This window comes from Leptothrix discophora, from assembly GCF_030705305.1.
Classification (GTDB): Bacteria; Pseudomonadota; Gammaproteobacteria; order Burkholderiales; family Burkholderiaceae_C; genus Sphaerotilus; species Sphaerotilus discophorus.
This window is the reverse complement of the sequence record NZ_JAUZEE010000015.1, coordinates 1-56,874: the sequence shown is the minus strand read 5'-3', so window position 1 is coordinate 56,874 and position 56,874 is coordinate 1. Positions and strand designations below refer to the sequence as shown.

Annotated in this window: 45 protein-coding genes (1 of these 45 only partly in view); 18 read left to right on the top strand and 27 right to left on the bottom strand. The window is 72.4% G+C overall.

Annotated features, from left to right (window positions below; all coding sequences use genetic code 11):
- Window positions 1-1,366: the 5' portion of a GumC family protein gene (locus Q8X39_RS19425; RefSeq protein WP_305751354.1), read on the bottom strand. The gene continues 125 nt to the left of window position 1, outside the view; only the first 1,366 of its 1,491 coding nucleotides appear in the window; the start codon lies at window positions 1,364-1,366; its stop codon lies beyond the left edge, outside the window.
- A 398-nt stretch (window positions 1,367-1,764) separates the two neighbouring features.
- Here Q8X39_RS19425 and Q8X39_RS19420 point away from each other — a divergent pair, with 398 nt between their 5' ends.
- Both Q8X39_RS19420 and Q8X39_RS19415 read left to right on the top strand, forming a co-directional pair.
- On the top strand, window positions 1,765-3,285 hold the full coding sequence (locus Q8X39_RS19420) for an exopolysaccharide biosynthesis polyprenyl glycosylphosphotransferase (protein WP_305751353.1): 1,521 nt from the start codon (window positions 1,765-1,767) through the stop codon (window positions 3,283-3,285).
- Between the two features lie 98 nt (window positions 3,286-3,383).
- Window positions 3,384-5,132: a WecB/TagA/CpsF family glycosyltransferase gene (locus tag Q8X39_RS19415; protein WP_305751352.1), complete on the top strand. Its 1,749-nt coding sequence runs from the start codon at window positions 3,384-3,386 to the stop codon at window positions 5,130-5,132.
- Window positions 5,133-5,172: 40 nt separating this feature from the next.
- Here the strand turns inward: Q8X39_RS19415 and Q8X39_RS19410 are convergent, their stop codons facing one another.
- Window positions 5,173-6,975, bottom strand: a complete 1,803-nt coding sequence (locus Q8X39_RS19410; RefSeq protein WP_305751351.1) for a cellulase family glycosylhydrolase — start codon at window positions 6,973-6,975, stop codon at window positions 5,173-5,175.
- A gap of 316 nt (window positions 6,976-7,291) precedes the next feature.
- Between Q8X39_RS19410 and Q8X39_RS19405 the strand changes: the two genes are divergently transcribed.
- From Q8X39_RS19405 to Q8X39_RS19385, 5 genes are all read left to right on the top strand, one after another.
- A complete protein-coding gene (locus Q8X39_RS19405) occupies window positions 7,292-8,188 on the top strand; it encodes a VirK/YbjX family protein (RefSeq protein ID WP_305751350.1) in 897 nt (298 codons plus the stop codon).
- Between the two features lie 163 nt (window positions 8,189-8,351).
- Complete coding sequence (locus tag Q8X39_RS19400; RefSeq protein ID WP_305751349.1) at window positions 8,352-9,071, top strand: Crp/Fnr family transcriptional regulator; 720 nt, start codon at window positions 8,352-8,354, stop codon at window positions 9,069-9,071.
- A gap of 113 nt (window positions 9,072-9,184) precedes the next feature.
- On the top strand, window positions 9,185-10,000 hold the full coding sequence (locus Q8X39_RS19395) for a Crp/Fnr family transcriptional regulator (RefSeq protein WP_305751348.1): 816 nt from the start codon (window positions 9,185-9,187) through the stop codon (window positions 9,998-10,000).
- The gene (locus tag Q8X39_RS19390; RefSeq protein WP_305751347.1) at window positions 9,997-10,155 is read left to right on the top strand and encodes a DUF3309 family protein; all 159 of its coding nucleotides are present in this window, start codon (window positions 9,997-9,999) and stop codon (window positions 10,153-10,155) included. Before Q8X39_RS19395 ends, Q8X39_RS19390 begins: the two co-directional genes overlap by 4 nt.
- 31 nt (window positions 10,156-10,186) lie before the next feature.
- Window positions 10,187-10,891, top strand: coding sequence for a response regulator (locus Q8X39_RS19385; protein WP_305751346.1), 705 nt, complete (start codon window positions 10,187-10,189; stop codon window positions 10,889-10,891).
- Here Q8X39_RS19385 and Q8X39_RS19380 read toward each other — a convergent pair.
- On the bottom strand, window positions 10,869-11,951 hold the full coding sequence (locus tag Q8X39_RS19380) for an AI-2E family transporter (protein ID WP_305751345.1): 1,083 nt from the start codon (window positions 11,949-11,951) through the stop codon (window positions 10,869-10,871). The two genes, Q8X39_RS19385 and Q8X39_RS19380, sit on opposite strands and share 23 nt — an antisense overlap.
- 100 nt (window positions 11,952-12,051) lie before the next feature.
- On the opposite strand from Q8X39_RS19380, the gene Q8X39_RS19375 reads away from it, so the two are divergent.
- On the top strand, window positions 12,052-13,365 hold the full coding sequence (locus tag Q8X39_RS19375) for an OmpA family protein (protein ID WP_305751344.1): 1,314 nt from the start codon (window positions 12,052-12,054) through the stop codon (window positions 13,363-13,365).
- Window positions 13,366-13,387: 22 nt separating this feature from the next.
- On the opposite strand, the gene Q8X39_RS19370 is transcribed toward Q8X39_RS19375, so the two are convergent.
- The 4 genes from Q8X39_RS19370 to Q8X39_RS19355 are packed head-to-tail and all read right to left on the bottom strand — an operon-like array spanning window position 13,388 to window position 15,370.
- Complete coding sequence (locus tag Q8X39_RS19370) at window positions 13,388-14,005, bottom strand: diguanylate cyclase domain-containing protein (protein WP_305751343.1); 618 nt, start codon at window positions 14,003-14,005, stop codon at window positions 13,388-13,390.
- 56 nt (window positions 14,006-14,061) lie between these two features.
- A complete protein-coding gene (locus tag Q8X39_RS19365) occupies window positions 14,062-14,562 on the bottom strand; it encodes a hypothetical protein (RefSeq protein ID WP_305751342.1) in 501 nt (166 codons plus the stop codon).
- Window positions 14,559-14,969 carry a hypothetical protein gene (locus tag Q8X39_RS19360; RefSeq protein ID WP_305751341.1) on the bottom strand — a complete coding sequence of 137 codons (411 nt, stop codon included), beginning with the start codon at window positions 14,967-14,969 and terminating at the stop codon, window positions 14,559-14,561. Before Q8X39_RS19360 ends, Q8X39_RS19365 begins: the two co-directional genes overlap by 4 nt.
- Before the next feature lie 2 nt (window positions 14,970-14,971).
- Window positions 14,972-15,370: a hypothetical protein gene (locus tag Q8X39_RS19355; RefSeq protein WP_305751340.1), complete on the bottom strand. Its 399-nt coding sequence runs from the start codon at window positions 15,368-15,370 to the stop codon at window positions 14,972-14,974.
- Window positions 15,371-15,649: 279 nt separating this feature from the next.
- Here Q8X39_RS19355 and Q8X39_RS19350 point away from each other — a divergent pair, with 279 nt between their 5' ends.
- Both Q8X39_RS19350 and acnA read left to right on the top strand, forming a co-directional pair.
- The gene (locus Q8X39_RS19350) at window positions 15,650-15,985 is read left to right on the top strand and encodes a BON domain-containing protein (RefSeq protein WP_305751339.1); all 336 of its coding nucleotides are present in this window, start codon (window positions 15,650-15,652) and stop codon (window positions 15,983-15,985) included.
- 67 nt (window positions 15,986-16,052) lie between these two features.
- Window positions 16,053-18,857, top strand: a complete 2,805-nt coding sequence (gene acnA, locus Q8X39_RS19345) for an aconitate hydratase AcnA (protein ID WP_305751338.1) — start codon at window positions 16,053-16,055, stop codon at window positions 18,855-18,857.
- Here the strand turns inward: acnA and Q8X39_RS19340 are convergent.
- The 4 genes from Q8X39_RS19340 to Q8X39_RS19325 are packed head-to-tail and all read right to left on the bottom strand — an operon-like array spanning window position 18,848 to window position 21,713.
- Window positions 18,848-19,219, bottom strand: a complete 372-nt coding sequence (locus tag Q8X39_RS19340; RefSeq protein WP_305751337.1) for a DUF1840 domain-containing protein — start codon at window positions 19,217-19,219, stop codon at window positions 18,848-18,850. The two genes, acnA and Q8X39_RS19340, sit on opposite strands and share 10 nt — an antisense overlap.
- Entirely contained in the window at window positions 19,197-19,952 is a 756-nt protein-coding gene (locus Q8X39_RS19335; RefSeq protein ID WP_305751336.1) for a GGDEF domain-containing protein, read from the bottom strand. Before Q8X39_RS19335 ends, Q8X39_RS19340 begins: the two co-directional genes overlap by 23 nt.
- A gap of 13 nt (window positions 19,953-19,965) precedes the next feature.
- Window positions 19,966-20,256: a hypothetical protein gene (locus tag Q8X39_RS19330; RefSeq protein ID WP_305751335.1), complete on the bottom strand. Its 291-nt coding sequence runs from the start codon at window positions 20,254-20,256 to the stop codon at window positions 19,966-19,968.
- Entirely contained in the window at window positions 20,253-21,713 is a 1,461-nt protein-coding gene (locus Q8X39_RS19325) for a class II fumarate hydratase (protein ID WP_305751334.1), read from the bottom strand. The genes Q8X39_RS19330 and Q8X39_RS19325 overlap by 4 nt, the downstream gene beginning before the upstream one ends.
- Before the next feature lie 194 nt (window positions 21,714-21,907).
- Between Q8X39_RS19325 and Q8X39_RS19320 the strand changes: the two genes are divergently transcribed.
- The 4 genes from Q8X39_RS19320 to Q8X39_RS19305 all read left to right on the top strand — a co-directional run bounded on the left by Q8X39_RS19320 (window position 21,908) and on the right by Q8X39_RS19305 (window position 31,827).
- Window positions 21,908-22,633: a Crp/Fnr family transcriptional regulator gene (locus Q8X39_RS19320; protein WP_305751333.1), complete on the top strand. Its 726-nt coding sequence runs from the start codon at window positions 21,908-21,910 to the stop codon at window positions 22,631-22,633.
- A gap of 166 nt (window positions 22,634-22,799) precedes the next feature.
- Window positions 22,800-22,934, top strand: a complete 135-nt coding sequence (locus tag Q8X39_RS19315; protein WP_305751332.1) for a hypothetical protein — start codon at window positions 22,800-22,802, stop codon at window positions 22,932-22,934.
- Between the two features lie 10 nt (window positions 22,935-22,944).
- Window positions 22,945-23,190 (top strand): hypothetical protein, encoded by a 246-nt coding sequence (locus Q8X39_RS19310; RefSeq protein ID WP_305751331.1) that lies wholly within the window; start codon window positions 22,945-22,947, stop codon window positions 23,188-23,190.
- Window positions 23,191-23,193: 3 nt separating this feature from the next.
- Window positions 23,194-31,827 (top strand): GH36-type glycosyl hydrolase domain-containing protein, encoded by an 8,634-nt coding sequence (locus Q8X39_RS19305; protein WP_305751330.1) that lies wholly within the window; start codon window positions 23,194-23,196, stop codon window positions 31,825-31,827.
- Between the two features lie 18 nt (window positions 31,828-31,845).
- Here Q8X39_RS19305 and Q8X39_RS19300 read toward each other — a convergent pair whose 3' ends face one another.
- The 5 genes from Q8X39_RS19300 to Q8X39_RS19280 are packed head-to-tail and all read right to left on the bottom strand — an operon-like array spanning window position 31,846 to window position 37,080.
- A complete protein-coding gene (locus tag Q8X39_RS19300) occupies window positions 31,846-33,357 on the bottom strand; it encodes an FAD-binding domain-containing protein (RefSeq protein WP_305751329.1) in 1,512 nt (503 codons plus the stop codon).
- A gap of 25 nt (window positions 33,358-33,382) precedes the next feature.
- On the bottom strand, window positions 33,383-34,114 hold the full coding sequence (locus Q8X39_RS19295; protein WP_305751328.1) for an SDR family NAD(P)-dependent oxidoreductase: 732 nt from the start codon (window positions 34,112-34,114) through the stop codon (window positions 33,383-33,385).
- Window positions 34,115-34,161: 47 nt separating this feature from the next.
- Window positions 34,162-35,715: a cryptochrome/photolyase family protein gene (locus Q8X39_RS19290; protein WP_305751327.1), complete on the bottom strand. Its 1,554-nt coding sequence runs from the start codon at window positions 35,713-35,715 to the stop codon at window positions 34,162-34,164.
- Between the two features lie 55 nt (window positions 35,716-35,770).
- On the bottom strand, window positions 35,771-35,938 hold the full coding sequence (locus Q8X39_RS19285; protein WP_305751326.1) for a DUF2256 domain-containing protein: 168 nt from the start codon (window positions 35,936-35,938) through the stop codon (window positions 35,771-35,773).
- Window positions 35,935-37,080, bottom strand: coding sequence for an NAD(P)/FAD-dependent oxidoreductase (locus tag Q8X39_RS19280; protein WP_305751325.1), 1,146 nt, complete (start codon window positions 37,078-37,080; stop codon window positions 35,935-35,937). The genes Q8X39_RS19285 and Q8X39_RS19280 overlap by 4 nt, the downstream gene beginning before the upstream one ends.
- Window positions 37,081-37,201: 121 nt before the next feature.
- Here Q8X39_RS19280 and Q8X39_RS19275 point away from each other — a divergent pair, with 121 nt between their 5' ends.
- The gene (locus tag Q8X39_RS19275; protein ID WP_305751324.1) at window positions 37,202-38,224 is read left to right on the top strand and encodes a MerR family transcriptional regulator; all 1,023 of its coding nucleotides are present in this window, start codon (window positions 37,202-37,204) and stop codon (window positions 38,222-38,224) included.
- Window positions 38,225-38,260: 36 nt separating this feature from the next.
- Here the strand turns inward: Q8X39_RS19275 and Q8X39_RS19270 are convergent, their stop codons facing one another.
- Window positions 38,261-39,793 carry a methyl-accepting chemotaxis protein gene (locus Q8X39_RS19270; RefSeq protein ID WP_305751323.1) on the bottom strand — a complete coding sequence of 511 codons (1,533 nt, stop codon included), beginning with the start codon at window positions 39,791-39,793 and terminating at the stop codon, window positions 38,261-38,263.
- Between the two features lie 189 nt (window positions 39,794-39,982).
- Window positions 39,983-40,642 carry a GTP cyclohydrolase II gene (gene ribA / locus Q8X39_RS19265; protein WP_305751322.1) on the bottom strand — a complete coding sequence of 220 codons (660 nt, stop codon included), beginning with the start codon at window positions 40,640-40,642 and terminating at the stop codon, window positions 39,983-39,985.
- Between the two features lie 144 nt (window positions 40,643-40,786).
- On the opposite strand from ribA, the gene chrA reads away from it, so the two are divergent.
- On the top strand, window positions 40,787-42,148 hold the full coding sequence (gene chrA / locus Q8X39_RS19260; RefSeq protein ID WP_305751321.1) for a chromate efflux transporter: 1,362 nt from the start codon (window positions 40,787-40,789) through the stop codon (window positions 42,146-42,148).
- 164 nt (window positions 42,149-42,312) lie between these two features.
- Here the strand turns inward: chrA and Q8X39_RS19255 are convergent, their stop codons facing one another.
- The 3 genes from Q8X39_RS19255 to Q8X39_RS19245 all read right to left on the bottom strand — a co-directional run bounded on the left by Q8X39_RS19255 (window position 42,313) and on the right by Q8X39_RS19245 (window position 46,990).
- Entirely contained in the window at window positions 42,313-43,476 is a 1,164-nt protein-coding gene (locus tag Q8X39_RS19255) for a GNAT family N-acetyltransferase (protein WP_305751320.1), read from the bottom strand.
- Window positions 43,477-43,619: 143 nt separating this feature from the next.
- Window positions 43,620-44,864: a GNAT family N-acetyltransferase gene (locus Q8X39_RS19250; protein ID WP_305751319.1), complete on the bottom strand. Its 1,245-nt coding sequence runs from the start codon at window positions 44,862-44,864 to the stop codon at window positions 43,620-43,622.
- Between the two features lie 215 nt (window positions 44,865-45,079).
- Window positions 45,080-46,990, bottom strand: a complete 1,911-nt coding sequence (locus tag Q8X39_RS19245; protein WP_305751318.1) for a propionate--CoA ligase — start codon at window positions 46,988-46,990, stop codon at window positions 45,080-45,082.
- Between the two features lie 175 nt (window positions 46,991-47,165).
- Here Q8X39_RS19245 and Q8X39_RS19240 point away from each other — a divergent pair, with 175 nt between their 5' ends.
- On the top strand, window positions 47,166-47,774 hold the full coding sequence (locus Q8X39_RS19240; RefSeq protein ID WP_305751317.1) for a Uma2 family endonuclease: 609 nt from the start codon (window positions 47,166-47,168) through the stop codon (window positions 47,772-47,774).
- 8 nt (window positions 47,775-47,782) lie between these two features.
- Here Q8X39_RS19240 and Q8X39_RS19235 read toward each other — a convergent pair whose 3' ends face one another.
- The 6 genes from Q8X39_RS19235 to scpA form a co-directional block, all read right to left on the bottom strand.
- Window positions 47,783-48,250: a VOC family protein gene (locus Q8X39_RS19235; RefSeq protein ID WP_305751316.1), complete on the bottom strand. Its 468-nt coding sequence runs from the start codon at window positions 48,248-48,250 to the stop codon at window positions 47,783-47,785.
- 8 nt (window positions 48,251-48,258) lie between these two features.
- Window positions 48,259-50,346 carry an acetyl-CoA carboxylase biotin carboxylase subunit gene (locus Q8X39_RS19230; RefSeq protein ID WP_305751315.1) on the bottom strand — a complete coding sequence of 696 codons (2,088 nt, stop codon included), beginning with the start codon at window positions 50,344-50,346 and terminating at the stop codon, window positions 48,259-48,261.
- 136 nt (window positions 50,347-50,482) lie between these two features.
- Window positions 50,483-52,015 (bottom strand): acyl-CoA carboxylase subunit beta, encoded by a 1,533-nt coding sequence (locus tag Q8X39_RS19225; protein ID WP_305751314.1) that lies wholly within the window; start codon window positions 52,013-52,015, stop codon window positions 50,483-50,485.
- Window positions 52,016-52,107: 92 nt separating this feature from the next.
- Window positions 52,108-53,145, bottom strand: a complete 1,038-nt coding sequence (gene meaB / locus Q8X39_RS19220) for a methylmalonyl Co-A mutase-associated GTPase MeaB (protein WP_305751313.1) — start codon at window positions 53,143-53,145, stop codon at window positions 52,108-52,110.
- Complete coding sequence (locus tag Q8X39_RS19215) at window positions 53,145-53,633, bottom strand: GNAT family N-acetyltransferase (protein WP_305751312.1); 489 nt, start codon at window positions 53,631-53,633, stop codon at window positions 53,145-53,147. The genes meaB and Q8X39_RS19215 overlap by 1 nt, the downstream gene beginning before the upstream one ends.
- A 77-nt stretch (window positions 53,634-53,710) precedes the next feature.
- The gene (gene scpA / locus Q8X39_RS19210; RefSeq protein ID WP_305751311.1) at window positions 53,711-55,876 is read right to left on the bottom strand and encodes a methylmalonyl-CoA mutase; all 2,166 of its coding nucleotides are present in this window, start codon (window positions 55,874-55,876) and stop codon (window positions 53,711-53,713) included.
- A gap of 128 nt (window positions 55,877-56,004) precedes the next feature.
- Between scpA and Q8X39_RS19205 the strand changes: the two genes are divergently transcribed.
- Window positions 56,005-56,655 carry a GntR family transcriptional regulator gene (locus Q8X39_RS19205; protein WP_305751310.1) on the top strand — a complete coding sequence of 217 codons (651 nt, stop codon included), beginning with the start codon at window positions 56,005-56,007 and terminating at the stop codon, window positions 56,653-56,655.
- The last annotated feature ends 219 nt before the right edge of the window (window positions 56,656-56,874 follow it).

Below are 56,874 nucleotides of genomic sequence, written 5' to 3'. Positions count from 1 at the left end.
CGGCGGCGACCACCGCCAGCAGCAGCGACGCGGCCGAGCCCAGCGCCAGCCCGGCCAGCAGGCGCGGCCGGCTGGCCTGCAGCGGCGGCGTGGCACGGCTGACGATGCTGACGTTGCTGCGCCCGCCGGTCGAGGCGAAGCGGATCTGGTCCTCGCCGTCGAGCGCACGCTGGTAGACCGCCAGCGCCGAGGCGACCTCCAGCCGGTAGGCGGCCGCCTCGTCCTGCAGCCGGCTGCGCGCCAGCACCTGGCCGCGCTGTTCGGCCGACTCGCGCTGCAGCCCCTGCTCCAGCCGCTGGGCGACCTGGCGGCCGGCGCTGGCGTGGTCGCGGTAGGTGCGGATCACGGCGGCCAGCGCGGCGCGGGCCTCGTCGACCTGCACGCGGGCTTCGCGCACGTCCGGATGGGCGGGGGTGTAGTGGCGTTCGAGCTGCGACAGCCGCAGCTCGGCCACGCCCAGCTGCGCCTTCAGCGCCTGGGCCTGGGTCGAGGCCATCACGCCGTCGCTGGTGGCCGGGTCCTGCGCGGCCTGCAGTTCGGCCGCCTGGCGGGCATGGCGGGCCGCCAGCAGGCGCTCGTCCAGCGACGCCAGGCGCAGCAGGTCGACGTCGGTGCGGGTGCCGTCGTCGATCAGGCCGTGGCGCTGCTGGAAGCGGGTGGCGGCCTGCTGCGCCGCATCGACCTTGGCCTTCAGCGCGGCCAGTTCCTCGCCATGGCGACGCAGCCGTTCACCCGGCGGGCCGGCGGCGCGTTCGGCGTCCTGGGCCTTGTAGAGGTCGACCACCGCATTGGCGCCAGCCGCCGCCAGGCTCGGCAGGCGGGCCGAGTAGGAGACATAGATCATCTGGCTGCCGCGCGGGCTGGGCACGATCTGCAAGGCCCGCGCCACCTGCATCGCGGCCCGGTCGGCACGCGTGCTGTCGGCGGGCGTGCTGTCGGCGCGCGTGCTGTCGGCCGGCGTGCCGTCACCACCGGGCGGCGCGCGGCTGGCGTCGTCCGCGCCCAGCAGCGCCAGCCGCTCGGCCACCGCGCGCAGCACCGCCGGCGTCTGCAGCAGCTCGACCTGGGTGGCGATGTAGCTGGAGACCTGCCCGACCGGCAGCTCCTTGCCGTTGAGCGGGTCGGTGACCTCGTAGTTGACGACCAGCGCGGCGGTGGCCGTGTAGGTGCGCGGCCAGAGCGCCAGCGCCAGCGCGGTCAGCGCCAGACCGGGCATCAGCACGCCCGCGACGATGAGCCGGCGTCGCCACAGCGTGCGCAGCAACCGGCCCAGCGAGGGCTCGGGCTCGGCCAGATCGGCGGGCAGCCAGTTGGACAGGTGAGACGGTCCGGGGTAGGACCCTGGGCTGGCAGGAATGACGGACATCGGCGTGTTCCCGGTGAGGCGCGGCGATCCGCGTGGTGGTTCGGTGCCGGGCTCCCGGGCGCCGCCACAGCGGCGTCCAGGCAGGGGCCCTGACCGGAGTCCTTGTAGGACGGGACCCCACGGGCGTCTGTTCGCTGTCGCACCGTCGAGGGTCCAGGCGGTCACACGCCGACGACCGCCAACAGGGCTTCGCGGTCGTCGGCCGACACAGGCTCGCCGTCTGAGCCACCCCGGATCCGAAGGTCGGCGAGACGGCTTGTTGCCGGCCGCAACACCCGTACACCGCGGGTGGTCTGCCGCACTGAGTGAGCGGCCGCACTCAGTGGGCCCACGCACCGACAGGCCCGGCTCGGCTGCCTACGGTCGGCGACTTGCCCAGCCTGATCGGAGCCCTGCCCATGTCACGAACCCACGCCGCCTTGCCGTCCGGCGCTGTCGCCCTCGACGGCCGGCCCGCCGCCATCCGCTGGCCGGCCCGGCATCGCCTGCCGGCCTATGTCGGCGCGCTGGTGCCGCTGGCCGACCTCGGCGGCCTGCTGCTGGCCGCCCTGCTGGTCGGCCTGTGGATGGCCGCTGCACGCGGCACGGCCGCTGCGGATGCCACCACCCACGTCAACGCCATGGCCGCCCTGCTGGCACCGCTGGTGCTGCACGACCGCCACTTCGGCGAACAGGTCTGGCGCTCGCAATGGACCCGCCTGGCGCAGACCCATGCCTGGCGCTATGCCGTGTTCGCGGCGGTGATCGTCGGCCTGGCCTGGGTGTCGCGGCCGCAAGGCATCCAGCCGGATCCCATGCGCAGCAGCGGTGCGTGGCTCACCACCGCCGCGCTGGCCGCGCTGCTGGGCCTGGTGCTGACCTCGCTGGCGCGCACGATGGTGGCCTGGGCGGTGCAGCGGCTGCGCCTGCGCGGGCGGCTGAGCGAGGCGGTCGCGGTGGTCGGCGACGGCCCGCTGGCGCGTCGATTCGTCGCGGCGCTGGCCCAGGCACCCGCCGGCAGCGCCGAGCTGCTGGGCGTGTTCGACGACGACAGCCGCAGCGAACGCCAGCCGCCGGTCGCCTCGATCGATGCGCTGATCGCGCTGGCCGCCCGGCAACGCATCGACTGGATCGTGCTGGCCTTGCCGGAGGCGCACGGCCTGCGTCCCGAGCGACAGGCACGCCGCGCGCAGCTGATCCGGCGGCTCGGTGCGCTGGGCATCCCGATGGGCAGCTGCGCCGGTCACGTCGGCCTGACCGGGCCGGGCCTGGACGACGCCCACCTCGGCGAACGCTTGCCGCTGGGCATGCTCGCGCCGCGTCCGATCGCGCGCTGGCAGGCCCTGCTGAAGTCGGCCGAAGACCGCCTGCTCGGCGGCCTGCTGCTGCTGCTGTTCGCGCCGCTGATGGCGGCGGTCGCGCTGGCGATCTGGCTGGACAGCCCCGGCCCGCTGCTGTTCCGCCAGCGCCGCCATGCGCTCGACAACCGCGAGTTCGACATCCTCAAGTTCCGCACCATGCGCTGGACGCCGCAGGTCAGCGCCGCGCCCCTGCAGCAGACGCAGCGCAGCGACGCCCGCATCACCCGCGTCGGCCGCGTGCTGCGCGCCACCAGCCTGGACGAGCTGCCGCAGCTGTTCAACGTGGTGGCCGGCACGATGTCGCTGGTCGGGCCGCGCCCGCATGCGACCGACATGCGCACCGAGGCGCGGCTGGGTGCGGACATCATCGCCAGCTACGCCCACCGCCACCGGGTCAAGCCCGGCATCACCGGCTGGGCCCAGGTCAACGGCGCCCGCGGCGCCACCGAGACCGCCGCGCAGCTGCGCCGCCGGGTCGAACTGGACCTGCACTACATCGCGAACTGGTCGCTGCTGCTCGACCTGCGCATCCTGCTGCGCACCGCCGGCGTCGTGCTGCGCCGGACCAATGCCTATTGAGCCCCTGTCGCCCGGCCCGTTCCACCGCCCGGCGACCCTGCGCGCCCTGGCGGACCGCCACCCGCCGTCCACCCGCGACGGCCCTCCGGAAGCCTGCCATGCCCGTCCTCACGATGGCGCCCGCCGCCGCCCCGCCCCGCCCGCGCCGGACCTGCTCGCGCGCCACCTTCGCCATGTGGGCCGACGGCCTGCTGTTGCTCGACCCGCTGGCCGTGCTGCTGGCCGGCTGGTGGGTCACCGCCTGGTTCGTGCCCGGCCGCGGCCCGGCCGTGCCGGGCGATGCCGCGCTGCTGGTCTGGGCCGCCGCGATGGCCGCGCCCTTCCTGCTGTTCGACCGCCACTTCGGCCGCCGCGCCAGCCTGGGCCGCGAGGCCGATGGCCTGGCCGCGCTGCTGGGCACCCACCTGATCCGGCTGGCCTTGCTGGCCGCGCTGCTGGGCCTGCTGGCCTGGACCGGCGCGGGTGCCCGCGACCCGGCCGACGAGCGCCTGCTGCCCTGGCTGGTGCTGCTGATGCTGGCGGTGACGGCCACGACGCTGCTGGCCCGGCTGGCCTACATCGGCCTGGCGCGCCTGCTGCTGCGCCATGGCCGACTCAGCGAGACCGTCGCGGTGGTCGGCGCCGGGGCGTCGGCGCAGCGACTGGTGGAACGGCTGCGGGCGATGTCGCCGCGCATCATCGACGTGCTGGGCGTCTACGACGACGGCCCGGTCTCGCACGGCCGCACGGTCGACGGCAGCATCGCGCAGCTGCTGCGGCTGGGCCGCGAGCGCCACATCGACTGGGTCGTGCTGAGCCAGCCTCCCGGCCATGCACGGCGGGTGCGGGCGCTGACGCAACGCCTGCAGGCCCTGTCGGCGCCGATCACGCTCAGTTCGCCCGGCACCTCGGTCGAGGACCATGCGCCGTGGTCCGCCGCCACCGGCCGTGTCGGCCACCACGTGCCGATCCGCCTGATGCCGGTGAGCGTGCCGAGTGCCGTGGCGGTCGAACCGTCCTTGCCCCGCGCCGCGCCGAAACGCTGGCCGGCGCTGGCCTACAGCTACGACGACCATGACCTCGACAGCTTCAGCGCGCTGGCCGCCGCCCATGGCCAGCACCGCTATGGCTACGTCGTCACGCCCAATGCCGACCACCTGATCCGGCTGCGCGACGACGCGGGCTTCCGCGCCCTCTATGCCGACGCGTCGCACATCCTCAACGACAGCCGGGTGGTGGCTCACATCCTGAGCCTGACCCGGAACCTGAGGCTGCCGGTCTGCACCGGCAGCGACCTGACGGCGCGGCTGTTCGAGCGCGTCATCGCCCCGGACGATGCGATCGTGCTGATCGGCGCGACGCCGGCCCAGGCCGAGCTGCTGCGCCAGCGCCACGGCCTGACGCGGCTGGCCCACCACAACCCGCCGATGGGCTTCATCCGCGACCCGGCGCAGGTCGAGGCCTGCCTGCGCTTCGTCGAAGCCCACAGCCCCTTCCGCTTCGCGCTGCTGGCGGTGGGTTCGCCGCAGCAGGAGATCCTCGCGCAGCGCCTGAAGCAACGCGACCGGGCCCGAGGCCTGGCCCTGTGCATCGGCGCGTCGATCGACTTCCTGACCGGCGTCGAGCGCCGCGCGCCGGCCTGGATGGGCCGGGCCGGGCTGGAATGGCTGCACCGCCTGCTGATGTCGCCGACCCGCCTGGCCGGCCGCTACCTGGTGCGCGGGCCGCGCGTCTTCGGCCTGCTGCGGGATGCCGACATCGTGCTGCGCCAGCGGGTCATGCCGCCGGGCACCGTCGCCTTGCCCGAACCCTGGCCGGACGAGCGGCCCGGTCATGTCGCGGCCGTGCTGCCGGCCCGGGCGGCCTGAGATGGACGCCCACCGTTCAGCGCACCGCCCAGTGCAACGTTCAGCGCACCGTGAACGCGGTCGCCGTGAAGGCCACGTTCTTCGGGTTGAACACGCCGATCGCGCCGCTGGTCGCGCCGGCCGGGATGGTCACCTGCACCTGCGTGTCGCTGATGACGCGCACGCTGCCGTTGTGGGCGTTGCCGACCCAGGCCAGGTTGGCGCCGGTGAAGCCCGAGCCGTTGACCGTGACCACCGTGCCGACCGGCCCGGATGCCGGCGAGAAGTTCATGATCCCCGGCTGCGGCCAGGCGATGGCCGCGCCGCTGACGCTGAAGCCGGTGGCGGTGAAGGCCACGCCGGCCGGGTTGAAGACGCCGATCGCGCCGCTGGTCGCACCGGCCGGGATGGTGACCTGCACCTGCGTGTCGCTGATCACCTTGACGCCGGCATCGTGGGCCAGGCCGGCCCAGGCCGCGTTGGCACCGGTGAAGCCCTTGCCGTTGATCGTGACCACGGTGCCGACCGGGCCGACCGCCGGCGAGTAGCTGGCGATCGAGGGCGCGACGAGGGTGGTGTTGGTGTTGGGGGCGGGGGCGGGGGTCGTGCCCGGTGCGGTGGGTGTGGCCGGGGCTGTCGTGCCGGTGGTCGCCGGGCTGCCCCACAGCTTGCGCAGCAGCGCCATCTTGTCGGTCCGCACGGCGAGGTAGTCGTCGAGGATGCCGCCGCTGTCGCCGCTGTTGGGCGTGTAGCACCAGTAGAAGGTGCTGCGCATGTTTCGGGCGATCAGGTAGTCGACCAGCGCGTTCTGCCAGGTCACGTCCTTGCTGCCACCGGTGCCGTTGCCGTAGCGCCCGCCCCATTCGCCCAGCACCACCGGCACCTGGCTGGCGAAGCGGCCGAACAGCTGGTCCCACTGCGCCGGCAGGTTGGCCGGGAAGTTGGCCGCGCTGAACGTGTACTTCATGAACACGTCCGGGCCGTAGGTGTGCGGCGTCAGCACCAGCTTGCCGGCGGCGATGGCCAGTGGCTGGTTGGCCTGCGGCTGGAAGTCCTCGCCCCAGTTCATCGGCAGGCTGGAATCCTCGATGCCATCGAAGTTGCCGTTGATGCCCTGCACGAACACCAGCAGCGACGGGTTGGCCGCCAGCACCGCCGCAGCGGCGGCTTCGGCATTGGGCTTCCAGAAATTGGCCGGGTTGCTCATGTTGGCGTCGCCCGCCGCCCAGCGCACCACGCCGTTGGGCTCGTTGTAGATGTCGATCGCGAAGAAGTGCGGCAGCGCCGCGTAGCGCCTGGCGACGAAGGCCAGGTCACGCAGCCAATAGGCCTGCGGGTAGGCCTGGCCGTTGTGGATCAGGCCGAAGTCGGCTGGGTTGGAGACGTACCAGGTCGGGTACTGGCGCACCTTCGAGACGCTGTGGAAGTCCAGCATCACGTACAGGCCCTGGCGCTCGGCCTCGGCCATCCACAGGTCCATGGCCTGCAGCGGCGTCTTGCCGATCAGCTCGGGGTTGAGGCTGGCGTCGATGTAGCTCAACTGGTTGACCGGCGTGGTGTTGTAGAGCGTGTCCGGCACGAAGGGCAGCCGCACGGCGTTGAAGCCCAGGCTCTTGATCTGCGCGATCTGCTGCTTCCAGCCCATCGCCCACAGGTACTGCGGCTGCAGGATGGCCGCGTTGAAGCCGAAGTGGCTGATGCCACGGATCTGCATCTCCACGCCGGCGGGGTCGTAGATGCGGCCGTTGCGGGTGCTGTAGCCGACCGCCTGGGCCGGCAGGCTGGCACAGGCCAGCAGCCACGCGACGAGGGTCGCGAAGATCGCTCGAAGGGACCCGCGGGTCCATGTCTGACGAAAGTTCATGGGCATGGGAAGTCTGTTCCTGAGAAGGGTCGATCGACCCGGTCCGTGGCCTGCGGTCCGCTCGTTCGATGGGGCGGGCAGGACGTTCTGCCGGCGGGGTGTTGCCGGCGCCACGCGTCGGTGCGCTGGCCCGCATTGGAAGGGCAAGCAGGCTCTGGAAAACGTCTGGACGAGGTAACGCCCGGTAAGGGCTCGGATCGCGGGAATACCGATGAACACGAGTGAATTCTCCAATCGGCCGGTCGTTGCGTGTGCTGCCGAACAGACGCCGGGGTGCGCCGTCGAACATGCTTCGCGCGCACGACGCTGGCCGGTGATGCTGCACCTGCTGGATGCCGCACGGCACCCGCGACCGGGCTCCGGCTCACCCGGTCCGCAGCGCGTGGCGACGCACTTCCTGCGCTGCCTGCGCCACCTCGACACCTTCCGCCGCTGGTATGGCGACGACGGCAACCCGGCGCTGCAGCGCGAGCTGGCCGCGCGGCCCTACCTGGTCACCTGCGTGGTCCATCCCTACCTGCATGGCGGCTGGCATCCGGAGCGCCGGCTCGAGGTCATCCGCACCCACTACAGCCTGATGCGCGGTGCGCTCGCGCTGCTGCATGCGCCCGGTCCGGCCTGGCTGGCAGGCACCGCCGAGGGCCTGCACCTGCGGCTGGACCGGCCCGGCAAGTTCGAGCACGAGGGCGAGTCCACGCTGCACCTGTGCCAGGGCGAGGACACGCTCTACTCGATCGCCTTCACGCTGGGCCTGTCCGAAGCGACCCCGCTGGCTGCGTCAGCGCCGTCCGGACTGCTGGCCTACGTCGGCGCGCTGCAGGGCCTGCATGACCCGGCCGCGCTGGAACGCTACCGCCACCTGACCCACCAGCTGCACGGCCTGCGCCCGCGCGACCTGCTGCTGACCGCCTTCCGGCTGCTGTGCACCAGCCTGGGCGTGGCGCGCATCCTGGCGGTGGGCAACGCCCAGCGCGTCAGCAGCAACCGCCACTACGCCGCCAGCGACCAGGTGCATGCGAGCTACGACGAGGCCTGGCAGGACGCCGGCGGCACCGAGACCGCCGAGGGCTTCTTCGAGCTGGCGAGCTGCCCGGTGCGGCGCAGCCCCGACCAGGTGCCGGTTCGCAAGCGGGCGCTCTACCGGCGCCGCTACGAGCTGCTCGACGCCCTGGCCCGGGACATTGCCCACGGGGTGCGCCAGCGCACGCCCTGAGCGGCCGCACCGGCGGGCACGCGGCAGATGACGGTTGGTGCGCTGTCGAACAGATCGGAGCCCGGCTTCACACGTACAGTGAACGGGAGCACGGCAGGTCGCGTGCGCCTTCCGACGGCACCTGCGCTGGTCGATTTCTCCCTACGCTGCACCTGGGAATCCAATGACCCGCCCACCCGAACCCCGCAACAACCACCTGCTGGCCGCCCTGCCCGATGAAGACTGGGCACGCTGGCGGACCCTGCTCGAAGAGATCGACCTGCCGCTGGGCACCGTCGTGCAGGAGTCCGATGCGCGGATGTCGCACGTCATCTTCCCGACCACCGCGATCGTCTCGCTGCTCTACGTGATGGAGAACGGCGCGTCGGCCGAGATCGGCGTGGTCGGCTTCGAGGGCATCGTCGGCATCTCGCTGTTCATGGGCGGCGAGACCACGCCCAGCCGCGCGGTCGTGCAGAGCGCGGGCAAGGCGTGGCGCATGCGCGCGGCCGACCTGAAGGTCGAGTTCAACTCGTCGCTGCCGGTCATGCACCTGCTGCTGCGCTACACCCAGGCCCTGATCACGCAGATGGCCCAGACCGCCGTCTGCAACCGCCACCACACGCTCGACCAGCAGCTCTGCCGCTGGCTGCTGCTGAGCCTGGACCGGCTCGACGGCCCCGACCTGGTGATGACGCAGGAGCTGATCGCCAACATGCTCGGCGTGCGCCGCGAGGGCGTCACCGAGGCCGCGCTGAAGCTGCAGGCGCAAGGCCTGATCCGCTATGCGCGCGGCCACATCAAGGTGCTCGACCGGCCGGGCCTCGAAGCCCGCACCTGCGAGTGCTATGCCGTCGTCAAGCACGAGTACGACCGCCTGCTGCCCAACGCCATCGCCAAGTAGGCGAGGCTGCACCAGCGGTGTGCGCTGGCGTACAGCCAGCGCGGCGGGCAAGTCCCATGCTCGGTGCGTGGAACGCACGGCCGCCGGCCAGGCCACGACGAGACGACGACACCGTGGCCCCTGCCGACCAAGACCTGCCCCACAACCAGCTGCTCGACGCCCTGCCCGAGGCCGACCGCGACAGCCTGCTGGCCGGCTGCGAACGGGTCGAGCTGCGCTTCGGCCGCATCCTCAACGACGTCGGCCAGACGCTCGACCACGTGCATTTCCCGACCCGCGGCTTCATCTCGCTGCTGGTGCAGGTGCAGGGCGGCACCGGGCTGGAGGTCGGCATGGTCGGCCGCGAAGGCATGCTGGGCGTGCCGCTGATGCTGGGCCAGCCGATCGCGCCGATGCGCGCGCTGGTGCAGGGCGCCGGTCTGGCCTGGCGGCTCGATGCCCGGACGCTGCGCCGCGAACTGAACCGCGGCCGGGCGCTGCGGCAGGTGCTCGACGGCTATGCCTGCAGCCTGCTGGCCCAGGTCGCCCGATCGGCCGGCTGCCTGCATGAACACGCGATCGACCAGCGCCTGGCGCGCTGGCTGCTGATGAGCCTGGACCGCGCCGAAGGCGAGCCGCTGCACGTCACCCAGGCCTTCATGGCCGGGATGCTGGGCGTGCGACGCGTGGGCGTGACCCGCGCGGCCGCCGCGATGCAGCGGCGCGGCCTGATCCGCTACCACCGCGGCGAACTGCAGGTGCTCGACCGCAGCGGGCTGGAGAGCATCGCCTGCAGCTGCTACGCGGCCGAACGGCTGGTCGCCGATGCGGCGCCCGCACACGCCTCGTCATCCGCCGTGCCACCCGCCACGCTTCCCGCCTCGTCACCCGCCGCGCCACCCATCACGCCCTTCTTCACGCCCACCAACCCCACGGAGTCCACACCATGAGCCTCGGCACCATCCTCCTGATCGTCCTGCTGCTGTTCCTCTTCGGCGCGCTGCCGTCCTGGCCGCACAGCCATGCCTGGGGCTACGGCCCGAGCGGCGGCATCGGCCTGCTGCTGGTCATCGTGCTGGTGCTGGTCATCAGCGGACGCCTCTGATGTCCCCTGACGCCGGCCCGGCGCGCCCACGATGAACGCCCTGCCTCTGGACCGCGACAGCGACGCCGAAGGCCCTTGCCAGGGCGACGGCGACGAGGCCGGCCGCATCCGCATCGTCGTCGCCGACGGCCATCCGGTCGTGCGGCTGGGCCTGCGGACCTGCCTGTCGGCCGAGCCCGACCTGGTCGTGGTCGCCGAGGCCTGCGACGGCCGCGAGGCCATCGACCGGGTGCGCGAAGGCGGCCTGGACGTGCTGCTGCTCGACGTGTGCATGCCGGTGCTCAGCGGGGCCGACGCGCTCGGCGCGATCCGGCGCCGCGCACCCGCGCTGCCGGTGCTGGTCTTCAGCGGCGCACCGGCCCGCCACCATGCCGTCGCGCTGATGCGCCAGGGCGCCAGCGGCTACCTCGACAAGGGCTGCGCCACCGAGGAGATCGTGCAGGCGGTGCGGGCCGTGCACCGCGGCCGCCACTACGTCGGCGCCGAGGCGGCCGAGGAACTCGTCGATGCGCTGGACCGCCACCGCGAGCGCGCGCCGCACGAGCAGCTCTCGCGCCGTGAGCTGCAGGTCTTCCTGCACCTGGCCCGCGGCGACACCGTCGGCGGCATGGCCGAAAGCCTGTCACTCAGCGCCAAGACCGTCAGCACCTACCGCACCCGCGTGATGGAGAAGATGGCGCTGGCCTCAAACAGCGAGCTGACCTACTACGCGCTCAAGGCGGGTCTGCTGCAGTGAGCGCCGGAGAACCGGGCTCGGGCTCGGGCTCGGGCGCTGGCCGCAGCGGCAGCATCTGCCAGACCGTCAGCGCCATCGCCGCGATGGCCGGGCCGAGCAGCAGGCCGTTCAGGCCGAACACCGACAGGCCGCCGAGCGTGCTCACCAGCACCGCCCAGTCGGGCAGCCGTGTGTCATGGCCGATCAGGCGCGGGCGCAGCAGGTTGTCGACCAGCCCCACCGCGAGCAGGCCCCAGAGCAGCAGCGCCACGCCCTCGACCACGCTGCCGGTGGCCATCAGGTAGACGGCCACAGGCCCCCAGACCAGCGCCGCGCCGACCAGCGGCACCAGCGACAGCGCGGCCATCGCCGCGCCCCACAGCACCGCCGAATCGATGGCCAGCACCGCGAAGGCCAGCCCGCCCAGCAGGCCCTGCACCGAGGCGACCACCAGGTAGCCCTTGACGGTCGCCCGCACCACCAGCGCCGCCCGGTCCGCCAGCAGGTGGGCCTGCGGCGGGGCCAGCGGCATGGCGCGTTGCAGCGCGGCGTTGAAGGCCGCGCCATCGCGCAGCACGAAGAAGGCGAGGTAGAGCGCGATGCCGCCCGAGGCGAGCGCACCCAGCGTGTTCTGGCCGATGCCGAAGGCCTGCGTGGCCAGGTAGCGCGACGCGCCGACGATGCCGGCGTTGACCTGGCCCAGCACCGTGGCCACGTCGCCCAGGCCCAGCCGCGCCAGCAGGCCGAGCAGCCACGGCGGCGCCGCACCAAAGGCGGCCTGCAACAGATGCAGCGGCTGCCAGGCCCCGCTCTCGATGCGCCCGTAGAGCTGCCAGGCCTGCCCGACCAGCGCGACCGACAACAGGGCCAGCGGCAGCAGCACCACCAGCACGGCGACCAGCAGGGCCAGCAGCGCCGCCAGGCCGGGCCAGGGCCGCGCATCGCCCAGGGACCGCAGGATGCGCCGCTGCAAGGGCGTGAACAGCAGCCCGATCACGCAGCCCCACAGGATGGGCCCGTACAGCGGCCGGGCGATCCAGCCCACGCCCAGCAGCGCCAGCAGCCCCAGCACGGTCAGCACCGGTCCGTCGCTCTGATCGCCAGCGCACAGACGGCCCGGTTCACCGGCCGTACAAGCCGGCTTCCTACATCGAAAGAAACCCATGACACGCAACCTTTCCATGAAACTGATGACGCTGGCCGTCCTGGCCCCCTGCCTGACCGCTCCGGCGGTGGCTCAATCGATGAGCCCGTGGTATGGCGGCCTCGCGGTCGGCCAGACCCGCTCCCACCTCAACGAGCAATCGATGGCCGACACCGCCCTGGGTGGTGCCTCCACCGCAACCGGCCTGAGCGCCGATCGACGACACACCGGCTACCGCGTCTTCGGCGGTCGGCAGCTGGGCGGCGGCTGGGCCCTGGAGGCGGCCTACTTCGACCTCGGCAACTTCTCGTTCACCTCGGGCACGACCGCCGGCGACACGCTGGAGGGCAAGACCAAGATGCAGGGCGCGAGCCTCGACCTGGTCGGCACCCTGCCGCTGGGCGATCGGCTGGCGCTGCTCGGTCGCATCGGCGGCACCTATGCCAAGGTCCGCAACAGCTACACCGGCACCGCGCCGGTGGCCACCCCGACGCCCAGCCAGCGCGAGGGCAACGTCAAGGTCGGCGCCGGCCTGCAGTACGCCTTCGGCCAGAACTTCCTGATGCGCACCGAGTACGAGCGCTACCGCATGAACACCGGCATGGGCTCGCGCGGCAACATGGACATGATCTCGGTCAGCGCGGTCTTCCCGTTCGGGGGCTCGGACTCGCGCATGTCCTCGCGCGAGGAGCGCCGCGAGCGCATGGCGGCTGGTGAAGGGCACATGGGTGGCGGCATGGGTGGCGGCATGGGTGGTGGCATGACCCCCGACCAAGCCATCGCGGCCGAAGCCCCGGGCGCCGGACCCGCGACGGCCGCGCCCGCCGCCACCGGCGATGTGCCGGCTGCGGTGGTCGCCGCGCCGATCGCCGCGCCGATCGTCGAGCCGGTCGCTGAACCGCGTGCGGCACCGGCGCCCGCACCGATCGCCGCCACCGAGACCACGAACGCCGACCGCAGCGCCGCCATGCGCCCGTCCAGCCACGCCACCACCGCCACCTTCGGCTTCGACCAGTCTGAACTGCCTGACAGCGGCAAGACCGGGCTGACGACCTTCGCGCGCGACATCGAGGGCCTGAACTACGAGGCCATCCAGGTCGACGGCTACGCCGACCGGCTCGGCACCGAGGCCCACAACCAGGCGCTGTCGCAACGCCGGGCCGACTCGGTCAAGAGCTTCCTGGTGACCCGTGCCCGCATCGACCCGGCCCGCATCGAGTCCCGAGGCCGCAGCGAGGACACCCCGGTGACCCAGCGCGGCGACTGCATCGGCGAGCGCCAGACGCCGGCGCTGGTCGACTGCCTGCAGCCGGACCGTCGGGTCCAGATCGGCGTGACCGGCACGCGCTGAGACGTGATGGCGGCCCCGGCCTTCAGGCCAGGCCATGGGTCCGGGCCGTCGGGGCCGGCGACGACCAGGCGCCGGGCCCGTCCTCGCGGCGGGCCTGCGTCGTGGAAGCGGCCGGGTCACGCGTCGGACCGACGACCGCGGCGATGCCCAGCTGCGAGCGCCGGGCATGTTCAAGCGCCGCCGCCGCATGGTCGCGCAAGGACGACGTGGCGTCGCCGTCGCGTGGGAACAGCGCGATGCCGATGCTGGGCTGCACCGACGGGCACAGCGCCATCGAGCGCATCAGCAGCCGGGCGATCGCATGCGCCTCGGCCGAATCGCGCAGCTGCGTGACGAGGCAGACGACGTCCTGCGGGCCCTGCCGGCAGACCACGTCGCCCGCCCGGATCACCAGGGCGATGCGGCGCTCGATCAGCGCGGCCGCCGACGCCTCCGGTGCCACGGCCGCGGCCGCGGCCTCGGCCACGTCCGCCGGCGAGCCCCTGCCAGCCGAGGGCAACGCCGGGCCGATGGCGCCGATGTGCAACAGCGCGAACACGCGCGGGCCCCTGGCATGCACGGTCAGGGCATCGGCGCAGGCCAGATCGAACAGGCTGGGCGGGTTCGGGTCGGGCGGGTTCAGGTCGGGGGAAAACGGCATGGGGTTGTTCTGGGCGGTCAGCAGGGACAGCCGCGGGAGCGGCCGGGGTCGCACGTTCAACGGAAGACGCCGGGACTGGCGCCGGTGGTGCGCTTGAACGGCTCGTCGTCGGCCACCAGGTCGCGGCAGGACGAGGCCGGCGGTGCGGCACGCCACAGGCGGTCCAGCCAGCGGGCCCAGATCGACAGCGAGGCGAACGCGGCCAGCCCGTCCCACGGCTGCCGGCCGGAACGCCGAAGGAGGATGGGCGCGAGGCAGGCACCCAACAGCGCCGCCGCACCGGCGGCCTGCCAGGGGCGACGCCGCAGCCAGCCGCGCCGTTCGGCCAGCCACTGCTGGACGCTGTCGCAGCGCATGGCCTGCGCAATGACGGCCTCGATGGCATCGAGGCTTTCATCGATCCCGGCTGCGGCGGGAGCCGATGCCGGCGGCGCTGCCGCCGACGGCCCATCGGCCTCCCGGGCCAGCCCGGCAGCCAGCGCACAGGCCAGCCTCAACCGGCTCGCGGCCAGCCGGGCGATGGCGCGTTCGCGCGCGCTGGCTGAAGCGGCGCTCATCGGCCCGCTCCGGTGGGATCGAGTGCCCGACAGGCCGACACGTCCGCGGCGAGCTGGGCGCGGACGTTCTCGAACGCCGGCAGCGTCGCCGCGCGTCGCGCGGCCCGCCAGGCCCAGGCCGCGCCCAGCCACGGCAGCAGCGGCACGGCCAGCAGCCCGAGGACCACGGGCAGGCCGGGCTCGGCCGGTGCGCCCCGCAGCAGCCACAGCATCGCGGCCATGCCGGCCAGCACGATGCCGCAGCCCAGCAGCAGGCCGGACAGCAGCGTGAGCCACAGCCGGCGCTCCAGCGCCTGCGCCAGCTGCTTCGCGTCGACGGCCAGCAAGGCGCCGTGCGCGCCCAGGTGATCGAACAGCAGGTCGGGCTGCCTCAACAGCAACCGGAGCCAGGACAGGCGCCAGCCCATGCTCAGCGATCGCGGCGGTCGTTGCCATGCGGGCGCAGCAGCCAGCCGCCGATCAGCACCAGCGCGGCGCCGGCCGAGGCGGCCATCAGCAGCGACGGCAGCGGCCGCTCGCGGATGTAGCCGGCACCGGCCAGCCGCGCGCTGCGGGCCCGCTCGCGCACGGCGTCGAGGCGCTCGTGGGCCAGGTCCTCCAGACCGCCGGCGAGTTCATGCAGGGCCGGACGCACGCGTGCACGGCCGCTGGCGATGCGGTGGTTGAGCGCATCGACGGCCTCGTCGACCGCCTCGCCGGCGCGGTGGACGGCCTGGGTGCCCAGGCGGGCCGCACCGTCGACGAGGGCGTCGGTGTGGTCGGAGGCGTACGTGGACGCGTGTGCGGAGGACGACGGGACGGAGGACATGGCGGGGCTTTCGTGGGGGGAGACGTGACGGGTGCGAAGCCGGTGTTCCGGCCGATCGCACGCGCGGGCCGGAGGGCTCCGGACTTGCCCGCGATGCTGGTCCGCCAGGCCCGCCGCGTCGGTGCGCCAGCGCACGCTGGCGGCGCACGTCCGGTCGCGGGTGCGTGTCCTGGCGCACCGACAAGCCGGGGCGCGGCCCGGAGACTGGCCCTGGCCGGATCCGCCGGACCCCGTCGCGCCGACCTGCCTGCGACGGTCAACAGTCACCGAAGGACCACCATGACACGCACCCCGTTCACCACCCCCACGCACCCGTCGTCCTGGCGACTCGCCGCTGCCACGCTGGCGCTCGCGCTGCTGGGCGCCTGCGCCGGCACGCCGCGCTCCGAAGGCACCGGCGAATACGTCGACGACACCGTCATCACCACCAAGGTCAAGTCGGCCGTGCTGGCCGAACCGGGCCTGAAGTCGGCCGAGATCAACGTCGAGACCTTCAAGGGCAAGGTCCAGCTCAGCGGCTTCGTCGGCAGCCAGGCCGACATCGACCGCGCGACCGTGCTGGCACGCGGCGTCACCGGCGTGCGCTCGGTCAGCAACGACATGCGGCTGAAGTGAGCCCTGCCCGGCGCCCGCCGACCGAGCCGGCCGGCGGGCGCCGTCCCCCGATCCACCGGAGACGGCCATGTCCAAGCTGACGCCCCTCGACACCCTGAGGACCCTGAGACTGGCCGACGGCAGCCATGCGCGCTGGCATGCCCTGCCCGCGCTGGCCGGCCTGGGCATCGGTCGGGTCGAGCGCCTGCCGGTGTGCCTTCGCATCGTGCTGGAGTCGCTGCTGCGCCATGTCGACGGCCAGCAGGTGAGCGAGCAGCAGGTCCACCGCCTGGCCGACTGGCGACCCAACGCGCCGCGCCGGGACGACATCCCCTTCATCGTGGCGCGCGTGCTGCTGCAGGACTACACCGGCGTGCCGCTGCTGTGCGACCTGGCCGCGCTGCGCGACGCGGCGGCAGAGGCCGGACTGGACGCCGCCTCGATCGAGCCGCGTGTGCCGGTCGACCTGGTGATCGACCATTCGGTGCAGGTCGACCACCACCGCGAGCGCGATGCGCTGGACCTGAACATGCGGCTGGAGTTCAACCGCAACGGCGAGCGCTACCGCTTCATCAAGTGGGGCCAGCAGGCCTTCCGCGGCCTGCGCGTGGTGCCGCCGGGCCAGGGCATCGTGCACCAGGTCAACCTGGAACACCTGGCCCCCGGCGTGGCCCGCCACGGCGACCTGCTGCTGCCCGACACGCTGGTCGGCACCGACTCGCACACCACCATGGTCAACGCGCTGGGCGTGCTGGGCTGGGGTGTCGGCGGCATCGAGGCCGAGGCCTGCATGATGGGCCAGCCCATCGCCCTGCTGACCCCTGACGTGGTCGGCGTCCACCTGCACGGCCGGCTGCGTGCCGGCGTGACCGCCACCGACCTGGTGCTGCTGGTGACCGAGCGGCTGCGCCGCTTCGGCGTGGTGGCGCAGTTCGTCGAGTTCCACGGCGAGGGTGCCGCCGCGCTCAGCCTGCCCGACCGCGCCACGCTGGCCAACATGGCGCCGGAATACGGCGCCACCGTCGGCTACTTCCCGCCCGACGAGGTGGCCGCGAACTACCTGGCCGACACCGGCCGCAGCGCGGCGGCGGTCGATGCCTACCGGCGCTACTTCCAGGCCCAGCAGATCTGGGGCATGCCGCGCCCCGGCGCGATCGACTACAGCCGCGTGCTGGAGATCGACCTGGCCACGGTCGCGCCCTGCGTCGCGGGTCCGCGCCGGCCGCAGGACCGCATCGAGCTGGCCGACCTGCCGGCCGCCTTCGCCGCCCACCTCGCCGCCGCCGCCGAGGACGACGGCCAGGCCCGCACGCCTGAGCAGTCCGGCGCACGCCATCGGCTGCCCGATGCCGTCGACGCGGCCACCACGGTCGGCGACGGCGACGTGCTGATCGCGGCCATCACCTCCTGCACCAACACCGCCAACCCCGACGTGATGCTGACCGCCGGCCTGCTGGCCCGCCAGGCACTGGCCCGTGGGCTGCGCGTGGCCGCGCACGTCAAGACCTCGCTGGCGCCGGGCTCGCGTGTGGTCACCGACTACCTCTCGCGCGCCGGCCTGATCGAGCCGCTGGAACGGCTGGGCTTTCGCGTCGTGGCCTATGGCTGCACCACCTGCATCGGCAACGCCGGCCCGCTGACGGCGGGGGTGGAGCCGCTGATCGCGGCGCATGACCTGGTCGGTGTCGCGGTGCTGTCGGGCAACCGCAACTTCGAGGCCCGCATCCACCCGGCCCTGAAGGCCAACTTCCTGATGAGTCCGCCGCTGGTGGTCGCCTTTGCGCTGGCCGGCCGCATTGGCATCGACCTGAGGTCCGAGCCGCTGGGCCTGGACCTGTCCGGGCGGCCGGTCTGGCTGCACGAGCTGTGGCCCACGCCCGCCCAGGTCGAGGCCCTGCGCAGCCTGGCCTGCCAGCCGCAGGCCTACCGCCAGCGCTACGAGCCGACCGATGGCCCGGCAGGCTCAGGCGATGAGCCTGCCGAACGCAGCGCCACCGGGTCGGCCTGGGAGCGCATCCGCGTGAGCGCCGGCCCGCGCTTTGCCTGGGAGCCGGGCTCGACCTACATCGCCCGGCCACCCTTCCTGGACGGCATCACCGCGACGCTGCCGGCGCTGACGCCGATCCGCGCCGCGCGGGCGCTGGCGGTGCTGGGCGACTCGGTCACCACCGACCACATCAGCCCGGCCGGCAACATCCCGGCCGACTCGCCGGCCGGCCTGTGGCTGCTGGCCCAGGGCGTGTCGGAACAGGCCTTCAACAGCTACGGCGCGCGACGCGGCCAGCACGAGGTGATGCGACGCGGCACCTTCGCCAACGTGCGGCTGCGCAACCTGCTGCTGGCCGGTGGCCCGGCCGACCGGCCGTCCGACGGTGCCCGCTCGATCCACCAGCCCGATGGCCGGCACGGGTCCATCTTCGACGTCGCCGAGGCCTACCGGCTCGAAGGCGTGCCGCTGCTGGTCTTCGCCGGCGAGGACTACGGCAGCGGCTCCAGCCGCGACTGGGCCGCCAAGGGCACGCGGCTGCTGGGCGTGCGCGCGGTCATCGCGCGCAGCTTCGAGCGCATCCACCGGGCCAACCTGATCGGCATGGGCGTGCTGCCGCTGCAGTTCATCGGCCGTGACCGGGTCCAGGACCTGCGGCTGCAGGGCGACGAGACCTTCGACCTGCCCGAGCTGGAAGCCGGCGACGCCCCCAACCGCGAATGGCGCCTGCGGGTGCGCCGCGCCGATGGCACCTTCCAGGTCCAGCCCCTGCGGCTGATGGTGGAAACCGCCCTGGAAGCCGACTGCCTGCGCCACGGCGGCATCCTGCCGCGCCTGCTGCGGCAGCGCCTGGCCGGCCGCGCAGCGGCGGCCGCCGAGCGGCCACGGGTCGGCACCTACACATAGCCCGCCGCCCGCAGCGGCACGGCCGAGGGCAGCGTGCGGGTCTCCCAGACCACCGGGACACCGTGGCGCGAGGACTGGCGCAGCTGGTCCAGCAGCGGCCAGGCACGGCGACGCAGGCTGACGGGCTCGTCGTCGGAACCGGACGTCGCGGCACGGTCGGCCGTGTCGTCGACGGCGTCGTCGGAGCCGGCCTCGCCCGGACGGTCGGCCGCGGCGATGCGCAGGCGCTCGGCATCGTCGCGGCCGATGGCCTGTTCCAGCGCATGGATCGCCGCAGGCAGGTCCTCGGCGATGACGATGCCCTGGGGCGCGCTGTCCTTGCCGATCAGGTGCAGGAGTTCAGCCGCTGCGGCGGACGTCATCAGGACCTCGGCCGTCACCGGCGACTTGAAGAGATACAGCATGGAACACCTCCGGAGGGGGCTGGGAACGGGTGCGGGGGCTGGCCGACGGTGCCGACGGCGCCGGCGCCGGGGTAGACAGCGGCGCGGGTCGCGACAGGGACTGTCCCTCGCGCTTGGCGTGGTACATGGCCTGGTCGGCCAGGCGCAGCAGCGTGTCGGCGTCGACGCCGTCGTCCATCGCGGCGGGATAGAGCACATGGCCGACGCTGGCCGCGACCTGCACGGCCTGGCCGCCGAGGTCGACCGGCGCGTGCACGGCGGCCAGCACGCGCCGCAGCACCGGATCGAGGTCGGTGGGCAGGTCAAGGTCCAGCAGCAGCACGAACTCGTCGCCGCCGACCCGCGCGACGGTCTCCTCGGCCCGCACGACCTGTTCGAGCCGGCGTGCCAGCGTCACCAGCAGGACGTCGCCGGCCGCATGGCCGTGGGTGTCGTTGATGAGCTTGAAGCCGTCGAGGTCCAGGCAGCACACCGCCAGCGGATGGCGGCTGCGCCGGGCCCTGGCCATGCCGACGCTGAGGCGGTCGGCCAGCAGGCGGCGATTGGGCAGGCCGGTCAGCAGGTCGTGGTGGGCCTGGCGGCGCAGTTCGGCGTTGAGCTGCTCCAGCTCGATCACGCGGCGCAGCAGCCTGTGGATCCGGCCTTCCAGGGCGGGCAGGTCGGATCCGACGGGGAAGGACGTGTTCGACATGCCGGAACATCCTTCAGTCATCGACCTCAGGCACGGCATGCGCCTGCTGTTGACGCGCGTAGCGCACGGCGTCGGCCAGGTCGTCGAAGCAGAAGGGGCCGAACCAGTAGCGACCCAGGTGCCACGAGATGTGCCAGGTCGCGAGCGTCTCCAGGTCGTGCATGCCCGGCGGGCGGGCCTGGTGGACGGCCGGCGTCAGGTCGCCTGCGGCACCGGACAACACCCGGGCAAGGGCCGGGCCGCGTTCGAGATCGAGAGTCGGGCGGCGGGTGCCGCGGACGTGGGATGCCAGGTTCGGGTTCATGGCGAAAGTGGACCTCGTGGCGGCAGCGGCGTCGGTGCGGCAGGCCACACTGACCGGGCCGGGTCGGTCCAGGCCGCAAGCTCCGCCGCGCCAAGACCGGCCACGGCGAGGGCCGCCTCGCCCAGGCTCAGGCCCTGCGCCACGGCATGGCGGGCGATGGCCGCCGCGCGGTCGTGGCCGACATGCGGCACCAGCGCGGTCACGCCCATCAGCGAATGTGCGACCAGCGCGCCGATGCGGGCCTCGTCGGCCTGCAGGCCCGCGATGCAGTGACGCCGGAAGCTGCCCATCGCCGCGCCCAGCAGCCGCAGGCTGTCGAGCAGGTCATGCACGATCAGCGGCTTGCAGGCGTTCAGCTCGAACTGGCCCTGGCTGGCGGCGATGCCGATGGCCACGTCATGGCCCATGACCTGGGCACAGACCATGCAAAGCGCCTCGACCTGGGTCGGGTTGACCTTGCCCGGCATCATCGAGCTGCCGGGTTCGTTGGCCGGCAGGCGCAGCTCGCCCAGTCCGGCGCGCGGGCCGCTGCCCATCAGGCGGATGTCGTGACCGATCTTGGTCAGCGCGATGGCCAGCTGCCGCAGGCCCGCATGCAGGCGCACCAGCGGTTCGTGGCTGGACATGGCCGCATGGCGGTCGGCCGCGACGGCAAAGGTCGTGGCATGGCGCGCCGACAGCTCGGCGACCACGCCGACGGCGAAGTCCGGATGGGTGTTCAGCCCGGTGCCGACCGCCGTGCCGCCGATGGCCAGCTGGTGCAGTGCCGGCAGGCTGGCGCGGATCGTGTCCTCGGCGCCGTCGAGCTGGCTCGCATAGGCGCCGAATTCCTGCCCCAGCGTGACCGGCGCGGCATCCTGCAGGTGGGTGCGGCCGACCTTGACCAGGCCGTGCCAGGCCGCCGCGCGCTCTCGCAGCGCCAGGCGCAGCTCGCCCAGCTCGGCCAGCAGCGGCCGCACCGCCTGCAGCGCGGCCAGGTGCATGGCGGTCGGCACGACGTCGTTGCTGGACTGGCCGCGGTTGACGTCGTCGTTCGGGTGAACGCAGCGGTCCTCGCCCATGCCACCGCCCAGCGCCACGGAGGCCAGGTTGGCGATGACCTCGTTGACGTTCATGTGGCTCTGCGTGCCCGAGCCGGTCTGCCAGACCGACAGCGGGAAGGCCTCGTCGACATCGCCCTGCGCCACCCGCGCGGCGGCCTCGGCGATGGCGGCGGCACGCTCGGGCGGCAGCAGGCCCAGCCGGGCATGGACATGGGCGGCGGCCTGCTTGATCTCGGCCATGGCATGGATCAGCGCCAGCGGCATGCGCGGCTCGCCGAAGGCGAAGTGGCGCCGGCTGCGCTCGGTCTGCGCGCCCCACAGCGCCAGGGCGGGGACGTCGATCGGACCCATCGGGTCGTGCTCGATGCGGGTGGCCGGTCTGGCCTGGGCGTGGCGGTCGGGCTTGGCGGTCATGGCATCGGGCCTCAGGGGATCTGCCGTACGGGATGTTGAGCACCTTCCAGCGGGCCTGTCTGTGCGGCAGCGCACCGAACGGACGACCCGCCACAGTCGCGCGGTCTTCTCTGCCAACGCCTGCCCGGCCTCGCCGGCGACGCGCACACTCGGTACGGCAGCGCACGCCACCGCGCCCCGCCCCAAGGAAGCCCGTGACCGTCCCGCATGACCTCCGCCACGTCAACCGGCTGCTTGCCGCCGTGCCGGAGTCCGACCACCTGCGCTGGCAGGATCGGCTCGAACACGTCGAGCTGCTCCGGGGCCAGGTGGTCTACGAAGCCGGCGAGTCGCCGACCCATGTGGTGTTCCCCTGCCACGCGGTCGTCTCGGTGCGCCAGGTGCTGCTCAACGGCTCGTCGACCGAGATCGCGCAGGTCGGCCGGGAGGGCCTGATCGGCATCGCCGTCTTCATGGGCGGCGTGTCGAACCCCTGCCGCGCGGTGGTGGTCAGCCCCGGCCTGGCCTGCAGCCTGCCGGCCGCCGTGCTGAAGGAAACCTTCGACCACTCCCCCGCCGTCATGGGCCTGGTGCTGCGCTACATCCAGGCCGCGATCACGCAGATGGCGCAGACGGCGGTCTGCAACCGCCACCACACGCTCGACCAGCAGCTTTGCCGCTGGCTGCTGTTGAGCCTGGACCGGCTCGATGGCATGGAGCTGGCCGTGACCCAGGACCTGATCGCCACCACGCTGGGCGTGCGCCGCGAGGGCGTCACCGAGGCCGCGCTGCGCCTGCAGGCCGCCGGTCTGATCCGCTACCGGCGCGGCCACATCACGGTGCTGGACCGGCCGGGCCTGGAGCAGCGCAGCTGCGAGTGCTACCGCGTGGTGCGGCGCGAATACGAACGCCTGCTGCCGGCCACCCCGCTCACCGCCTGAGCCGGGCGACCCGCGTGTGCGACACCGCACCGACAGGCCACGCCCGGCCACGTAGAACGGTGGCTCCGGGGCCGTGTCGGCACCGGTGTCGGCCCGCAACGGCCGATGCCCACGGCGACACCCGCTCCGGGCCACCGATCCACGCACCCGAGCCCAGGAGGTCCCGATGTCCAAGTCCCAACGTGGCAACAAGGAAGCGAAGAAGCCCAGGAAGGAAGCCCCGGCCCGGTCGGCCACGCCAGCGGCGACCGCGCCGGTGGTGATGCACGCGCCGGCCGAGCGCGTCAAGGGCCGGCGCTGAGGACGTGGCCATGACGGCATCTCCTCCCCACCAGCCCACCTGGAGCACCGCCTCCTTTGGCGACGACGGCAGCACCACGCCCAAGGAGCTGCAGGCGCTCGGCGAGCACCTGCGTGTCTGCGCCCACCTGACCGGCCGCTGGGCCAGCCTCCAGGGCGCGATGCGCGACCTCGCCGCCTATGCGGCCGGGCATGTCATCACCAGCCTGATCACGCTGATCGCGCTGGCGCTGCTGCTGTTGCCGCTCGCGTCCTGAGCGGTGGCCGACGCCGCGCTCTGGAAGCTGATCCCCGGCGGCGCGACGCCCTCGATGTGCGCGATGCTGGATGGCATCGACGGGCCGCTGCTGCCGCCGATCCGATCGGAGCTGTTCGGCCCGGACCGCTTCGCGCAGCACGGCCGCAGCCTCGGCGCGACCCACCGCGTGCAGGCCGATGCGCGCCACCCGATGGCGCCGTGGCGCTCGCTCGCGGCGGCCTTCGCGCCGACCTTCGTGCCCCGCCTGAAGAGCAACGTGCGGGTGCTGCGCCTGGCGCACGACTTCATCGGCACCCAGGCGGCCAGCGGCCACGACGTCAGCCCGGCGGCCGAATGGCTGCTCGACAACTTCCACCTGATCGAGGCCCAGCTCAAGGCCGTCCACGACGGCCTGCCACGGCGCTACTTCCGCAGCCTGCCGGTGCTGGTGGACCCGCCGCTGGCCGGCCTGCCGCGCATCTACGGCGTGGCCTGGGCGCACGTGGCGCACACCGACGGCGCCTTCGACGAGGACCTGCTGGTCCATTTCCTCAACGCCTACCAGGAGACCCGGCCGCTGAGCCTGCGCGAGCTGTGGGCGCTGCCGACCACGCTGCGGGTGGTGCTGATCGAGAACCTGCGCCGGCTGGCCGAGCGCGTGGCCACCAACAAGGCCGCCCGCGAGCTGGCCAACCGCTGCTGCGACCAGATCAGCCAGGGCCACGACGACTCGGCCTGGCTGGACCCGCTGCTGGCGCGGCTGAACCGGCGCGGCGCTGGCGCGGCCTTCCTGGCCCAGATGGCACAGCGCCTGCACGACATCGGCAGCTCCGGCAGCCTGCACCCGGCCAGCCGCCACCGCGAATGGCTGCAGCGCGTGCTGCCGCAGCCGGCGCAGCTGCTGGACCAGCAGCGCGCCGACCAGACCGCCGACAACCTCAGCGTCAGCAACGCGGTGCGTTCGCTGCGCGCGGTCGGCGATGCCGACTGGCCGGACATGGTCGCCCGCACCAGCGCGCTGATGCAGGCCATGCTGGCCTCGCCGGTGTTCGAGGCCGAGGACAGTGCCAGCCGAGATGCAACGCTGCACGGCATCGAGCCGCTGGCGCGGCGCAGCGGCCAGGACGAGGCCGGCGTCGCACGCAGCCTGCTCGCGCTGATGCGGACCGTCCACGAGGCCAACGAAGCCCATGCGGCCGACGACCCGCGTGCGCTGGCCGGCCACTGGCTGCAGGGCGCCGGCCGGCCGGTGCTGCTGCGGGCGCTCGGCCTGCGCGAGCCCTGGCGTTGGCTGTGGCGGCGACTGGCGCCCCGGCTGGCACTGCCGGCCTACCTGCTGACAGTGGCCGCCGGCAGCGCGGCCGGCGTGGCCTGGCTGCTGCCGGTCCACGCCGGTGCCGCCAGCGGCGGCTGGACCGCCCTGGCGGCGTTGTTCGCGCTGCTGATGGCCTTCCCGGCCTCGGAGGCGGTGATCGCGGTGATCCACCGCCTGATCAGCGAGTCGACCCGGCCCGGCCGCCTGCCGCGCTGCGCCTTCGCGCAGGGCCTGCCGGCCGAGCACCGGGTGCTGGTCGTGATCCCGACGATGCTGGGCGAGCCGGCCGCCCTGGACGCGCTGCTGCGCAGCCTGCGCCGCCACCACCTGGCCAACCCGGAACGCCACGCCCGCTACGCGCTGCTGACCGACTGGCCCGATGCGGCCGAGGCCGAGGTCCCCGGCGACGCCGAGCGCCTGGCCGCCGCCCGCGCCGGCATCGAGGCGCTCAACCGGCTGCACCCGCCGGAGGCTGCCGACCCGGCCAACGTGCCGGTGAACGCGCCGGTGAACGTGCCGATCAACGCGCCGGCCACCGCCCCGCGCTTCCTGCTGTTGCACCGAGCGCGCACCCACAGCATCGGCGAACAGGCCTGGATCGGCTGGGAGCGCAAGCGCGGCAAGCTCGAACAGCTGGTGCGGGCGCTGGCCACCGGCGACGCCTCGGCCTTCGTCGACCTGGGCGAGCTGTCGCGGCTGACGCCGGGCACGCGCCACCTGGTCACGCTCGACAGCGACACCCAGCTGCCGCCCGGCCGGCTGCGCGAGCTGGTGGGCATCGCCGCGCACCCGGCCAACGCGCCCCGGCTCGATGCCAGCGGGCGCCGGGTCGTGCGTGGCTACGGCATCCTGCAGCCGCGCGTGGTCACGCCGCTGCCTGCGGCGCAGTCGCTGACGCCCTTCCACGCGCTGTTCGCCGGCCAGTGCGGCCTGGACCCATACAGCGCCGCCTCGTCGGAGGTCTACCAGGACCTGCACGGCGAAGGCACGTTCAGCGGCAAGGGCCTGCTGCAGGTCGAGGCCGTGCATGCGGTGCTCGCCGGCCGTCTGCCCGAGGGCGAGGTGCTCAGCCACGACCTGCTGGAAGGCTCGATCGCGCGCTGCGCCCGGGTCAGCGACATCTCGCTGGTCGAGGAAGCGCCCAGCCATGCCGACCTGGCCGCCGCGCGGCTGCACCGCTGGACCCGTGGCGACTGGCAGCTGCTGCCCATCCTGCTGCGGCCGGGTCGCTACCCGATGGAGGCGGTCAACCGCTGGAAGATGCTCGACAACCTGCGCCGCTCGCTGGTCGCACCGATGACCTGGGCGATGGTGGTGCTGAGCTTCGGCATCGCGCTGCTCGCGCCGCCGTGGCCGGATGCGGCCGGCGCGCTGCGGCCCGCCGCCGCCGTGCTGCTGGCCGGCGCCGCTTTCGTCGCCGGACCGCTGCTGGGCGCGCTGGCCGGCCTGGTGCCCACCGGCACCGACCACGCCTGGCGACACCACCTGCGCCACGTCGGCGAGGACCTGCTGCGCGTGCTCGGGGGCGGCCTGTGGCACCTGGCCATGCTCCAGCAGCATGCGCTGGACGCGCTCGACGCGGTCGGTCGGGCCCTGCACCGCCTGCTGGTCAGCCGGCGCCACCTGCTGCAGTGGATGCCCAGCGGGCAGACCCGCGCCAGCCTGGGCCTGCGCGAGCTGCTGGCCGCGCACGCGCCGGCCTCGGCGCTGGCGCTGGTGATGCTGGCGGCCGTCGCCGGCGTGGCCTGGGCCCCGTCCTGGCTGACCTGCTGGCCGGCCGACCAGGCGCCGTCGGGCACGGCGCTGGCCTGGGCCGCTGGCGCCGCGCTGCTGTGGCTGGGCACGCCGCTGTGGACGCGCTGGGTCAGCCGGCCGCGACGGCCGCGCGCCTCGGCCGAGCTGACGCCCACCGGTCGCCACTATCTGCACGGCGTGGCGCGCGACAGCTGGCGGCTGTTCGAGCGCTGCGTCGGCCCGGCCGACCACCACCTGCCACCGGACAACCTGCAGACCGATCCGCAGGACCTGGTGGCGCACCGCACCTCGCCGACCAACATCGGCCTGTACCTGCTGAGTGCGGCCTGCGCGCGGGCCTTTGGCTGGATCGACTCGGCCGAGCTGGCCAGCCGCCTGGAGGCCACGCTCGACACGCTCGACCGGCTCGAACGCCACCGCGGCCACTTCCTCAACTGGTACGACACCGCGCAGGCCACGCCGCTGCTGCCGATGTACGTCTCCACGGTCGACAGCGGCAATCTCAGCGGTCACCTGCTGGCGCTGGCACAGGCCTGCCTGGACGAGATCGCCGAGCCCTGGCCAGCGCCGCAGCGGGCCGCGCTGGCCGGGCGCCTGCAGGCGCTGTCTCGGCGCTGCCAGCGGCTGGCCTGGGAGGCCGAGTTCGGCTTCCTGCACCACCGCAAGCGCCGCCTGCTGCACATCGGCTACCGCGTCGCCGAGCAGCAGCTCGATGCCGGCTTCTACGACCTGCTGGCCTCCGAATCGCGCCTGACCAGCCTGCTGGCCATCGCCAAGGGCGACGTGCCGGTGGCCCACTGGGCTGCGCTCGGCCGGCCCTTCTATGCGCTGGGCAGCCGCAGCGCGCTGCGCTCCTGGTCAGGCTCGATGTTCGAGTACCTGATGCCCACGCTGGTGCTGGCCGAGCCGCAGGGCAGCGTGCTGCGCGAGGCTTGCGGCTCGGCCATCCGCGAGCAGATCGCCTACGGCAACGCGCGGGGCGTGCCCTGGGGCATCTCCGAATGCGCCCATGCCGGACGTGACCACACGCTGACCTACCAGTACGCGCCCCAGGGCGTGCCACGCCTGGCGCTGCGCCGCACGCCGCCCGACGAGCTGGTCGTCGCGCCCTATGCCAGCGCGCTGGCGGCCCAACTGCTGCCGCACCTGGCCTGCCTGAACCTGATGGCGCTGGAGGACCTGTCGGCGCGCGGCGCCTGCGGCTTCGTCGACGCGCTGGACTACAGCCCTGCGCGGCTGACCGTGCTCGACGGTGGCGCGACGCGCGGCACGCCGGTGTCGACCTTCATGGCCCACCACCAGGGCATGACCATCGTGGCGCTGGCCAACGTGCTGCTGGACGGCCTGCCGCAGCGCTGGGGCATGGCCGATCCGCACCTGGACGCGGTGGCCTCGCTGCTGCACGAGCTGCCGCCGCGCGAGGTCTCCACCCTGGCCGCGCCGCCGGCGCTGCCGGACCTGCCGGCGCCGGGCACGCGCGCGCCGGTGCTGTTCCGCGAGGTCCTGCCCGGCGCGGCGGCGGTCGAACCGACCCATGCCTTCGGCAATGGCCGGCTCGGCATCACGCTGCGGGCCAACGGCTGCGGCACCAGCCGCTGGGGCGAGATCGGCCTGCATCGCCAGCGCGACGACGCGCTGCGCGACGCCCACGGCAGCTTCCTCTTCCTGCGCCGGCCGCGACCGGTGTCCTCGCCGGGCGGGCTGCTCGAACGGCTGGCACAGGAGCTGGTCGGGCCGCCGTCCGGCAGCTCGCTCCCGGCGCCGGCCGCGCAAGCCGCGCAAGCCGCACAGGCCGCACCGGCCGCGCTGGTCTCGCTGACCGCGCACCCCGCGCCCGATCCGCAGGCGGTCTACCGCAGCGTCTTCCATGCCGACCGGGTCAGCTTCGAGGCCGAATGGCCCGACCTGCTGGCGCAGACCACCGTCTGGGTCAGCCCGGAGGACGACGTCGAGTTCCGCCAGGTCGAGTGGCGCAACCTGGGCGACCAGGCCATCGAGATCGAGCTGGTCTCGGCCTTCGACGTGACCCTGTCCGACCCGCGCGCCGACGAGGCCCACCCCGCCTTCGGCAACCTGTTCGTCGGCGCGCGCTGGCTGCCGGCGGCCCGCGCGCTGCTGTTCGAGCGCAAGGCGCGGCTGGTGACCGAGCAGCCGGTGCACCTGGCCCATGTCGTGGCGGCCTGCGATCCCGCGCCGCTGGCCGTGCGGGTGCAGACCGGGAGGCTGGCCTGGCTGGGCCGGCCCGGCCGGGTCGACCGGCCGCAGGGCCTGCTGCAGCGCGCGCCGGCCGACGAATGCACGCTGGCGACCGGGCTGGACCCGGTCAGCGCGCTGGCGGTGACGCTGCGCGTGCCGGCGCACGGCAAGGCCCGCGTGACCTTCGCCACCGCCATCGCGACGCAGCAGGCGACGGTGCTGGCGATGGTCGACAAGTACCGCCAGCGCGAGCACGTGCGGCGGGCCTCGCTGATGTCGGCCACGCTGGCGGGCATCCGCCAGCGCAGCCTGGGCCTGGGCGCCGAGCCGGCCATGGCCGTGCAGTCGCTGACCACGGCCCTGCTGATGACGCTGACGGACGTGCAGGACAACGCCGCCGACGCGGACCTGGCCGGGCCGGTCGACGGCCACGCCCTGCTGCGCGACCGTCGCCGGCTGTGGCGGCTGGGCATTTCCGGTGACCGGCCCTGGCTGCTGGTCAGCGTCGGCGCGATGGCCGGCCTGGGCCTGGTGCGCGCGCTGGTGCAGGCCCTGCGCGGCTGGGCCTGGGCCGGCATCGCCTGCGACCTGGTCGTGATCGACACCGAGCCGGCCTCGTACCACATGAGCCTGCACCACGCGCTCAAGTCGCTGGCCGAACGCCACGGCGTGGACACCGCCACGCCCGGCCAGCCGGCCCGCACGGCGGTCCACCTGGTGCATGCCAGCGACCTCGACGACGACGACCGCCACACCCTGCGCCGCGGTGCCCGGGCCCGCTTCGTCAGCGACGGCCGGCCGCTGCTGCACCACGTGCAGGACTGGCTGTCACGTCATGAACTGGACCGGGCACAGCGGCGCAGCGTGGCGGCCTGGACGGTCGGGGCTGGCGCGGCGGAGGTGGACGCGGCGACGGCACCCGGCATCGTCGCCGCGTCGACCGGCCAGTTCATCGCCGGCCATGGCGAGTTCCGTTTCGATGTCGGGCCGCGCCTGCGCCCGCAGCGGCCCTGGGTCAACGTGCTGGCCAACCCCGCCTTCGGCTGCCTGGTCAGCGAGAGCGGCGCGGGCCACACCTGGGCCGGCAACAGCCGGCTGCACCAGCTCACCGCCTGGTCCAACGACGCGGTGGCCGATCCGCCCGGTGAGTGCTTCCTGCTGCAACTGCACGACGGCCGGCGCAGCTGGAGCCTCGCACCGTCGGCCTGGGGCGACCCGCAGGCGCGCTACCGCATCGCCCACGGCCAGGGCATCACCCGCATCGTCCACCGCATCCGCCACGACGGTGTCGAGCTGCTGGTCAGCGCGAGCTGGTGTGTCGACGCCGACCTGGCGCTCAAGCAGGTCCGCATCCAGCTGAGCCATGGCGACGCCGACCCGGACGCGGCCACGCTGTCGCTGCGACTGGTCGGCCTGGTCGAGTGGGTGATGGGCGCACGCCGGGCCGACCGCGCCAGCGTCGACTGCGCCATCGCCGCCACGCCCGGCCAGACGGTGCTGCTGGCCACGCAGGGCGAGCAGGCCGACGGCTTCGGCGGCGCGACCGCCTTCATGACCCTGCAACCGCTGGCGGACGCACCGGGCGAGGACCGCCCCGACTGGACCTGCGACCGGCGCGAGTTCCTCGACGACGACGGCCGCCTGGTGCTGCCCGAACGGCTGGGCCGCCGCAGCGGCCGCGCGCTGGACCCCTGCGCGGCGCTGTCGGTCGACCTGGCGCTGGCGCCCGGCCAGACGGTCGAGCGGGTCTTCCTGATCGGCCACGGCGACAGCCGCGCGGCGGCGCTGCGGCTGGCGCGTGGCGCCGTCGAGGTCTGCGCGGAGGTGCGCCAGGACGCGGCGCTGACGCGCTGGGACAGCCTGCTCGGCGCCGTCGAGGTGCGCACGCCCGATCCGCTGTTCGATGCCCTGGTCAACCGCTGGCTGGTCTACCAGAGCGTCGCCTGCCGCCTGTGGGCCAAGGCCGGCCACTACCAGGCCGGCGGCGCGACCGGCTTCCGCGACCAGCTGCAGGACACGCTGGCGCTGGCCTGGTCGGCCCCGGAGCTGCTGCGCCAGCAGATCCTGCTGTGCGCCTCGCGCCAGTACGCCACCGGCGACGTGCAGCACTGGTGGCACGCGCCGGGCGGCGCGGGCGTGCGCACGCGCTTCTCGGACGACCTGCTGTGGCTGCCGCATGCCTGCGCGCACCACCTCGCCCGGGTCGGCGACGACGGCCTGCTCGACGTCGTCGTGCCCTTCCTGGAAGGTGGCGAGATCCCGCCCGGCGCCGAGGACCTCTACGAGACGCCGCAGCCCGGCGCGCAAGCCGCCAGCGTCTACGAGCATGCCGCCCGCGCCATCGACCGCAGCCTGCGCAGCGGTGCGCACGGCCTGCCGCTGATGGGCAGCGGCGACTGGAACGACGGCATGAACCGGGTCGGCCACGAGGGCCGCGGCGAATCGGTCTGGCTGGCCTGGTTCCTGTGCGCGCTGGTGCGCGACGTCGCGCCGATCGCCCGGCAGCGCGGCGAGGCCGAACGCGCGCAGCGCTGGCAGGACGCCGCCGCCGGCTGGGCCGCCGCGCTCGACGGTCCGGCCTGGGACGGCCAGTGGTATCGGCGCGCCTTCTTCGACGACGGCTCGCCATTGGGCGCCAGCACCAACGCCGAGGCCCGCATCGACCTGATCGCCCAGGCCTGGTCGGTCTTCGCCGACGTGACGCCGCGCGAGCGCCAGCTGGCGGCCATGGACGCGGCGCAACGCCTGCTGGTCGACCCGGCGCTGGGCCTGACGCGGCTGCTGGACCCGCCGTTCGCGCGCTCCGAGCCCAGCCCCGGCTACATCCAGGCCTACCCGCCGGGCATCCGCGAGAACGGCGGCCAGTACACGCATGCCGCCGTCTGGGCGCTGATGGCGCAGGCCGAGCTGGCGCGTCGCCTGCGGGCCGACGACCCGGTCGCGGCGCAGCGACATGCCGACGCGGCCTGGCAGATCTGCACCGGCCTGAGCCCGGCGCACCGCTCGGCCGACCCGCTGCAAGGCCCGCGCTACCTGGCCGAGCCCTACGCGATCGCCGGCGACATCTACAGCCAGCCGCCCTGCGCCGGCCAGGCCGGCTGGAGCTGGTACACCGGCAGCGCCAGCTGGCTGCACCGGGCCGCGATCGAGTCCATCCTGGGCCTGCAGATGCATGCGACCCGCTTCTCGCTGGACCCCAGCCTGCCCTCTCACTGGCCCGGCGCCGAACTCACGCTGCGGCGCGGCGGGCTGACGCTGGCATTCGAGATCCGGCGCGTCAACGGCGACGACGTGGAGACGACCGACGCGACCCGCCTGGTCGCCGGGCAGTCCGTGCCCTGGCAGCACCTCAGCGGCCTGTGCCGCTACCGGCTCGACCTGCGCGACTGAGACCAGACTGCGCGGCGGCTAGAACAGCTGCCCCTGTCCGTCATCGACCACGGGACGGCGGCGACGCGACGGGCTGGCCGCTGGCGAGGTCTGCGGCGCGGTCGGCCGCGTCGTGGGCGCCAGCCCGCTGCGGCGCGAGCCGTGGCGCTGCTGGATCGCGTCGGCCTCCTCGCGCGCCGGCGCGGTCTGGCGCAGCCCGTACAGGCCGGCCTTGGCCTCGGCCAGGGCCGTGCGCTCGTCGACGATGGGCGGCGGGTAGGCGGCGCTGCCGAACTCCGGCACCCAGCGGCGCACGTGCAGGCCCTGCGGGTCATGGTCGCGGGCCTGCTTGGCCGGCGAGTAGACCCGCAGCGTGTTGATGCCGGTGGTGCCCGACTGCATCTGCATCTGGCTCCAGTGGATGCCGGGCTCGAAATCCAGGAACTGCCGCGCCAGGAACAGGCCGGGCTCGCGCCAGTGCAGGCCCAGGTGATAGGCCGCGAAGCTCACCAGCATCGCCCGCATGCGGAAGTTGAGCCAGCCGGTGGCGCGCAGCTGGCGCATGCAGGCATCGACCATCGGGTAGCCGGTGCGGCCCTCGCACCAGGCCTGCAGGCGCTCGCGGTCGACCGGGCCGGGATGCACGCCGTCGCCCGCACGCAGGCCGTCGACCACGCGGGCGAGGTTGCGGAACTCGAGGTCGGGCTGGTCTTCCAGCTTCTGCATGAAGTGGCAATGCCAGCGCAGCCGGCTGGCAAAGCCGCGCAGCGCATGGGCCAGCTCGCGGTCGGGCGTGCGGGCGATGCGGGCTTCGGTGGCCTGGTGCACGGCGCGCATCGAGACCGTGCCGAAGGCCAGGTGCTCGCTCAGGCGGCTGCAGCCGTCGACGGCGGTGAGCGGGCTGGACAGCGCGCGGCGGTAGTCGCGGCCGCGGCCAGCGAGGAAGCTGTCCAGCGTTGCCCAGGCGACCCGCTCGCCGGCCGGCGGCACCGGCGCGGCGGGTTCACCCAGGCCCAGCTCGCGCAGCGTCGGCAAGGGCGTGTGCGCCAGCGGCGCGGCGGCACGGAAGCCCGCCGGCATCGGCACTTCCGGCGCGTTCATGCGTTGTTCCCAGCGGCCGGCCCAGCCCAGGCGCGAGCGCAGCCGGCGCACCACGCCGGTCTGCGGCCATTCGGTCCAGGCGACGCCTTCAGCGCGGCACCAGGCGGCCACGGCGCGGTCTCGCGTGTAGCTCCAGCCGGGGCCGGTTTCCTCATGGCTGAAGAGGTGGGTGAAGGCGGTCTCGCGGCGCAGTTGCGCCAGCACGGCGGTCGCCTCGCCGACGCAGACGCGCAGCGGCAGGCCGCGCACGGCCAGGTCGTCGCGCAACAGGGCCACCGCGTCGAGCAGGTGGGCGACGTGGCGCGGGTCGCACTCGGGGCTGGCCAGCCAGGCCGGCTCGATCAGCACCAGCCCGAGCGCGCGGTCGGCCTGCGCGGCCTCGGCCAGCGGCGCGTGGTCGCGCAGGCGCAGGTCGCGCTTGAACCAGACCAGGGCGGTGCTGCCGGCCATGTCGGGACGGATCAGCGCAACGGCCTCACTTGACCAGCGGCCGCACGGTCGTGAAGCCGCCGTCGACCGCGATCACCTGGCCGGTCAGCCGCGCCGCGCCGTCGCCGAGCAGCCAGGCCATGGCGTCTGCCACCTGTTCGGCGGTCTGCACGCCGCCCAGCGGGTACTGGCGCGCGGCGCCCTCGCGCATGGCCGGGAGCTTGAGCATGCCGGCGGTCATCGGCGTGTCGGTCATGCCGGGCGCGACGGCGTTGATGCGCAGGCCCTGGGCCGCGTAGGTCGCCGCCGCGCTGCGCACCAGCGCCTCCACGCCGCCCTTGGCCGCCGCGATGGCCTCGTGGTTGGCCACGCCGATGCGCGCCACCACCGAGCTGGCGAACACCGCCGCGCCGGGGCCGCCCGCACGTGCGGCGATCCAGGCCTGCAGCATGAAGGCGGCGCTGTCGAGGTTGACGCGCATGACCTCGCTCCAGGCATCCGCACGGGTGCGGTGCAGCGGCGCGATCAGCGTGCTGCCCACGCAGTGCGCCAGCAGCGTCGGCGCGCCGCCCAGGGCCTCGGCACAGGCCGACACGGCCAGCGCCGCGCCGTCCGGCGTGGTGGTGTCGCTGACGATGCGCACATGGGCGTCGACGCCGGACAGCCGGTCGGCCGAGCGACCGACCGCGGCGATGCGGCAGCCGCGTTCGTGCAGCTGGCGCGCCAGGGCGCGGCCGATGCCGCCGCTGGCGCCGGTGATGAGGGCGATCTGGGTCATGGGGCGGATTCCTGTGGATGGATGTCGGAGGGATGGGCTTGCGGGTCTCAGGCCGGCAGCGCGCCGACCTCGCCTCGGCGGATCTGCGCGGCGCGGTCGGTCACGGCCTGGCGCTGGTCGGGGCTCAGGCGGGCCAGGTTCTTCACCTGCAGCGCCATGCGCGGATGGCGCGCCAGCAGGGCCTCGTGGCGCATCAGGAAGTCCCAGTAGAGCGTCGTGTAGGGGCAGGCGCGATCGCCGGCGCGTTCGCCCGGGTCGTAGCGGCAGCCCTGGCAATGGGGGCTCATGCGCTCGATGTAGCGGCCGGTGGCGATGTAGGGCTTGCTGCCCATCAGGCCGCCGTCGGCGTACTGGCTCATGCCCAGGGTGTTGGGCAGCTCGACCCACTCGACCGCGTCGACGTAGACCGCCAGATACCAGGCGTGGACCTGCTGCGGCTGCACGCCCAGCATCAGCGCATACAGGCCGGTCACCATCAGGCGCTGGATGTGGTGGGCGTAGCCGTGGCTCAGCGTCTGGGCCAGGGCGTCGTGCAGGCAGGCCATGTCGGTCCGGCCGGTCCAGAACCAGGCCGGCAGGTCCTCGTGCGCGGCGAGCGCGTTGGACTCGGCGTAGGCCGGCATGCGGGTCCAGTAGATGCCGCGCACGTACTCGCGCCAACCGAGGATCTGGCGGATGAAGCCTTCGACGCTTTCCAGCGGCGCCCGGCCCTCGCGCCAGGCCGTCTCGGCGGCGGCGACGACCTCGCGCGGGTTGAGCAGCTTGAGGTTCAGCGCGGCCGACAGGTGCGAGTGGTGCAGCCAGGGCTCGCCCGGCCACATCGCATCCTGGTGGCGGCCGAAGTGCGCCAGCCGCTCGTCGATGAAGGCCTGCAGGGCCTGCAGCGCCTGGTCCCGCGTGACCGGCCAGGCAAAGCTGTCGAGCTGGCCGGGATGGTCGGCAAAGCGCCGTTCGACCAGCGCCAGCACCTCGCGCGTCAGCGCATCGGGCTCGAAGGTGGCGCGCGGCGGCACCGCGCCCGGGCCGGACGGACCGAAGGCCTCCCGGTTGTCGGCATCGAAGTTCCACTGACCGCCGGCCGGCTCATCGCCGTCCATCAGCACCGCATGGCGGCGGCGCTGCTCGCGGTAGAAGTGCTCCATGCGCAGCGAGCGACGGCCCTGCGCGTGGGCGCGGAACTCGCGCACGGTGACGTAGAAGTGGCGGTCGTCGCGGATCTCCAGCGGCAGGCCCGCATGGGCCGCCTCGGCCTGGATGGCCTGCAGCACGCGCCAGTCGCCCGGCGCCGTCATCACCAGCCGCGTCGGCCGTAGCCGCGCCAGGTCGACGCGCAACTGGGCGGCCAGGCTGCCGGCGTTGTCCGCATCGTCCAGGCGGACGTGGTGCAGCGGTCGGCCGGCCTCCTCAAGTGCCTGCGCGAAGTGCCGCATGGCCGCGAGGAACATCGCGGTGCGCGGCTTGGACGACCAGACATGGGTCGATTCCTCGACCACCTCGGCCATCCAGGCGAGGTCGGTCGCGGCATCGAACCCGTCGAAGGCCGAGGCCGACAGGTCGAGCTGGTCGCCCAGCACGATCACCAGCGTGCGGACCCGAGCCAACGGCGTGTGGACCCTCGCCACCGGCGTTTGGACCCGAGCCAACGGCGTTTGGACATCACCCACGGGCGGCCTTCTGGCGCCGGCACGCGTCGGAGCAGAACTTCACCTCGGCCCAGTTCTTCGCCCAGCGTTTCCGCCAGGTCATGGTCAGGCCACAGGCCGCACAGGGCTTGCTGGGCAGCCCGGCCTTGTTGCCGCGGAAACCGGCGGGCGTCGGGCTCATGCCAGGGCCATCGGACGAGACAGCGGCATCGGTCGGGAGGTCGCCGCCAGCGCGGAGCCCCAGCCGATGGTCGAGGCCGATGACGCCGCCATGGCCGCGCCCAGCGCACGCGCCGAACGCCAGGCCCGCTCGACGCCCTCGGCCGCGACGGCGTCCTCGCCACCGCCCAGGAAGTCGCCGCAGACGCCCAGCGCCAGGCTCGCGTCCCACCAGCAGGACGACGCCGGCAGGTCGGCCGGTGGCTGGGCATAGCGCCAGCGATGCACCGTCGCATGCAGCCACTGCACCGGCTGGCCGAGCTGTGCGGCCAGCGCGGCCTGCAGCAGCGGCAGGACCTCCTCGGGCGTGCTCTCCAGGTGGTGCGCGCTCCAGTCGGCGCGGGCATGCGCGACCCACTGGGCCTGGCCGGGCGTGCAGGTCCGGCCAGGACGGGCATCGTTGCGCATCAGCCAGGCCAGCGGGCCGCTCGCCGGGCGGCTCAAGGCCCATTCGGGCGAGCGAAGCGCGCCGCTGCCGCGCAGGTCGGCCACACCCATGAGCGTCCAGCAAGGCTGCATCGGCACGCTGGCGGCCTGTGTCGACCAGTCGGCGCGGTGCGGCGCGATCAGCGGCGCGGCCTGTGCCGGCGGGATCGCCAGCACCACCGCGTCGTAGCCCGCGCCCAGCCCGGCGCCGTGCAGCACGCCGCCGGCCGACACCCGCCAGCCGGTCGGCGTGCGGTGCAGCGCGTCAACCGGCTGGCCCCAGGCGCACGGCAGGCCGTCGAGCAGGCGCCGGCTCGGCTCCGGCTGGTCGGGCATGGCGACGTGCAGCCGCTGGCCGGCCGGCAGCGTCCGGCTGCGGGGCGACAACACGGGCTCCCACGTCGCCATCCAGCCGGCCTGCACCGCCGCGTCCAGAAAGGCCTGGAAGCCGGCGCTGCGGGCCACCACGCCGGGCGCGCCGTGGTCCATGCGGGTGACCACCTCCTGCCCGGCCGGGTCGACCCAGGCCATGCGGCGCGTCGCCAGGCGGCCGCCGGCGCCGCGCGACTTGTCGAAGACCTGGACGCGGTGGCCGGCGCGCGTCAGGGTGCGGGCGGTCAGGGCACCGGCGAAACCGGCGCCGATCACGGCGATGTGCTTGGCATGTCGAGCTGTCATGCTGCGCATCCTAGTGATTTCCGACTCAACACCAAGTCATATCGAATTCAATGACACTCTAGACCGAACACTCGGCGTCAAATCCGATTCAATCCACCTTCCACCCAGCCGTGAGACCTGCATGACCCAGCCCATGACCTTCCACCGCAGCGGCGCCGTGGCGCGCATGCTGCGCATGCCGGTGGCGACGCTGCGGGTCTGGGAGCGCCGCTACGGCGTGACCCAGCCGCAGCTGTCACCCAGCGGACAGCGGCTCTATTCCGGCGACGACGTGCGGCGCCTGGCGTTGATCAAGCAACTGGCCGACCTGGGCCACGCCATCGGCAGCCTGGCACCGCTGGACATGGCGCAGCTGCAGCGGGTGGCGGCCACGCATGCGCAGACGCTGGCCTCGGGCCGCAAGGCTCAGGCGACGACCCGGCCGGCACGCACGGGCGGCAGCTTCCGGCTGCTGGTGATCGGCCCGGCACTGGCGACGCGCCTGCGGCGGCCGGCGCTGCTGCGGCGCATCGGCCAGCCGGTCGAGCTGCTCGGGCCGTTCGAGGACCTGGCCCAGGCGCTCGCGGCGCACGGCCAGGACGAGGTCGACGGCGTGCTGTTCCACCAGCCGCAGCTGCATGCCGGCTGGCTGGCCGAGGTCGATGCCCAGGCCCCCGACTGGACCGGGCTGCCGCGTGCGGTGCTGTATGGCTACGCGGCCGACGCGGTCTGCGACTGGCTCGCCGATGCCGGCCTGGCGCTGCTGCGCGAGCCGCAGCCCGATGCGGTGCTGGGGCCGTGGCTGGCCCGGCTGACGGGCCCGGCCGCCGCCACCGCGACCGGGGCTGACACGCCGCCTGCGGCTGGCCTGCCCGAGTCCGGCCCGGTGCCACCCCGCCGCTGGGACGACGCGGCCCTGGCCGACTTTGCCGGGCTGTCGTCGACCATCGCCTGCGAGTGCCCGAGCCACATCGCCGAGCTGCTGGTGCAGCTCTCGCGCTTCGAGGCCTACAGCGCCGAATGCGCCCACCGCAGCGCGGCAGACGCTGCCCTGCACCAGCACCTGCAGCAGGTCACGGCCGGTTCACGCGCCCGCTTCGAGGACGCGCTGGAACGGGTCGCGCGTCATGAGGGCCTGCTGCTGCCCGGCACCGCGGCGGGCTGAGGCCGCACACCGGCGCCGGCCGCGTGTGGCGTCCGCTCAGGCGGCGATGCGGAAGGCGCCGACCGCCTGCACCAGGCGCTGGGCCTGCTGCTGAAGGCTCTGCGCGGCAGCGGCGCTCTGCTCGACCAGTGCGGCGTTCTGCTGCGTCGCGTGGTCCATGTGGGCGACCGCCTCGCCGACCTGGCTGATGCCGCCGCCCTGTTCGACGCTGGCCTCGGAGATCTCGCCGACGATGTCGCTGACGCGCCGGATCGACGCGACGATCTCGTCCATGGTCTGGCCGGCGGTGTCGACCAGGCGCGTGCCCTGCTCGACCTGGTCGACGCTGCGGGTGATCAGGGTCTTGATCTCGCGCGCGGCCTCGGCGCTGCGCTGGGCGAGGTTGCGAACCTCGCTGGCCACGACCGCGAAACCGCGGCCCTGCTCGCCGGCCCGGGCGGCTTCGACCGCCGCGTTCAGGGCCAGGATGTTGGTCTGGAAGGCGATGCCGTCGATCACCGAGATGATGTCGGCGATCTTCTTGCTGCTGTCGTTGATGCCGCGCATCGTCGAGACGACCTGGCCGACCACCTCGCCGCCCTGGCTGGCAACCTCGGAGGCGCCGAGCGCCAGCTGGTTCGCCTGACGGGCGTTGTCGGTGTTGTTGCGCACCGTCGCGCTCAGTTCCTCCATCGTCGCGGCGGTCTGCTGCAGCGCGCTGGCCTGCTGCTCGGTGCGCTGGCTCAGGTCGCTGTTGCCCTGCGCGATCTGGGTGCTGGCGGTCGCGACCTCGTCGGCGTTGTGCTTCACCTCCTGCACGATGCGGCCGAAGCTGGACTGCATCGCCGCCATCGCGTCGAGCAGCCGGCGGGTCTCGTCGTTGCCTTTGGGGTGGATGCGCACGCCGAGGTCACCCTGGGCAATCTGCACCGCGACGTCGACCGCATGGCCCATGGGGGCGACCATGCGCCGCGCCAGCAGCAGCGCGCCGGCCAGCATGGACAGGGTCGCGACGGCCAGGCCGGCCAGCGTGATCCAGAAGGCCTGGTGAGCGGCGGCGGTGGCCGCCTCGGCGGTCTGCGTGCCATCGGCCTCGATGAGTTCGCTGACGGCCGCCAGCGAGCCCTCGAGTTCCTCGAAGGACCGCTGCAGCCGCGGGAGCTCCTGGCGGGCCAGCCCGACATCGACGGCCGCATGGCGCACGACAAGCTGCGCGACCTCGAAGTAGGCCTCCACCTGCGGCTTGGCGGCCAGCAGCGCGGCCGTCGCCTCGGTGCTGATGTCGGCGGCCTCCAGCTTGTCCATCGCCTCCTGCATCGTCTTGCGATGCTCGCCGAGCGCCTGGGCGGCGCGCGCGATGCGGCCGTCGTCCTTCTCCAGCGCGCCCATCATGGCCAGCTGGCTGTCACCGCGGATGGCGTCATGCATCATGTCGATGACCTGGCTGGCCTGCAGCGCGTGCGAGGCATCGATCGACCGTGTCACCGCCTGGTCGACGCGGTGCGTGCCGAACAGGCCCATCCCGCCGGCAAACATGGCCGAGAGGGCACCCGCACAGCCGAGCAGCAGGATCTGGGTACGCAACTTCATGGGGACACTCCTCGTTCCGCCTCCCCGGCGGTGACCGTAGACAGGCACCGATCGTCTTGATCGACCTCAAGGCCGACCCGACAGATTCATGCCAGGAGAGTCCGATTGTTCGAACCCGGCGATCGGTCGATCGCCGCAGTTCAGGGTGAAAGTGTGCCCATATCGGGCCGCAAGCCTCGCCGGCAGGCGTCAATCCGCGACCGGATGCCCCAGCAGGTGTCCCAGGCGGTCGCGCTTGGTGCCCAGATAGGCCGCGTTCTCCGGGTGCTCGCCGGCCTCGTGCGGCTCGCGGGCGACCACCTCCAGGCCCTGTTCGCGCAGCGCCAGCAGCTTGAGCGGGTTGTTGCTCATCAGCCGGACCGACCGCGCGCCCAGGTGCTGCAGGATGGCGGCCGCCGCCTCGTAGCGGCGCGCGTCGACCGGGTGGCCGAGCGCGAGGTTGGCGTCGACCGTGTCCATGCCCTGGTCCTGCAGTGCGTAGGCGCGCAGCTTGTCGATCAGGCCGATGCCGCGGCCCTCGTGGCCGCGCATGTAGATCACCACGCCAAGGCCTTCGGCGGCGATGCGGTCCAGCGCCTTGTGCAGCTGCGGGCCGCAGTCGCAGCGCAGCGATCCGATGATGTCGCCGGTGAAGCATTCGGAGTGCACCCGCACCAGCACGCCCGGCACCGACAGGTCGCCGCAGTGGATGGCCAGGTGCTCGACGCCGGTGCGGCTCTCGATGAAGGCCGAGAGCTGGAACATGCCGTGCGAGGTCGGCATGCGCACGCTCGGGCCGACGCGCACGCAGGGCGCGTCGCCCTCGTCGGCGGGGCTGGGAACGGACTCGGTACGAACGGCGGGGGTCATCAGGGGATCAGGGTTCATCGCAGCCCGGCATTGTCCGGTGTTTGGCATGACGGGGTGATGCCGCCCGGTCGGCAGGCTCGCGCGGCGGGCCCCACCGCAGGGCGACGAGGCATCATCGCGCCCCTGTCCTGCCAGGAATGCACCTTGAACGCCAACCCCGATCCGGGCCACGCCCCAGCCGCCCCGACCTTCTGGCAGGCCTTCGTCTACTGGCTGCGGCTGGGCTTCATCAGCTTCGGCGGGCCAGCCGGGCAGATCGCGCTGATGCACGAGGACCTGGTCGAGCGGCGCCGCTGGATCTCCGAGCGGCGCTACCTGCATGCGCTGAACTACTGCATGGTCCTGCCCGGTCCGGAGGCGCAGCAGCTGGCCACCTACATCGGCTGGCTGATGCACCGGACCTGGGGCGGCATCGTCGCGGGCGGGCTGTTCGTGCTGCCCTCGCTGCTGATCCTGATCGGCCTGAGCTGGCTCTACATGGCCTGGGGCCATGTGCCGGCGGTGGCCAGCGTGCTGGACGGCATCAAGCCGGCGGTGACGGCGATCGTGCTGGCGGCGGCGGTGCGCATCGGCAGCCGGGCACTGAAGAACCGCTGGCTGTGGGGCATCGCGGCGGCGGCCTTCGTGGCGATCTTCGCGCTGGGCCTGCCCTTCCCGCTGATCGTGCTGCTGGCCGGGCTGGCCGGGTACCTCGGTGGACGCTGGAAGCCGCAGCACTTCGCCCTCGGCGGGGGGCATGGCCAGTCGACCGCCGCAGCCGGTCCGGCGGTGATCGACGACGACACGCCGACGCCCGAGCATGCCCGCTTCAGCTGGGGCCGCGCGGTGCGCGTCGTCGCGGTCTGCGTCGGCCTGTGGATCGCCGCGATGGCCGTGCTGATCGGCCTGCTCGGCTGGGACGCGGTGCTCACGCAGATGGCCTGGTTCTTCACCAAGGCAGCGTTGCTGACCTTTGGCGGCGCCTACGCGGTGCTGCCCTACGTCTACCAGGGCGCGGTCGAGCACTTCCAGTGGCTCAGCGCGACGCAGATGATCGACGGCCTCGCGCTGGGCGAGACCACGCCCGGCCCGCTGATCATGGTGGTGTCCTTCGTCGGCTTCGTCGGCGGCTGGACGAAGCAGATCCTCGGCCCGGACGCGCCACTGCTGGCCGGCGTGGTGGCGGCCTCGCTGGTGACCTTCTTCACCTTCCTGCCGTCGTTCTTCTTCATCTTCCTCGGCGGCCCCTTCATCGAGACCACGCACGGCAAGCTCGGCTTCACCGCGCCGCTGACCGGCATCACCGCCGCGGTGGTCGGCGTGATCGTCAACCTGGCCCTGTTCTTTGCCCTGCACGTGCTGTGGCCGGACGGCCTGGGCGGCCGCTTCGCGTGGCCGGCCGCCGTGATCGGCGCGGCGGCCGGCGTGGCCCTGATCCGCTTCAAGGTCGGCGTGATCCCGGTCGTGCTGGCCTCCGGGCTGGCGGGTTGGCTGCTCTCGTGGGGGCCGTGGATGCCGACACCCTGAAGGGTTCACAGCGCTGTCATCGCCCCACCGGAAGGTCGTCCGCGCGCGTCGGGGGTCGTCGGGGGTCGACATCACCAAGGACGACGGCGGCCTCTTCGGCAGCTGAGGGCGCGGAGGGCCGGCGCGCCCGCCTGCACCGGCAACGGTGGTCCCCGGCTCGGCCTTCAGCCGCCCACCGTCGCTGCCGGCTCGGCGACCTGGGCGGGCCGGACGTCCCGGTCCGCCCGGTACTTCTTGAGCGTGTCGATGGCCGCATCCAGCGTCGCACCCGCCTTGCCGGACAAGGAGTCCGCGTGGATGCGCAGGCGCTGGTGGCGACGCACCTGCGGGTTCCAGGCCAGCTTGTAGGCCTCGTCGTCTCCGAGGAAGTCGTATTCGATGACGGCGGCGTCGTCGAAGTAGCGACGCAAGGTGCCGGCCAGCAACATGCGTCCCGGCGCGAGCCGGTCATGGGCCTGATCGTGGCTGGACTTGACGCCGTAGACACGCCCGCTGCTGCGCAGGTCGATGGCGTGCGCGATCGGCACCCCGTCCTTGCAGAGCACATGGCCGATCACCTGGCCGGCCTGGCCCAGGCTGTGCAAGAGGCTGCGGTAGAAGCGCTCCTCCCAGTCACGCGTCGAGATCGCGCTGCCAGCGGCATGCTTCCAGCTGCGTCGCTCGATGGACAGGACCGCCTCCAGCAGCGCCGGCATGCGGTCCACCGTCTCGAAGGTCGACCAGGTCAGGCCACCGCCCGGCGCCAGCCCGGCATCCAGTTCGCGCAGGGCGACCCGCACGTTGCGGCGCATGTTGTTCGACAAGGACGGCAGCATCTCGGCCAGCGTGCCGCTGCGGGGCAGCCACGGCGAGCGGTGCATGGGCTCGATCACCTGCCGCACGCCGGTCCGCGTGGCCCACTGCCGCCAGTCGGCCAGGGCGGCGTCATCGTCGACCAGCGCGTCGATCTCCAGCCAGTCCCAGGCCAGACGCTGGGACTGCAGCAGTGTCCAGGCCTGCTCCCTCGCCACAGCCTCGTCGACCGCCAGCATGCCTTCGTGCAGGCCGTAGAGGTTGAGCAAGGGACCGAGCTTGCGCCAGCTCATCCCCGCACGCCGCACGCGCTGTCGCCTCAACGGCCAGACCCAGGCCAGGGCACCGTCCTGGTCGTGGCCCGTCGCCAGCAGCAGCTCCTGGCGGTCGACCGCATGGCCCACGATCAGTGCCTCGGCCCAGTCCGGACCCAGGTCGGGACGGGCGCCCTGCTCGCGCCAGAGCGCGCGCCAGGCCTCGGCCAGGCGGGGCATGGCATCGGACCAGGTCAGGAGCTGGGCATGGGGCTTGGACATCGGCAAGGTGGCGGCTGGGGACGCTGCGGATTGTCCTGAGCGATGGCGCCAGTCCATGCCTTGCACGCGAGCGGACGAGACCAGGTTGCGCGACTTCCTGCACGCAGGCGATGGCGGCGTGGCGCCAGCCGCCGGCCTCGGGTTCAGTCGTCCCGCGCGGCCAGCGTGACGCCGGCATCGGCCGTGTCCGGCGGGGTGGCCGGTGCGGCGGGCGGTGCGGCATGCCGACGCAGCGACTTCAGGCGCGCCAGCACGTCGTCGAGCGCACGCGCCAGTCGCCCGCGTGGCGAGGCCGCGTGCAGGCGCAGGCGCAGGTGATCGCGCGTGGTCGCGGTCCACTGCAGCTTGTAGGCCTCGGCCTCGCCGAGGAAGTCGAACTCGGTCACGCCGTCGGCCAGGTACTGGTCGAGCCGGCCGACCATCAGCAGCACGCCCGGCCTGAGCCGCGCGTGGTTCATGTCGTAGGTCCACTTGACGCCGTAGACGCGCGCGCCGCAGCGCAGGTCGATGCTGTGACCGACCGGCAGGCCGTCCTGGAACAGCACCGTGCAGACGGTCTGGCCTTCGGCCGCGAGGCCAGGCAGCAGGCTGGCGTAGAAGCCGGTTTCCCACTCACGCGAGGTGATCGCGGTGCCCTCGGCATGCTTCCAGCTGTGCAGCTCGACCTGCCGCGCGAGCGCGAAGTAGGCATCCATCTCCTCGGGCCGGGTGTACTGGCGCCAGGCCAGCGCACCGCCCGGCGCGCAGCCACGCTGGAGTTCGCGGCGGCGGGCGCGGATCTTCTCGCGGAAGTTGCGCGAACGCTGCGTGATCAACGCGTCGAGCGTGCCCTCGTGCCGCAGGTAGGGCGAGCGGTGGATGGCCACGCTGCGCAGGCCGGCGTCGTCGCGCGCGGCCAGTGCCTGCCACTGCGCATGCTCGGCGCTGCCGGCGACGACGCTGTCGACCTCGAACCAGTCCCAGCGCAGCGGCTGGCGCTGCAGCGCGGTCCAGGCCTGTTCCCGGGCCTGATGTGCCGAGGCCTCGTCGCCCCCGGCGCAGAGCAGGCCGCTGTGCAGCGTGTAGACATTGTTGAGTGGCCCCAGCACCGACCAGCGCAGTCCCGCACGGCGCACCGAGCGGCGGCGCAGCGGCCAGACCCAGCGCAGTCGAGCCGCATCCGTATCCGCATCCGCATCAACACCGGCCCGCGCATCGTCCGACCAGCCCACCAGCACATGCAGTTCGGACGGATCGATCCGGTGGCCCGACACCAGCGCCTCGGCCCAGGTCGGGCCGAGGTCCGGCACGGCGCCGCTCGCTCGCCAGAGCTGCAGCCAGGCGGTGCGGTGGCGGGCCAGCATCTCGGGCCAGGCGATCAGGTCGGTCGTCGTGCGCGCGGCGGTCATGTCGGGGGCTGGCTCCTGTGCGGAAGGCGTCGCCCGCAGGCACGCACGGGCGCCGTTATAGCCCCGGCCGCTCGTCATCGGTGGGCGCTGGGCGCATCCAGGGGATGGCACCGCCGCCGAGCCACGCGGCGTGTGCAATTCGACCGCTTCAGCCCATCCAGAAGTGAAAAAGCCACCCCGGAGGGTGGCTGTGCGCGGGAGCGGGCGGACGTCGATCAGGCCGGGCGCACCAGGTCCTTGATCTGGGCCAGCGCGGCCGGGTCTTCCATGGTGGTCAGGTCGCCGGCATCGCGGCCCTCGCAGACCGCCTGGATGGCGCGGCGCAACACCTTGCCCGAGCGGGTCTTGGGCAGCACGGTGACGAAGCGCACGCGGGCCGGCCGGGCGACCGCGCCGAGCTGGTCGTCGACCACCTTCATGACCTCGCCCTCGAGCTTGAGCGCATCGGCCGGATCGGCCACGCGGGCCGCGTCCTTGACGACCGCGAAGGCCATCGCGACCTGGCCCTTGAGTTGGTCGGCCACGCCCACCACGGCCACCTCGGCGATTGCCGGATGGCTGGAGATGCTCTCCTCGATCTCGCGCGTGCCCAGGCGGTGACCGGCCACGTTGATGACGTCGTCGGTGCGGCCGAGGATGTAGAAGTAGCCGTCCTTGTCGCGCACGCCCCAGTCGAAGGTGCTGTACATCTGCTGGCCGGGGATGCTCGTCCAGTAGGTGCTGACGAAGCGTGCGTCATCGCCCCAGACGGTCTGCAGGCAGCCGGGGGGCAGCGGGCCGTTGATGGCGACGACGCCCTTGCGGTCCGGCTCGGTGATGGGCTGGCCGGTGTTCTCGTCGATCAGCTGCACGTCATAGCCGTAGACCGCCTTGCCGGGCGAGCCGAACTTGCTCGGGGCGCGCTCGACGCCGTTGCAGATCGCCATCAGCGGCCAGCCGGTCTCGGTCTGCCAGTAGTTGTCGATGATGGGCACGCCCAGCGAGTCGGAGATCCACTGCGCGGTCGGCTCGTCCAGCGGCTCGCCGGCCAGGAACAGCGCCTTGAGCGAGGACAGGTCGTACTTCTTCAGGAAGGCCGGATCCTGCTTCTTGAGCACGCGCACCGCGGTCGGGGCGCTGAACATCACGGTGACCTTGTACTTCTCGACCAGGCTCCACCAGATGCCGGCATCCGGGCGGATCGGCAGACCCTCGTACATGATGGTCGCCATGCCACCGATCAGCGGGCCGTAGATGATGTAGCTGTGGCCCACGACCCAGCCGATGTCGCTGGTGCTGAAGTAGGTCTCGCCCGGCTCGCCCATGAAGATGTGGGGCATGGAGGCAGCCAGCGCGACGGTGTAGCCGCCGGTGTCGCGCTGCACGCCCTTGGGCTTGCCGGTGGTGCCGGAGGTGTAGAGGATGTAGGACGGATGGTCCGACGCCACCCAGGTCACCGGCACCTGCGCGTCGAGGTGCTGCGCACGCAGCTTGGCGTAGTCGACGTCACGGCCGTCGACGCGGGCGAAGTCGGCCAGGCCGCGGTTGACCATCACGACGCGGGCCGGCTTGTTGCCGGCCAGGGTGATGGCCTCGTCCAGCAGGTGCTTGTAGGGCACCACCTTGCCGCCGCGCATGCCGGCATCGGCACTGACCACGACCTTGGGGCTGGCATCGTCGATGCGGCTGGCCAGCGAGTGGCTGGCGAAGCCGCCGAACACCACCGAGTGGATCGCGCCGATGCGCACCGCCGCCAGCATCGCGAAGGCGGCCTCCGGGATCATCGGCATGTAGATCAGCACGCGGTCGCCCTTGACGACGCCCAGCGACTGGTAGATCGCCGCGAAGCGCTGCACCTCGGCATGCAGCTCGCGGTAGCTGTAGGTCTTCTCGGTGTCGGTCTCGGTCGACACGAAGATCAGCGCGGCCTGGTCCGGCCGGTCCTTCAGGTGGCGGTCCAGCGCGTTGTGGCACAGGTTGGTCTGGCCGCCGACGAACCAGTTCGCGAACGGCGGCCGGCTGGTGTCGCAGACCTGCGTGTAGGGCTGGTGCCAGTCGATCAGCTGGGCCTGTTCCCCCCAGAAACCGTCGCGGTCCTCGATGGACCGGCGGTGGAAGGCGGCGAAGTCTTGGGGGGCAGCGGTCATCGGTCGTCTCCTGATCGGCGGGGTCGGCAGAAGTGCGCGCCCCAGAATTCATAATTACAAGGTGTGCGGCTGACAGCGTGCTGTCGGACGAGCGGTTCCGAGGGCCCGTCACGCCAGAAGCCGCGCCGATGCTGGCACTACCATCGCGCCACCACCTGCCCACGAAGGGTCTGACATGTCTGCGGTTCTCAAGCCTACGCCCAAGATGGACCTGCAAGCCTTCCTGGCCTGGGAGGAACAGCAGGCCGAACGCCACGAGTTCGTCGGCGGCGAGGTGTTCGCGATGACGGGCGCCCGCGCGACGCACAACACCATCGCGCTGAACATGGCCTCAAGCCTGAAGCAGGGCCTGCGAGGCACGCCGTGCCGGACCCACATCGAAGGGATGAAGGTCCACGTTCAGGCCGTCGACTCGGTGCTCTACCCCGACGTCTTCGTCACCTGCGAGCCGGTCGACCTGACGCCGGAGGCCGAGACGAGCAAGACCGCGCCACGGCTGGTCGTCGAGGTGCTGTCGCCTTCGACCGCCGCCTATGACCGTGGCCTCAAGTTCGAGCTGTACCAACGCCTGCCCAGCCTGCAGGAATACCTGCTGGTCGAGGCCGACCGCGCCCACGTCGACCTGTTCCGCCGCAATGCCGAGGGCCTGTGGGTGCTGCACCCGGCCGGGCCGGGCGCCACGATCGAGCTGGCCAGCCTCGGGCTGTCGCTGACGATGGACCAGGTCTACGAGGACGTGGACTTCGGTGTGGCCGGGGCCGCCACGGAGGCCGCCGCCGGCTGACCGGCGCGTCAGCCCAGCGCCGCCACCACCTCGGGCGGCGCCTGCACCAGCTCGATCAGCACGCCCTCGCCGCCCAGCGGGAACTCGTCGTTGCCCTTGGGGTGGATGAAGCAGATGTCGTGGCCAGCGGCGCCCTTGCGGATGCCGCCCGGTGCGAAGCGCACGCCGTTCGCGCTCATCCACGCGACCGCCTGGGGCAGGTCGTCCACCCACAGGCCGACATGGTTGAGCGGCGTCGTGTGCACGGCCGGCTTGCGGTCCGGATCGAGCGGCTGCATCAGGTCGACCTCGACGGCGGTCGGGCCGCTGCCGAGCGCGCAGATGTCCTCGTCGACGTTCTCGCGTTCGCTGACGAAGGTGCTCTTGACGGTCAGGCCGAGCATGTCGACCCACAGCGACTTGAGCTTGTCCTTGCTCGGGCCGCCGATGGCGATCTGCTGGATGCCGAGGATCTTGAAGGGCTTGGGGTTGCTCATGTCGCGGCTCACTCGAACGCCAGGATCGGCTGGTCCACCGACAGGCTTTCGCCCTTGCCGGCCAGCACGGCCTTGACGACGCCGTCCTGCTGGGCGACGAGGATGTTCTCCATCTTCATGGCCTCGATCACCGCCAGCTTCTCGCCGGCCAGGACCTTCTGGCCGACCTGGACCGCGACGTCGGCCAGCAGGCCGGGCATCGGCGAGAGCAGGAACTTGCTGGTGTCGGGCGGGGCCTTGTAGGGCATCAGCTTCATCAGCTCGGCCGCGCGCGGCGACAGCACCAGCGCGTCGATCTGGGTGCCGTTGTGGGCCACGCGGATGGCCAGCGGGCGCTTGGCCGAACCCTGCTCGACCTGGGCCGTGAAGGGCTTGCCGTTGACCGCGCCGGTCATCATCAGGTCGCCCAGCTTGGTGTGGCTGCGGATCGCGTAGGTGCGGGCCGCCTCGCCCGCGCCGACCACCACGTTGGCGGTGCAAGCCGCCGCGTCGTAGGCACCGACGCTGACCGGGTGGTAGGCGTGCTGGCCCTCGGCGCCCATCACCGCGACGACGAAGTCCGGCGCGATGGTCACGCCGTGGCCGGGCAGCTGGCCGCTGATGCCGGCGGCACGCTGACGGGCCTTGCGGCGCACGAAGGCGGCCAGCGCGACCAGGAACAGCGGGTCGTCGTGCGGCACGTCCTCGGCCTTGAAGCCCTTGGCGTAGTGCTCGGCGATGAAGCCGGTGTTGAACTCGCCGGTGACGAACCTCGGATGCGCCAGCAGCGCGGCCTGGAAGGGGATGTTGCTGCTGATGCCGCGGATCACGAAGCCGTTGAGCGCCTCGCGCATCTTGGCGATGGCGTCGTTCCGGTCACGGCCGTGCACGATGAGCTTGGCGATCATCGAGTCGTAGAACATCGGGATCTCGCCGCCCTCGTAGACGCCGGTGTCCACGCGCACGCCGCCGAACCTGCCGGCTGCGTAGGCAGGGCCCTGCAGCGTCTCGCTGCCCTGCTCCAGATCGGCCTGCGGCGGCTGGTAGCGCACCAGCCGGCCGGTCGAGGGCAGGAAGTTGCGGAACGGGTCCTCGGCGTTGATGCGGCACTCGATCGCCCAGCCCTGGCGCGGGATGTCGGCCTGGCCGAAGGACAGCTTCTCGCCGGCGGCCACGCGGATCATCTGCTCGACCAGGTCCAGCCCGGTGATGCACTCGGTGACCGGGTGCTCAACCTGCAGCCGGGTGTTCATCTCCAGGAAGTAGAAGTCCTGGTCCTTGCCGACGACGAACTCGACCGTGCCGGCGCTCTGGTACTTCACCGCCTTGGCCAGCGCCACGGCCTGCTCGCCCATGGCCTGGCGGGTCGCGTCGCTGATGAAGGGGCTCGGCGCTTCCTCGATCACCTTCTGGTGACGGCGCTGGATCGAGCACTCGCGCTCGTGCAGGTAGACCACGTTGCCGTGGCTGTCGCCGAGGACCTGGATCTCGATGTGGCGCGGCTCGAGCACGTACTTCTCGATGAACACGCGGTCATCGCCGAAGCTGTTGCGGGCCTCGTTGCGGCAGGACGAGAAGCCCTCGAAGGCTTCCTTGTCGTTGAAGGCCACGCGCAGGCCCTTGCCGCCACCGCCGGCCGAGGCCTTGATCATCACCGGGTAGCCGATGCCCTGGGCGATCTCGACCGCCCGCTCGGCCGACTCGATGGCGTCGTTCCAGCCGGGGATGGTGTTGACGCGGGCCTCGTTGGCGAGCTTCTTGGAGGCGATCTTGTCGCCCATGGCCGCGATCGAGTAGTGCTTCGGGCCGATGAAGGTGATGCCTTCTTCCTCGCAGCGGCGGGCGAAGTCCTCGTTCTCGGACAGGAAGCCATAGCCCGGGTGGACCGCCTGCGCGCAGGTCTGCTTGCAGGCCGCGATGATCTTGTCGGCCACGAGGTAGGACTCGCGCGAGGGCGCCGGGCCCAGCAGCACGGCCTCGTCGGCCAGCTCGACGTGGCGGGCGTCCTTGTCGGCCTCGGAATAGACGGCGACGGTGGCGATGCCCATCTTGCGGGCGGTCTTGATGACGCGGCAGGCGATCTCGCCCCGGTTCGCGATCAGGATCTTCGTAAACATGTCTGTCTCTTTCAGCAATGTCCGGCGGCAGAGCCATCGGACGAGCGTTCATTCAAGCCGCATGCGCGGATCCGGCTTTGCCGGTCCGCTGCATGAGCCCCCACGGGGGGCAGCGACCGACAGGGAGCGTGGGGGCTCACAGCGGAATGTTTCCGTGCTTGCGCCACGGGTTCTCCACCTTCTTGTCCTTGAGCATCGTGAGCGAGCGGCAGATGCGCTTGCGCGTCTCGTGCGGCTGGATCACGTCGTCGATGAAGCCGCGGCTGCCGGCCACGAAGGGGTTGGCAAAGCGGGCCTTGTATTCGGCTTCCTTGGCGGCCAGCTTGGCCGGGTCGCCCTTGTCCTCGCGGAAGATGATTTCCACGGCGCCCTTGGCGCCCATCACCGCGATCTCGGCGTTCGGCCAGGCGAAGTTGACGTCGCCACGCAGGTGCTTGGACGCCATCACGTCATAGGCACCGCCGTAGGCCTTGCGGGTGATGACGGTGACCTTGGGCACCGTGCACTCGGCATAGGCGTAGAGCAGCTTGGCGCCGTGCTTGATGATGCCGCCGTACTCCTGCGAGGTGCCGGGCATGAAGCCGGGCACGTCGACGAAGGTGATCACCGGGATGTTGAAGGCGTCGCAGAAGCGCACGAAGCGGGCGGCCTTGATGCTGCTCTTGATGTCCAGGCAGCCGGCCAGCACCAGCGGGTTGTTGGCCACGATGCCGACCGTCTGGCCTTCCATGCGGGCCATGCCGATGACGATGTTGGCGGCGTAGTCGGGCTGCAGCTCGAAGAAGTCGCCGTCGTCGACGACCTTGGCGATCAGCTCCTTGATGTCATAGGGCTTGTTCGGGTTGTCCGGCACCAGCGTGTCGAGCGACAGGTCCAGCCGGTTGGCCGGGTCGCCGCTGGGGCGCTGCGGCGCCTTCTCGCGGTTGTTCAGCGGCAGGTAGTTGAAGAAGCGACGCAGCATCAGCAGCGCCTCGACGTCGTTCTCGAAGGCCAGGTCGGCCACGCCGCTCTTGGTGGTGTGGGTCGAGGCGCCGCCCAGTTCCTCGGCGCTGACCTCCTCGTGCGTCACGGTCTTCACGACCTCGGGTCCGGTGACGAACATGTAGGACGAATCCTTCACCATGAAGATGAAGTCGGTCATGGCCGGCGAGTACACCGCGCCACCCGCGCTCGGGCCCATGATCATGCTGATCTGCGGGATCACGCCCGAGGCCATCGCGTTGCGCTGGAACACCTCGGCATAGCCGCCCAGCGAGGCCACGCCTTCCTGGATGCGCGCGCCGCCCGAGTCGTTCAGGCCGATCACCGGCGCGCCGACCTTCATCGCCTGGTCCATCACCTTGCAGATCTTCTCGGCATGCGACTCGCTCAGGGCGCCGCCGAAGACGGTGAAGTCCTGGCTGTACACGAACACCAGGCGGCCGTTGATCATCCCGTAGCCGGTGACGACGCCGTCGCCGGGGATCTTGTTGTCGGCCATGCCGAACTCGACGCAGCGGTGCTCGACGAACATGTCCCATTCCTCGAACGTGCCCTCGTCGAGCAGCAGCTCGAGGCGCTCGCGGGCGGTCAGCTTGCCCTTGGCGTGCTGTGCGTCGATGCGCTTCTGACCGCCGCCCAGCCGGGCCTTGGCGCGCTTCTCTTCGAGCATCTGCTGGATGTCGTGCATGTCGTTTGCTCCTCGTCGGGAGGTGGGTGAGATCGTTGGGGAAGGGAAAAAGAGGGAACGGGGGAAAGCGGATCGCGGATCGGTTCAGGTCATCACGTCATCAGGTCGAGCAGCCGCCGGGCCGCGACCGAGGCCGCGAGGCGACCAGCGCGGACCTCGTCGGTGCAGGCGCCAAGCTGGGCCTGCACGGCGGCGTGGCCCTTGAATCGCGCGCGCAGGCCGGCCTCGATGCGCTCCCACATCCAGGCCAGCGACTGCTGCTGGCGGCGCTGGGCGAGCCGGCCGTTGTCGGTCTGCAGGGAGCGGAAACGCGAGACGCAGTCCCAGAACGGGGCCAGGCCCTGCTGTTTCAGCGCGCTCAGCTGGATGACCTCGGGATGCCAGATCTGCGCATCGTGGTGTGCATGGTCGGGGTGTCCATGCATGCCCAGCAGCCGCAGCGCCGAGGTGATCTGCGAGCGCGCCCGGGTCGCCGCATGCACGTCGATGTCGGCCTTGTTGATGACCACCAGGTCGGCCAGCTCCATCACGCCCTTCTTGATCGCCTGCAGGTCGTCGCCGGCGTTGGGCAGCTGCAGCAGCACGAACATGTCGGTCATGGCCGACACGGCGGTCTCGCTCTGGCCAACGCCGACGGTCTCGACGATGACGATGTCGTGCCCGGCCGCCTCGGCCAGCAGCATGGACTCGCGGGTCTTCTCGGCCACGCCGCCCAGCGTGCCGCTGGACGGGCTGGGCCGGATGTAGGCCTGCGGGTGGACCGACAGCTGCTCCATGCGGGTCTTGTCGCCCAGGATGGATCCGCCCGAAACGGTCGACGACGGGTCGACCGCCAGCACCGCGACGCGGTGGCCGAGGCCGATCAGGTAAAGGCCCAGCGCCTCGATGAAGGTGCTCTTGCCCACGCCCGGCACGCCGGAGATGCCCAGCCGGAAGGACCGTCCGCTGTGCGGCAGCAGCGCGTTGAGCAGCAGGTCGCCGCGGGCGCGGTGGTCCGGCCGGGTCGATTCCAGCAGCGTGATGGCCTTGGCCAGCGCGCGCCGGCGCGGCGCCTCCGCCCCGTGCAGCAGGGCGTCGGCAAGGCTCTGGTCGATGGGCAGGAGTGCGCCGCTGGCGGACAGGTCGGACATCAGGTGACGGGGTCGTCGCTGGCCGGTCGGGCCGGCCGGCGGAAGTAGAGGTCCCACTCGCCCTCGGCCTGCAGCACGAAGCCGTGGCGTTCGTAGAAGCGGGTCGCGTCGCTGTGCTTGAGCGCGGTCACGCTGACCGGGCTGGACGCGGCATCGGCCTCGGCCAGCACCTGGCGCATCACCCAGGCACCGATGCCTTCGCGCTGCGCGCTCGGGTGGATGTAGAGGTGGTCCAGCAGCAGGTCCTGCTCGCGCGGGATCACGACCACGAAACCGACCAGCTCGCCATCGCGCAGGATGTGGCGGGTGTGGGCCGGGTTGTAGCCGCGGCTCAGACGCTCACGGGCACGCTGCGGATCGAAGCGGCCGACCCGCTCCAGGCTCTCGCGCATGGCGGCCATGCGCAGCGAGAGCAGGCCCTCGAAGTCGCCTTCGCCGGCGGGCATCAGGGTCAGCCGGGCGGTCGGATAGGTGGGTGCGCTGGACATGGCGAGGACGTGAAAAGTCGCGACCCGCCGAGTGTGCGTCAGCGCATGTGCCGAGAGGGAGGCCACCCCGCGTGCGCTCAGGCGGTGGCGCTGCCGACGGCCGCGCGGATCTGCTCGAGCACCGTCTTGGCCGACGCCGGGATCGGCGTGCCCGGGCCGAAGATGCCCTTGACACCGGCGTCGTAGAGATAGCCATAGTCCTGCTGGGGGATCACGCCGCCGACGAACACGATGATGTCGTCCGCACCCTGGTCCTTGAGTGCCTGGATGATGGCCGGCACCAGCGTCTTGTGGCCGGCCGCCAGCGTCGAGACGCCGACCGCATGCACGTCGTTCTCGATCGCCTGGCGGGCGCATTCCTCGGGGGTCTGGAACAGCGGGCCCATGTCGACGTCGAAGCCGAGGTCGGCATAGGCCGTGGCCACCACCTTGGCGCCGCGGTCGTGGCCGTCCTGGCCGAGCTTGGCGATCATCACGCGCGGGCGCCGGCCCTGTTCCTCGGCGAAGGCGGCGATCTCGGCCTGCAGCTGGGCCCAGCCTTCGGCCGAGTCGTAGGCCGCCGCGTAGACGCCGGTGACCTTCTGGATGTCGGCGCGGTGGCGGCCGTAGACCGACTCCAGCGCGTCGCTGATCTCGCCGACCGTGGCGCGCAGGCGCATGGCCTGGATCGACAGGTCCAGCAAGTTGCCCTGGCCGCTGCGCGCGGCATCGGTCAGCGCGGCCAGCGCGGCCTGGACCTTGGCGGCGTCGCGCGTGGTGCGGATCTGCTGCAGGCGGGCGATCTGGCCGTCGCGCACCCGGACGTTGTCGACCTCGAGGATGTCGATGGCGTCCTGCTGCTGGAGCCTGTACTTGTTGACGCCGACGATGACGTCGCGGCCGGAGTCGATGCGGGCCTGCTTCTCGGCCGCGCTGGCCTCGATCTTGAGCTTGGCCCAGCCGCTGTCGACGGCGCGGGTCATGCCGCCCATCGCCTCGACCTCCTCGATGATGGCCCAGGCCTGGTCGGCCATGTCCTGGGTGAGCTTTTCCATCAGGTAGGAGCCGGCCCAGGGGTCGACGACGTTCGTGATGTGGGTCTCTTCCTGGATGATCAGCTGCGTGTTGCGGGCGATGCGGGCGCTGAACTCGGTGGGCAGCGCGATGGCCTCGTCGAAGCTGTTGGTGTGCAGGCTCTGGGTGCCGCCGAAGACCGCGGCCATGGCCTCGACGGTGGTGCGCACGACGTTGTTGTAGGGATCCTGCTCGGTCAGCGACCAGCCCGAGGTCTGGCAGTGCGTGCGCAGCATCAGGCTCTTGGGGTTCTTCGCGTCGAAGCCCTTCATGATCCGGCACCACAGCAGGCGCGCGGCCCGCATCTTGGCGATCTCCAGATAGAAGTTCATGCCGATGGCCCAGAAGAAGCTGAGACGACCGGCGAAGGCGTCGACGTCGAGGCCCTTGGCCAGCGCGGTCTTGACGTATTCCTTGCCGTCGGCCAGCGTGAAGGCCAGCTCCAGCGCCTGGTTCGCGCCCGCTTCCTGCATGTGGTAGCCGCTGATCGAGATCGAGTTGAACTTCGGCATCTTCTGGGCCGTGTACTCGATGATGTCGCCGATGATCTTCATCGACGGCTCGGGCGGGTAGATGTAGGTGTTGCGGACCATGAACTCCTTGAGGATGTCGTTCTGGATGGTTCCGCTGAGCAGTTCCTGGGAGACGCCCTGCTCCTCGGCCGCGACGACGTAGCCGGCCAGCACCGGCAGCACCGCGCCGTTCATCGTCATCGACACCGAGACCTTGTCCAGCGGGATGCCGTCGAACAGGATCTTCATGTCCTCGACCGAGTCGATCGCCACGCCGGCCTTGCCGACGTCGCCGGTCACGCGGGGGTGGTCGCTGTCGTAGCCGCGGTGGGTCGCGAGGTCGAAGGCGACCGACACGCCCTGCCCGCCAGCGGCCAGCGCCTTGCGGTAGAAGGCGTTCGATTCCTCGGCGGTCGAGAAGCCGGCGTACTGGCGGATGGTCCAGGGCCGCACCGCATACATCGTCGCTTGCGGGCCGCGGATGAAGGGCTCGAAGCCCGGCAGCGTGTCGGTGTGCGGCAGGCCGGCGGTGTCGGCCGCCGTGTAGAGCGGCTTGACCCGGATGCCCTCGGGCGTCACCCAGTCCAGCGACGACAGGTCGCCACCGGGCGCCGACTTGGCGGCCGCCTTGGCCCACTGTTCGAGCGTGGCGGGATGGAACTCGTTCGACTGCGACATGACGCTTCCTGGCAAGGGCTGACCGGGCGGGAACCCGGCGGAGGGACCTGGGATTGCCAGCGATGATACATGATGCATAATTATGAATTCAAGATCCATGAACGCCTGACGTCGTCGGAACCCCACCCGTGGCCCTCCCCCTTGCCGAGTCCCAGCTGTCCCCGCGCGCCCTGTACCAGGACGTCGCCGAGCGGCTGCGCCAGCAGATCTTCAACCGCGAGCTCGAGCCCGGCAGCTGGATCGACGAGCAGAAGCTCGCGGCCGACTACGGCATCAGCCGCACGCCGCTGCGCGAGGCGCTGAAGGTGCTCGCGGTCGAGGGCCTGGTGACGATGAAGGTGCGCCGCGGCGCCTACGTCACCGAGATGTCGACCGAGGACGTGCGCCAGGTCTACCACCTGCTCGCGCTGCTGGAGAGCGACGCGGCGGCCTGGGTCGCCTGCCATGCCGACGAGGCCCAGCTCGGCCAGTTGCGCACGCTGCACGAGCAGCTCGAGCGCGAGGTCCACCAGCGCGAGTTCTTCTTCGCCACCAACGAGGCCTTCCACATGCAGATCCTGGCGCTGGCGGGCAACCGCTGGCAGCAGCAGATGATCAGCGACCTGCGCAAGGTCATGAAGCTCAACCGCCACCACTCGCTGTTCAAGGAGGGGCGGCTGATCGAGTCCCTCGAAGAGCACCGCGCCATCATGCGGGCCTTCGAGGCGCGTGATGCCGAGGCGGTGCGCCAGCTCATGCAGGCCCATTTCGACAACGGCCTGGCCGCTGCGGCGGCCTGAAGCCACACACCGTGTCACGGGCGCAGACGACGTGCCGCGTTTCTCAGCTTGAGGTCAGCTTGACCCCGCACAGTTCGGCCCGCCACGCCTGCCCCGGCCGGGGCGACCCGACCGGTCGACCCGCCCCGCCAGCCTTCCCCATCCCCCAAGAGGAGCGATCCCAGTGAAGATCCACGAGTACCAAGGCAAGGAAATCCTGCGCCAGTTCGACGTGCCGGT

Excerpts from the sequence above, each read along its gene's own strand:
- Q8X39_RS19420 (WP_305751353.1), top strand. The coding sequence starts at position 1,765 with ATGTCACGAACCCACGCCGCCTTGCCGTCCGGCGCTGTCGCCCTCGAC.
- Q8X39_RS19415 (WP_305751352.1), top strand. The coding sequence starts at position 3,384 with ATGCCCGTCCTCACGATGGCGCCCGCCGCCGCCCCGCCCCGCCCGCGC.
- Q8X39_RS19410 (WP_305751351.1), bottom strand. The coding sequence starts at position 6,975 with ATGAACTTTCGTCAGACATGGACCCGCGGGTCCCTTCGAGCGATCTTC.
- Q8X39_RS19405 (WP_305751350.1), top strand. The coding sequence starts at position 7,292 with ATGCTGCACCTGCTGGATGCCGCACGGCACCCGCGACCGGGCTCCGGC.
- Q8X39_RS19400 (WP_305751349.1), top strand. The coding sequence starts at position 8,352 with ATGACCCGCCCACCCGAACCCCGCAACAACCACCTGCTGGCCGCCCTG.
- Q8X39_RS19390 (WP_305751347.1), top strand. The coding sequence starts at position 9,997 with ATGAGCCTCGGCACCATCCTCCTGATCGTCCTGCTGCTGTTCCTCTTC.
- Q8X39_RS19385 (WP_305751346.1), top strand. The coding sequence starts at position 10,187 with ATGAACGCCCTGCCTCTGGACCGCGACAGCGACGCCGAAGGCCCTTGC.
- Q8X39_RS19375 (WP_305751344.1), top strand. The coding sequence starts at position 12,052 with ATGAAACTGATGACGCTGGCCGTCCTGGCCCCCTGCCTGACCGCTCCG.
- Q8X39_RS19370 (WP_305751343.1), bottom strand. The coding sequence starts at position 14,005 with ATGCCGTTTTCCCCCGACCTGAACCCGCCCGACCCGAACCCGCCCAGC.
- Q8X39_RS19365 (WP_305751342.1), bottom strand. The coding sequence starts at position 14,562 with ATGAGCGCCGCTTCAGCCAGCGCGCGCGAACGCGCCATCGCCCGGCTG.
- Q8X39_RS19360 (WP_305751341.1), bottom strand. The coding sequence starts at position 14,969 with ATGGGCTGGCGCCTGTCCTGGCTCCGGTTGCTGTTGAGGCAGCCCGAC.
- Q8X39_RS19355 (WP_305751340.1), bottom strand. The coding sequence starts at position 15,370 with ATGTCCTCCGTCCCGTCGTCCTCCGCACACGCGTCCACGTACGCCTCC.
- Q8X39_RS19350 (WP_305751339.1), top strand. The coding sequence starts at position 15,650 with ATGACACGCACCCCGTTCACCACCCCCACGCACCCGTCGTCCTGGCGA.
- acnA (WP_305751338.1), top strand. The coding sequence starts at position 16,053 with ATGTCCAAGCTGACGCCCCTCGACACCCTGAGGACCCTGAGACTGGCC.
- Q8X39_RS19340 (WP_305751337.1), bottom strand. The coding sequence starts at position 19,219 with ATGACGTCCGCCGCAGCGGCTGAACTCCTGCACCTGATCGGCAAGGAC.
- Q8X39_RS19335 (WP_305751336.1), bottom strand. The coding sequence starts at position 19,952 with ATGTCGAACACGTCCTTCCCCGTCGGATCCGACCTGCCCGCCCTGGAA.
- Q8X39_RS19330 (WP_305751335.1), bottom strand. The coding sequence starts at position 20,256 with ATGAACCCGAACCTGGCATCCCACGTCCGCGGCACCCGCCGCCCGACT.
- Q8X39_RS19325 (WP_305751334.1), bottom strand. The coding sequence starts at position 21,713 with ATGACCGCCAAGCCCGACCGCCACGCCCAGGCCAGACCGGCCACCCGC.
- Q8X39_RS19315 (WP_305751332.1), top strand. The coding sequence starts at position 22,800 with ATGTCCAAGTCCCAACGTGGCAACAAGGAAGCGAAGAAGCCCAGGAAG.
- Q8X39_RS19310 (WP_305751331.1), top strand. The coding sequence starts at position 22,945 with ATGACGGCATCTCCTCCCCACCAGCCCACCTGGAGCACCGCCTCCTTT.
- Q8X39_RS19300 (WP_305751329.1), bottom strand. The coding sequence starts at position 33,357 with ATGGCCGGCAGCACCGCCCTGGTCTGGTTCAAGCGCGACCTGCGCCTG.
- Q8X39_RS19295 (WP_305751328.1), bottom strand. The coding sequence starts at position 34,114 with ATGACCCAGATCGCCCTCATCACCGGCGCCAGCGGCGGCATCGGCCGC.
- Q8X39_RS19285 (WP_305751326.1), bottom strand. The coding sequence starts at position 35,938 with ATGAGCCCGACGCCCGCCGGTTTCCGCGGCAACAAGGCCGGGCTGCCC.
- Q8X39_RS19280 (WP_305751325.1), bottom strand. The coding sequence starts at position 37,080 with ATGACAGCTCGACATGCCAAGCACATCGCCGTGATCGGCGCCGGTTTC.
- Q8X39_RS19275 (WP_305751324.1), top strand. The coding sequence starts at position 37,202 with ATGACCCAGCCCATGACCTTCCACCGCAGCGGCGCCGTGGCGCGCATG.
- Q8X39_RS19270 (WP_305751323.1), bottom strand. The coding sequence starts at position 39,793 with ATGAAGTTGCGTACCCAGATCCTGCTGCTCGGCTGTGCGGGTGCCCTC.
- ribA (WP_305751322.1), bottom strand. The coding sequence starts at position 40,642 with ATGACCCCCGCCGTTCGTACCGAGTCCGTTCCCAGCCCCGCCGACGAG.
- Q8X39_RS19255 (WP_305751320.1), bottom strand. The coding sequence starts at position 43,476 with ATGTCCAAGCCCCATGCCCAGCTCCTGACCTGGTCCGATGCCATGCCC.
- Q8X39_RS19250 (WP_305751319.1), bottom strand. The coding sequence starts at position 44,864 with ATGACCGCCGCGCGCACGACGACCGACCTGATCGCCTGGCCCGAGATG.
- Q8X39_RS19245 (WP_305751318.1), bottom strand. The coding sequence starts at position 46,990 with ATGACCGCTGCCCCCCAAGACTTCGCCGCCTTCCACCGCCGGTCCATC.
- Q8X39_RS19240 (WP_305751317.1), top strand. The coding sequence starts at position 47,166 with ATGTCTGCGGTTCTCAAGCCTACGCCCAAGATGGACCTGCAAGCCTTC.
- Q8X39_RS19235 (WP_305751316.1), bottom strand. The coding sequence starts at position 48,250 with ATGAGCAACCCCAAGCCCTTCAAGATCCTCGGCATCCAGCAGATCGCC.
- Q8X39_RS19230 (WP_305751315.1), bottom strand. The coding sequence starts at position 50,346 with ATGTTTACGAAGATCCTGATCGCGAACCGGGGCGAGATCGCCTGCCGC.
- Q8X39_RS19225 (WP_305751314.1), bottom strand. The coding sequence starts at position 52,015 with ATGCACGACATCCAGCAGATGCTCGAAGAGAAGCGCGCCAAGGCCCGG.
- meaB (WP_305751313.1), bottom strand. The coding sequence starts at position 53,145 with ATGTCCGACCTGTCCGCCAGCGGCGCACTCCTGCCCATCGACCAGAGC.
- Q8X39_RS19215 (WP_305751312.1), bottom strand. The coding sequence starts at position 53,633 with ATGTCCAGCGCACCCACCTATCCGACCGCCCGGCTGACCCTGATGCCC.
- scpA (WP_305751311.1), bottom strand. The coding sequence starts at position 55,876 with ATGTCGCAGTCGAACGAGTTCCATCCCGCCACGCTCGAACAGTGGGCC.